Consider the following 57,671-nt stretch of genomic DNA (forward strand, 5'->3'; position numbering starts at 1 on the left):
ATGAGTCGCCCGGCCGGCACAGGCCGGGCTATGACTCGCGCGGCGGCTGTCAGCCGCTCCAATGCGTACATGCCAACAATGGCACCGTACGCATTAGGGTACTGCAATAATCCGCCAAGCCGGGCTCCGGCGGAACTGATCTCGGGGTCAGCAGTCCGCATCACCCCGAAGGGCAGCGGCAATACTCCGCACACAGCAAGAATGCCGCTTAGTACAAGCAAGCCGCCTGCCATCTGCCACCCGCAGGCTAACCAACGCGTACCATCCGTACGTGCCGCCAGGATTGTGGTGAGCAACGTAAACAGCGCAAGCATGCTCCATCTTAGCATTTCATCCATGCTACCCTGTTTGCTCACCGAGCCTGCCCATGCATGTAATCCAAAACAAGTCATCATCCCTATTGGCCACAACACCCGCCACATTCCCGGGATTCGAAGCATTCGCCCAACCATTCGTTCATTGTTCCCTAGCCAATATACCAGTGACAGGGGTACTTGTTTTCGCACTTGCCCTTTCTCTTTCTCTTTCTGTGGACGAAAGACTGTAAGCAATAGCACGATCATGATCAAGGTGCTTCCTGCTGCGATCAGAAGGACAGGATACAGATCGGTCGAATAGTACAGCCCCCGACTCAGACACCCTGCGAGCAGCAAGACAATGGCGAGTATACCCAATCCAAAAGTCCAACCCGACCCTGAATAATATTCATTCCTCAAACTTTGAGAAGAACTGCCTGCCCCCTCCGTTTGGATAACTCCATTTGAATGATATGTCTCATCTTTTTTATACATATCATCTTCGTTGTATGTATCTTTCCTATTATATTTACTGTCTCTACAATCCCTGCTGCCCTGATTACATAAGTCCCTGTTATCTACATATCCTGTATCATTTGCGTGGTGAAACCCCTCAAACGCCCGTTCCATCAGTTCCTCGCTCGCCACATAACCTCGTTTATACCTTACAATTCCCTTATCCATTATCCTATTCTCCATCCCTACCCACCCTCCTTCCTTACACCGCTTCATATCCATAACAAAACAAAAAGACAGAAGTTCCCGATATCGGGTCCTTCTGTCTGATACATACCTGACAGTTAAGATGTTACTTGTTACAAAGTATGTGCATAGTATTGAAGTTCACATTCAGGGACCCTAATTGCAGTATGTCCCTCGATTGGCATTAGCACACTCAGCAAATGTCGCAATTCGTGGAATCTTGAACGGTTTCTTTGTTCGATTTTGATTTCCCCATAACCTGCTTGCCATCGCCAGGAAGCAAATCCGCACAAGCCCGCTCCAAATAGGGATCGGCATGAATAAAATCACGGAAAGCCGTGTATTCATTCCACATCTCCGTCACTTCACCAGCCTGACCGCGAACAGCACGAATCAATATGTTTTTAGGTGTATTCTCCATATCGATGAATTCAAGTAATTGTGTCTTGTATCCCATCAGATCAAGCAACTTGGCACGAATCCCATCCGTAGCCAGTGCGGAGAAACGTTCCTTGAGAATACCGTGGGACAACAAAGGATTCATCACAGAAGACTCGACTTGCTCAAACAGTTCATGCTGACAGCAAGGAACAGACAGAATCACAGAAGCCCCCCAACGAACGGCCTTCTCCAAAGCAGCATCTGTAGCTGTATCACAGGCATGTAGCGTGACAACCATATCCACTTCGTTCAATTCATCGTAGTCCGCGATGTCTCCAACCAGAAACTTCAGATCGCCATAATGCAATCGATTAGCCAGATCATTACAGTGTTCAATGACATCTGCCTTTAAGTCCAATCCAATAATCTTGAGTGAACGCCGTTGTTGTACGGAGAGATAGTGATATAACGCAAAGGTCAGATAAGATTTGCCACAACCAAAATCAACGATGGTCAGCGGACGTCCCTCCGGCAGATGTGGAATAACATCCTGCACCATTTCGAGGAAACGGTTGATCTGTCTGAACTTGTCATACTTGCGGGCCAATACACGACCTGCTTCGTTCATAATGCCAAGTTCAACGAGGAACGAGACAGGCACTCCCTCTTCCAATACATATTGCTTCTTGCGATTATGCGATAGATCCACCGCAGTCTTGGAAGCAGATTTGGTCAGAATGGATACTTTATATTTTTTGCTGATCAAAATTTGATAGTCTGCCTCAGTCGTACAGAGCAGGCCTTGACGAAACGTCTCTTCGCATAGCAAAGTCATGCGCTCAGCCGCTTCAGCCGGAGTCAAATTCTCGTGCAGCACTTTGTTGTTATAATGAAATGCAAATTGATAATGCAGCTGATTCTTCAGTGTCACCGGCTTGACTTGCACTTTGGTATACGAGACATTGTCCCGTCTGCGCAGCTGGCTCCAGGTCGCTGTAATCAGCGAATTCTGTTCAAAGATGTCTTGTATAAGCTTTCGCAATGAATCCACGGGGTACATCTCACTTTCGGTTTGGTTTGGTCAACCGTTACCATACCACAATTCCGTTTCCTCTCCAAGTAAAGGCATGTAACAAGCATTGATCCAATCCATATTTTATGAGTTCATCTCTTGACGACTTAGTTCAGTTAGTCCCTCTCCAACTTCGTTCCGTGGCAGACCGCCCTGCTCCAGCTGTTCATCCGTGAGTTGGCTCAACCTTTCATAGAACGCCTGTACATCATCTCGGTAGCTCACCGGGAATTCAGCACCAAGCTGGAGCAGCCTGTACCAGCTGTTCTCTGCCTGGTCATAACGCCCTTGTTGCTCACGATAGAGGGCAAGCTGTCTTTCAGTCCGGGCAGGAAGCTCATATTCTTTGGTGAGTCCCAATACACCCTCCACCCGTTCCGGTCCATTCAATAACTGAGGATTAGCGCCATGGTTCAAGGCATACAGGTAAAAATGAAGTGATCTCATCAATCGAATGACAGCCTCATCCTCTGCGTCCATTCTCTCCTGATCCTCTATGCCTTCCACTTTGGCCTTCTCTTGATAAATATAGGCTTCTTCTTCAATCAGCCTGGCGGCATGCTGCAGATTGTCCACTTCAATCATTCCGCGAAAACGGAACATTTCAATAACATCCTCTGCTGGCATTGAGTTCAGTAGAGATAAATTCAACCCAAACTGCCTGCGCATCAGCTCATCCAGTTCGGACAAAGCCTCGGTGTGCTTGCGCTGCTGTTTAAGCGTGAACACTTTGCCAATAGCTTCCGTCATTTCCTCCATCATACGGAGCAGATAATCTTTTCTGAACATACTGTATGCCCCCTCATCATTCGACCCTATACATCCAATCGTTCTCATGTCGTTCCTTTATCGTTATTTTAATTCATGACATGACAAAAAGCCAAAAAACAAGACACGCACGTCTATGCTCCTGTCCATAAACACACTGAACCCCTGCTATCCCAAAGGGACTTTACAGGGGTTCAGCTAGAATGGAACTGGGTCCCCCTCTTCCACAAGAGAGTAGAATCATCCAGAAACCAAACTATATTCTATTAAAATCAATATAAATTTACTTTCATCAATTACTTCGATAATCCAGCCATGAATTGTTTAATGACCTGAATTAACTCTTCAGGAGCTTCATACATGCTCATATGACCCGCACCCGCAATCACGGCTTGCACGATATGTGGCTTGTCACTTGTAAATGTACGTTCTGGCGGGATAACCGCATCCTTCTCTCCCGCAACCAGCAATACAGGTAAAGGTGTAGCCGATAACACATCGCGGCGATCCGGGCGTTCTCGCATAGCAAGCGCAGCACCAACAGCACCTTGAGGAGCAGTCTGGTATCCAATTTCCTTCACACGTGTTACATCCTTAGATAGCGATTCCACATGTTCCTGTGCAAACAGTCCCGGGACCAGTCCATCTACAAAATTCACGATACCATCCGTTTGAATGGTGGAAACGGCGCGAAGACGTTTCTCCTTGGCTTCTTCACTGTCCGGGTAGGCGGTGGAGTGAATCAGGCCAAATGCATTCAAACGCTCCGGGTGACGTTGTGCGATCGAGAGCGCAATATATCCCCCCATCGAGTGTCCCAGAAGGACTGCCTTTTCCACTTTCAACTCGTCCATCAGCTGTAATACATCATTGCCCATCTGTTCGATGGTATAACTCCCTACAGGTGCATCTGTTTTTCCGTGTCCACGCAGATCAGGTACGATACAGCGATAGCTGCGTGCCAGTTCAGGTACGACCTCATCCCAATACGAGGAACTACCACAGTATCCGTGGAGCAAAATGAGTGCTTCTCCCTTACCTTGTTCGGCATAACAAATCGTCGTTCCATCACACATCACTTTTTCCATATGAATCCCTCTCTCTGCGCGAATTAAATAATTCAGGTTGTATATTATTAAGCCTACATATCATGAATGAAACGTTTGTCTCCATTTCCATGCTTCAATTGCAGCGTCTGCAATCGTTCGGGACATCTCCATGACCAAGTGAAGCGAGGTCATCTGCAATATGGAATAAGGCCTTGGTCCATTGGCATTAACCACAGCTGCCAGACTATATTGTCCGACAGGAGGAAGCTTGCCTCCAACCGATTGGGCTGGAATGAGTGGGTTATTCGAGAGATAATATGTACCTACGGCATTCTTGGGACCCAGACACGCATCGATCGCTATGATGGCATGGTGTGCAGGAATAAGTGCCAATTTCTTCTCCAGCGTATCTGCATCACAAGGGGAAGACAGCGTGCCCATCACGTTTCCCATTCCGTTCTCTTGGAGTAAGCTTCCGGTCAGGGGACCCAGAGCATCCCCGGTGGAACGATCGGTACCAATGCAGACCAACGTGATTTCATCTGGAGCATGAAGTTTGAGGATATTTTTGAAAAATAAAACCAGATTCTCTGCAGGCACGCCTTTGCGGACTTCTCTTCCTTGATGGCGAACCATTTCTCGCTTATACGCTGCCAAGCTTCGTTCCCTCCAGTACACCCAGGTTTCCATTAAAACCTGTTGTTGTATCCATCATTGTAACCGATGCTTCGTTTCCCCGCAAAAGCATTGGCCTGACCACTTCCAATCATGATACAATAACAAGAGTTTCCGATACGGAAGGGATGAACTTAACGATGGATTTAACACAAGCAACAGCAGCCAATATGGAATATATGATTGAAGCGATCAAAACCAAACTTCGTATGGCAAGCGGTGCCGCCATGCAAGCTTCTTCATTCCCACTTGAGAAATATGAAGATCTGTTTGACCTGTATGAAATGATTTTGAGCAAGGAACATCTCAGTATCTCCGAAGTGGAAGCTGTCGCTTCTGAACTGGGTAACCTTCGTAAATCCTAGTCCAAGCAAGCCAAAAAAAGGACCTGTCTTCCACATCAACGTGGCAACAGGTCCTTTTTGCATGTTTATATTTCAAGACGATCTTTTACGGAATACCTCTGATCCTTAAGGCAGGTCAACCAGAACAAATTCGGCAGGTTCACTGTCTGTACTCGTTATTTGCAGATCGCAGCTTTTACGAATTCGTGCAGCATCCCCCGGCTTGAGGTTGAAGTTGCCATCCGAGCAATGAATCTCCACATGTCCACTGATCAGGAAAAGATGTGTCCGTCGATCTTCATGTTGTGGGTACATCAACTTCTTCCCAGACTCCAAATGGGAGAGATAACAGGTTACATCCTGAGAAATAGGCAATGCGCCTTCGGTTCCCTCGCCCCCTTGCCCGGATACAATCGGACATAGACGATTCAAATGCTCCTGCGGCTCTATTCTCCGATTCGTATAGGATGGTTTCAGCATACGCTCTGATGGCAAAAACCACATCTGGAGGAAACGTACCGGTTCATCCGCTGACGGATTGGTCTCGGAATGTTCCACTCCCGTTCCCGCGCTCATCACCTGGACCGTACCCGGTTCGAGCAATTGTTCTGTTCCCATACTATCCGTATGTTTGAGTGTACCTGATATGACATAACTGACAAGTTCAAGATCATGATGTGGATGTTTCTTAAAGCCTTCTTGCGGCATCAGCGTGTTTTCATTATGAGCCAGCAGACAGCCAAAATGGGCGTTACTCGGATCATCATAATCCGCAAAGGAAAAGCTGAATTCGCTGTGTATCCAACCTCGATCCGACGTGTGCCTTTCTTCCGATGTCACCACTTTAATCATGTTCATCCACCTCCAAGGGTTTAGAGCTACCACATTACTGCGGCAGTCCATGCGTGTATATGAATTGTTTAGATAAATACCAGTTGGTATGTCATCTTTACCCGGGGTCCGGCAACTCTAATCACGCCCCTTCTTAAGGTTATACGCTATCTTCCAGTGAGTGAAGAATGAACTCACTAGCTGCATGACCTACAAGGGTACCTTCATCATTTCGGATATCGGAAGGGAACACTTCAGCCAATCGTGCAAGGGTTCTATCATTGGAATAACCAATCTGTTTCAGGATGGATTGGGTAATGAAGGCCCACTCTTCCTCGGAACCATCAAGTACCTTGAAGGTGATTCCCAATCGTTCTTTTTTCAGACCAAAACCGAATACCCCTTTGAATCCACCTTTCGCTACAATGTTACCGTCTTCCAGCAGTACTGAATCTACACGCTCCGTGCCACCTACCATTAACGGATGTTCATTCATAGCTGATGTAATCGTCTCTACAGCTGTTCTTGTAGAAGCATCGGCGATGAGGTCCGGACAAGCGAGCTTCAGATAGGCGTTCGACAATGCCGACAACGGCAAAGAAAATACCGGAAAGCCGCAGCCATCCGTCCCCAGCTTAATCTCTTTTTCCTCAATACCTGCCAGGTCGGCAAACGTTTCGAGAATTTCACGTTGCACCGGATGATCGGGTTCAGCGTAACTGCCCAAATCCACCTGCTTCATCTGACTGTACCCCAGAATTCCCAGATGTTTTCCGGAGCAGTTATGCAAGATGCGACGTTTCTCCCCTTGTCCACGTATCCATTGATTACGGCTTTCTTCATTAAGCGGGTAGCTTGGTGCACAGATCAGGCATTCTTCACCCAATCCGATTTTACCGGATAACTGCTCCAGCACCCGAATGTGTTCCGGTTCCGAACGATGCGAAGAGGACATAATGGCAATCTCCTGTGCGGATAGGCCATAGTGACCGACAATCCCTGCCCGGATTCCTGGAATAGCTTGAAAAGGTTTGGCAGATGAGCGAGTGAACGCTCTAAAATGAGGGTCGCCAGCCGAGTATACAATTCGCCCATACTCATCCGTAATACTTATGTGTCCGTAATGGGCGCATTCCATGACGCCTGCACGGTATTCTTTAATTAACAAGGCACTCTCCATGCGAGTTCTCTCCTTTGTGCTCCCGATTTCATCTCTGCTTTGCGTCACGACGCCGCATGGGATATCTTAAATAGTATAGTACAAAAGCGACGTTTTTACAGTTTTTTCGACATGCATTTCGGGTATAGCATTATCATCTATGTTCATGACTACCATACTGAAGGAGAAACCCACTATGCCACGTAAAATGTCTACACCATCCTTATCAGGATCGACCCCTGGCATGTCGTTACGCCCCCTCTTCAACTGGAGTTTGGCTGGTATGGTTATCAGCGCTACGGTTGTATTCATCCTGGCAGGTCTGGGTGCCTGGTTGGGCCATGATTCTATTATTCGTCTGGATGATGAAATTCAGCAATTATTTTATCTGAATTCAGATTCACGTCTTTATCTATTGCCTTACACTGCATTCATAACCGCGCTGGGCTCATTCAAAATCTCTGCTGTAGCTGCAGGAGGTTTTGCTCTTCTTTTCTTCATACAACGCAGCCCAAGGTTTGTTATATATGGATATGCGATCACGGGAAGTTTTGCCATGATGTGGATTCTGAACACGTTATTGAAAGAATTTTTCAGACGAAGCAGACCTGAACTGGATCATCTGCTGGTCGTTCACGGGTACAGCTTTCCCAGCGGACATGCCATGATCTCTATGGGCTTCTATGGCATGCTCTTTGTCATCTGGGCCATTGAGCAGCAGCGACATAACTCTTCCGGAGTGTGGCTTCCTGTTCTATGTGGTATCAGTTTTATTTTCTTGATTGGCCTCAGCCGCATCATGCTCGGCGTACATTATCCTACGGATGTATTTACGGGATTTGCCGCTGGATTGGCATGGATCTTCTGCATGATTAAAGGCATTAAACAGAGCCGCTAAAGAATGAATTCCTCTGATTTCCAGTGCATTCATCCTCATCTTTATTGTTTCACAGGGTTGCACGGCGTTTATATACGAAGTAAGCAAACGCGAACAGACAACATCCTACATCAAGTTTAAAGGAGGCGGTTGTTATGTGGGGCATCATTATCAGCATTGTGATGGCTGTCATCATCGGATTGATCGGAGATGCACTTGCCGGTCACAACATGCCTGGAGGCATAATCGGTGCAATGATTGCCGGATTTGCCGGAGCTTGGCTGGGTGCACTTTTGCTTGGTAACTGGGGACCCGTTATCGGCAACTTTGCCATCATCCCTGCCATCATTGGTACAGCGCTCTTTGTTTTCTTGCTGGGGCTTGTGTCCAGACTGCTAAGACAGGCTGCCTGATTCGGGCAACAAGGTGTTCGTTGTTTCGTATTTGTTTCCTAATTTGAAGAAGGAGTGATTAGACATGAATAAAGCAGAAGAGCAATATCCTGTACAGACGGGTTCGACTTTCGCCAAAGGGATTTTCATCGGAGGTTTGCTGGGGGCTGCTGCGGCACTACTCTTTGCGCCTAAACCGGGACGTGAATTGCGTGGTGACCTTTCCGAGAAAGTAGGCATGGTTACTGACCGCACAAAAGAAGTTGCAACCGTTGTAGGTGATAGAGCATCTGAACTGGCTAAAACGGTCTCATCCAAAACTTCCGACATTGCAAAAACAGTGAACCAAGGCCGCAATGATGTCATGGACTCTGTGAGAAAAGCATCCGCGGATGTGGCTAACGAAGCCTCCCGTGCATCTGAAGAAGTGGCTGCCGCTTCCGTAGAAGCGAAGGAAGATGCACGTAAAGAACTTAACTCGACTAGCCTGTAAGGCGATACAGATCGAGTGACCAATAGCCAGCTGCACTCCAGCTGGCTATTTTTTATCCAATGCGAGTTGAGGGGGAATAATCATGAGTAAAGTTACAATTAACGGTAATACTCCAATTACGGGAGGAACACCGGCACAGCAGTATGATACAAGCGAGCATCCTTTTGAATTGCGACACGAGGTAAAGCGATTGAACACACGTCTGGACCAGATTGCGGACAGTCTGGAGAGAGCGCAGATCAAAGACATTATTGAGAATTACAGCAGTCCCAAAAAGCGGATTATTACCAACTTTACAGCAGGTATGGCACGAGGACTTGGGCTGACCGTAGGTACCTTTGTTGTTCTGGGTCTGCTCGCATTCATTCTCAGCCAATTCGTCAATATGCCGATTGTGGGACAATATATCGCTGACTTGCTGGGCTATATTGAAGATTACAAAAACTAAGAGGATTGGCCAACAGTAGGCTACCGTTTACGCTTTTCTGTTGCTCCATTTTTCTCTGTCTCCTCAGCTGAAGGCTGTGAGGATTTCACTTTGAGCAGATCTCCTGTCCATCCTTTCATCATCAGCCATACATACATGCTGATCATGCTTAAGATAATGACAACAAGGACCAATACAACTCCCCATGATTTATCGATAAAGGGCAGGTTCTCAAAGTTCATCCCCCATATCGCGCCAGCAGCGGTCGCGGGTATGAACACAGCGGTGACAATAGTCAGTGTTTTCATAATCTCATTACCACGTACACCAGAGATTGCATTATCAATGGAGATTAACGTATCAATCTCTTTCTCATAATGACGAAACAATCGTTCCATTCGCTCTACTCGATGTTGGAGCTGTTGGAAGTATCGATTTTCATCTATTTCGTCAAGGTAAGCCTCATGTGAAGCGGCCATTAGTTCCGAGTAAGGGATGAACAGATTACTCCAATACAATAATTCAAATCGAGCGGCGAGAATCTGGTCCATCAAGGTGCGTGCATTGCGGGATTCCATCTTCCGTTCCAGATCACGCAGGTTCATCTCAAAATGATCCATTCCCACATGGTAGTAATGCAGTATAGCTCGAAAGAGTACAAACATCCCGTCCCTAGCCTCACTACATTGCTGTAACATATGGGCACGTTCATCCGTCTTCATAATACCTCGTGTATTGTCATCCATATTCAAGGTAACCAGGTTATTACGATCGACATAAAAGAACATCTGATTATCTTTTCTTTTGTCATCTCTCTCATTCTTGATCGCATACAACAATGAACCAAATATGACTGGTTCTTTACCATTCACGAAACGGACGGACAAATAATTCGATTCTACTTCCGGAATTTTATAAAGCCAATACCGCATATCCGGAAACGCCTCTGTCAGCTCCTCCAAAGCATCGTTCATGCTATCGGTGTCAGGTGCAACCCAATCCCACCATTGCCAATGGTCCGAGCAAGATAACTTGTCACGGCGAGCTTCCAACTTGATTTGGTTCACAATCACTTTATCCACTCCTGCACTCATGTTCTTCATTGCATACCCATCTTTTTGATCCCAAAAAGGACACGTATGCATTTCAGCGCAATAACGTGTCCTTCTTTATGCCGTACTCAACAACATCAGGGTTCCATTTTTCATAACATTGAAGCATTCGACATGATCTGTTTCAATTTCTCTGTAGCCCTCTTCTGAATACGAGATACACTCATCTGTGAAACACCAAGCTTCTGGGCAATTGCCCGTTGAGATTGGCCATCCTGAAAGGCTAGAATAAGTACCTGTTGCTCTTGTTCCTTCAATTGTCCCAATGCCTGTTGCAAGTCCATCCGTTTTTCGACCGAATCATAGTCATTAACATCTGCACTGATCAGTTCACCCAATGTTGCTGCACTGTCATCCTGAGATAAAGGAGAATCCAGTGACACATAGTGGTAACATTCCCGACCAGCCAGGACTTCAATCGTCTCTTCTGCAGTCAAATCAAGGTATTCAGCAATTTCGTTCACACCAGGTGAGCGCTCCAGCTTCACGGTTAACTCATCAATGGCATGTTGCACAAGTGCTCCCTTTTCCTTAATCCTCCGGGGCACCTGAATATACCAGGATTTGTCTCGCAAGTAGTTCTTCATATGACCGATCATACTCTTCATAGCATAAGGTTCAAATGGAATACCCAGGTTGATATCGTATTGCTTAAGCAAACGAATCAAGGCCATCTGCCCGGTCTGATACAAGTCTTCGTATAGATCAGGGCGATTCCGAGCAATTTTACCTGCTGCCATCTTAACCATCGGTTCATATTTACGGATGAGAACTGTTGCAATTTCATTATCTTGGGTCTGCTGGTATTCCCAGATCAAACCTATAGCTTCAGACATGGACTCTGGGGGAGTCACTTTTTCATTCATACTTTCTCCTCACTTCTTGCAAGACGTTTTACGAGTACTACCTTCGTACCTTTGCCCGTCTCACTTTCCACACTGACATCGTCCATCAAGGCTTGCATCAGGTAGAACCCAAGTCCGCCAATCTGCGCTTCTGTCAGTTCTTTGTCGTGAAGACCAGCACGTGACACAGCAGGGTTCATGTTCTCGAAGCTGGCACCTTCGTCCTTAACAGTAATGGACAATGTTTCGCCTTCGACTTCGAATACAACTTCAACCATGCCGCCTTCGTGTGAGTAAGCATACAGTACAGAGTTGTTACAGGCCTCGGATACAGCAACTTTCATATCCTCAATGTCTTCATAAGAAAATCCCATTTTGGATGCTACTCCATAAAGATTAAGTCTTACAATATCAACGTAATCAGCTGTCGCCGGTAAATTAAGGGTGACTCTTTGAACTTCTGCATTCATTCCTTTTTCGATCCTTTCCTATTGGGAATTCTTCTGTGTGACAAAGAATTTGGCGATGCCCGTCATGTCAAAAAGTTTCTGGATTTGCGCAGGAACTTCCTGTACTTCAAAGCGAGCTTCCATTCCATGTCTGGCCTTCAGAACAGATAACAGGATACCAATCCCTGTACTATCGATATACTTCAATTCTTTCATGTTGATCACAAGATCCTGTTCCTTGTTATCCACTAGCGGCTCCATCACCAAGCGGAAGTCAGGAGCAACCGACAAATCCAGTTCGCCAGTCAGATACACCGTGCACACGCCGTCCTGTGTTTCAGTTCTTGCATTGAATTTTTCGTTTTTGTTTGTATTCATTAGACATCTCTCTCCTGATCAATGGTTTCCTTACCTAATAACCCAACTTAGGCACGAGTGAAACAAAAAGAAGTTTGGAAAATATTTCAATTGGCCTGATTCATGGCTGAAGGGCCTGAGTCTAACATTTGTCGTTGTTTCTGAAACTGGGCTATTTTCTGTTTTACATTGCCCATTTTCACCGGCTTACTAATATAATCATCCATGCCTGCAGCAGTACAGCGTTGCTGAATACCTTCCATCACGTTAGCAGTCATAGCTATAATGACCGGCTGATCGGACTGGGACAGGCTCTCCCGAATCCGCCGTGTACATTCCAAACCGTCCATAACAGGCATCTGCAGATCCATGAACACATAGTCATAGGGATAGCGGCTATTATTTACCATATCGAGTGCGCTCTGTCCATCCTCAGCAATATCTGAGAGCAACCCAAGTTTACCAAGCATAATCGCCATCAACTTCTGATTAATCGGATGATCATCCACAATTAATACCGTTGGGGGGTTATTCTCATTTTTCACATCCGTCAGCTTCTCTTCCCCATTCATCTGGACCAGTTCAGTTTCGACATAGCGTTTTGCCTGAATTGTAAATACAAACGTCGCTCCCCGTTGCTCTGTTGTATCCAGATAGATCTGTCCACCCATCATTTCAACCAGAGTCTTGCAGATTGCCAGTCCCAAGCCGGTTCCACCGTATTTACGAGTCATTGATGTATCCAGCTGGGAAAACGGCTGAAACAGGCGATCAACCTTGTCTGACGCAATGCCTATTCCCGTGTCCTTGACGGCAAACTCTAATGCCATTTGCCCATCCTTTTCTTCCTTAACTGACACGATCAGATATACTCCGCCATGGTCGGTGAATTTGATCGCATTGGCAATAAGATTCAAGAGAACCTGACGTAGCCTTGCCATATCTCCATAAATTAATTCAGGAACAGAATCTTCCAGGAAATAATCCAATTCCAAACTCTTTTTGCCTGCTTCTGCAGCAAACAATCCCAACACTTCCCGAATGCAGGAGACAATTTCAAAAGGATGCTCTTCAAGCTCCATTTTGCCTGATTCCATCTTGGTAAAATCAAGAATGTCGTTAATAACCGTGACAAGTGCATCCGCGCTGCGACGAACGATGTCTGCATATTCCTTCTGATCTTCCTTCAGTTCCGTCTCCATTAGCAGATCCACCATACCGATAACTCCATTCATCGGTGTACGAATCTCATGACTCATCATCGCTAGAAATTCGGTCTTTGCATTCGCTGCAATTTCCGCTTCTTCCTTGGCCTGAATGAGTTGTTGGTTCATCTTCTCCAGTTCCTGTGTCTTCTGGTGAAGCAGCATCGTCTGTGTTTTCAGTCGTTTGTTGGTGATAAACATCTCCACAAAGCCCTCAATTTTGGATTTCAAAATCTGAGGAATAAATGGCTTAACCATGTAATCAATGGCCCCGGCTGAATAACCTGCAAACAAATGCTCAGCTTCTCTGCTATTCGCAGAGATAAATATAATTGGCACATCCTTGGACTTGTCCCGTGCCTTAATTAACTTTGCTGTCTCAATTCCGTCCATACCAGGCATCTGCACATCGAGAACGATAACCGCAAATTCGTCTTTTAGCAGACAGCGGAGTGCCTCTTCTCCGGAAGTTGCCTTAACGAGTTTATATTGTTCCGATTCCAGAACTGCTTCAAGAGCAAGCAAGTTCTCAGGGCGGTCATCTACCAACAATATGTGGATTGGTTCATTGAGCCCCATGGCTAACCCTAACCCCCTATTTGATCTTCCGGTATATTTTTTCGGTCCGGTCTAACGGCTCATAGGTATCACTGAACTCTGTAAAATGTATCGATTCCTTCGACCCCAGAACCAGAATACCAAAGTGGCTCAAGCTCTCGTGAAACAGCCCATGCACATGATTTCGCAGTTCATCATTAAAATAAATCATGACATTACGGCAAAAGATAACATTAAACTCGTTAAATGACCGATCTGTTGCCAGGTTGTGCTCGGCGAAAATGATGTTCTTCCTTAAAAAAGGATGAAATATCACCGAATTGTATTTCGCTGTATAGTACTCGGAGAAGGCTCTGGTACCCCCTGCCTCCAAATAATTTGTAGTAAATAGTTTCATTTTCTCAATACCGTATACGCCCTCTTTGGCCTGTTGCAAAGAACGATCATTCATATCCGTTGCGTAGATTCTTGCCTTGTCATACAGTCCTTCCTCATGCAACATGATCGCCATGGAATAGACTTCCTCTCCCGTGGAGCAACCCGCATGCCATATTCGGATATACGGGTAGGTTCTCAGGATAGGAATAATCTTTTCCCGAAACATTCGGAAAAGTGAAGGATCTCGAAACATTTCCGTTACAGGGATGGACAAGTTCTGGACAAACCGTTCAAACGCGGAACGATCATGAAGGACACGCTCCTGCAAGCCGGATATAGTCTTAACCCCTTCTGCATGTGCATGATGCCATATTCTTCGTTTAAGAGATGGCAGTGCATAGTTTCTAAAATCATATCCATATAAACGGTGCATGCCTTCCAACAGCAGCTCAATCTCGATCAGCTCGCGCTCTTCATCTTGCGGCATACGGACCAAATCTGCCCCCGTCTCGGTAGGTTCCCACGCTGTCATAAATTCTCTCCACTTCTTCATTTGTTACTTGCGTATTCGTCGTATTGTCTTTCATTACCCAAACCATGAACATCCGAATAATGAACTTACGAATACAGCCATACGCGCATTAAGGATAACAATTGATCTGTCTGGATCGGTTTTTTCACATAATCAGATGCTCCCGCTTCAATACATTTGCCGCGATCCTCTTTCATCGCTTTGGCCGTGAGCGCAATAATCGGCAACTTTTCAAACTGCGGAATTTGTCTGATTCGTGTCATCGCTTCATAACCGTCCATTTCCGGCATCATCATATCCATCAGTACCAGATCAAACTCCGGATTTTTCTCCAAAATCTCCAAAGCCTCTCGGCCGTTCTCTGCAAACGTCACATCCATCCGATAACCTTCAAGGACACTTGAAAGAGCAAATACATTACGAATATCGTCATCAACAAGCAATATCTTTTTGCCTTCAAACAACGTTTCCTTGTTGTGTAACTTCTGCAAGATGCGACGTTTGTCTTCCGGTAAATTGGCTTCTACCCGATGTAGGAACAAAGTGGTTTCATCCAGCAAACGTTCTGGTGACTTCACATCCTTGATAATGATGGATTCCGCATATTTGCGCAGCTTCATTTCTTCCTTGGAATCCAGTTCTTTGCCTGTATAAATTATAATCGGCAGATCGTTCAGATATTCATCATCCCGAATCTGGTCGAGCAATTCGAAACCAGTCATGTCCGTTAACATTAGATCCAGTACCATACAGTCATAACGCTGGCTGTGTAATTCATTCAATGCCTCGCTACCTGTAGATACTGCCGTGATTGCCACATCATCATGACCAATTAATTCAATAATAGCTTTACGCTGAATTTCATCATCTTCGACAATCAACAGTCGTTTCAGCTGATTCTCGGTATAGGATTTGATATGCGAGAAGGCTTTATCCAGTGAATCCTTGCTCGAAGGTTTTTTCAGATAAGCAATGGCACCCATCATCAGACCTTGCTTCATATCATCAATTACAGAAATGACATGTACCGGAATGTGGCGTGTTGCCGAACTACTCTTCAGCTCGCCCAGAATGGTCCAACCATCCATCACAGGCAATTGAATATCCAGGATAATGGCATCAGGCAGATATTGACGTGCCATCTCAAGTCCTTTATCCCCTTGAAGGGCAACAAGTGCTTTGAATCCTCTTCCACGCGCCATATCCATCAAAATATGTGCAAAGTTCACATCATCCTCAATAATGAGAAGGATTTTGTCACCTTCCATGAGATTCTCTCGATCATCTTCAATCTGGGTGAGATCTGGAGTATGGGTAGGAGACAGATCTTTACCCACGCTCTGCTCCGGATCAGGAGAGAGGATGGACTGATGACTTGAAAGCATGGTCCGTGCTTCGCTGGATTGTTCATAAAGATCCTCTGAGGATACGGCTGCTTCTCTTGAAGCCCCTTCCTCCGCCAAGGCTTCATCTTCATGATTATCCGGCAGGTATAAGGTAAAGCAGCTGCCCTCACCTTCAGAAGATTCCACATGTATTGCACCACCAAGCAAACGTGCCAGTTCCCTGCTAATGGACAATCCAAGACCCGTTCCACCGTATTTCCGACTTGTTGTACCATCTACTTGCTGGAAAGCTTCAAAAATCAGATCCGTCTTGTCTGATGGAATACCAATGCCAGTGTCTTTTACACTAAATCCGAGATACTCCTGATTGGTGTTCATATAACTCGGCAGTTCTTCCGGTTTCATCCTTCTTCCAATCAGACTGACCGAACCACGATTGGTAAATTTGAACGCATTCGACAACAAGTTCCGCAGGATCTGTTTGACACGATGGCTGTCGGTGTATACCCATTTTGGTAGATCGCTGTCGAACTCGATGTTCAGGTTCAGTTCTTTTTTATTTGCCATCGGCCCAAAGTTTTGCTGAACAAAGCTGGTCAGCTCTTCCATTCGAACCGTCTCATAATTGATATCCATCTTGCCTGCGTCCACTTTGGACAGATCCAGAATCTCATCAATCATCTTCAGCAGATCCGCACCTGACATGTAGATGGTTTGCGCATATTCTTGCTGCTTGTCAGTCAGATTCCCACCTTTGTTCTCCGACAACAACTGAGACAGAATGAGCAAACTGTTCAGTGGAGTACGCAGTTCATGCGACATATTTGCTAAGAATTCGGACTTGTATTTGCTTGTCATCGACAGCTGTGTAGCTTGCTGTTCCAGCTGTGTCTTTGTTTTCTCAATCTCGTCATTCTTCTCTTCGACTTCACGTACCTGCTCTTCAAGCGCACGTGTCTTGGCAATAAGCTCGGTATTAAAATGCTCCAGCTCTTCCTGCTGACGCTGCAGCAATTCCTCAGAACGTTTAAGCGCCTCTGTCTGCTCCTCCAGATTCTCATTGGAACGGCGCAGTTCTTCTTGCTGTGTCTGCAACTCTTCCGATTGAACTTGCAGTTCCTCTGTGAGTGCCTGGGATTCACGAAGCAGTTCCTCAACACGTAAACGACGACGAACGTTGTTCAAGATAACGCCCAAGTTCATGATCAGTTGGGCAAACAATTGTTTATGCTGTTCATTGAACCCTTCAAAGGAAGCCAGTTCAACAACACCAATCAGTTCATCTTCAAACACGACAGGATAGATCATGATACCTGCAGCACGTGTTGAACCTGAAGCTGATCCAATATGCACATAATCCTCTGGCGTATTCTCCAGAATAATCGGTGTCATATCCAGTGCGGCCTGACCAATAAGGCCTTCACCGATCCGGTACATTTCCTTTCCAACGTCTTCGTTCTCTTCGAATGCGTATGCACCGTAACGTCTCAATTCGTCGGGATGTTTCTCCTCATCAAGCAGATAGACGACGCCCAGTTGAGCACCAAGGACCGGTGTGAATTCGCTGATAAACATTTGTGAGATTTGACGAATGGAGCCAATTCCACGAAGTAGCTCAGGAACTCTTGCAATGTTCGAACTCATCCAGTTTTGATCTTGCTGAGCCTGTACGTAAGCTCTCTCGATCTCCAGTTTTTCTTCCAGATCACTGGATACATCTTTGAACACACTGGCAATCTGACCAATCTCATCCGTTGATTTGACCTGAATACGCCGAATGGTACGGTAACGACCTTTACCGAAACTGGTAATCATCATGGATACCGTATTCAAACCTCGGGTGATGCTTGGCAGTACCCACAAAATCACTCCCAGAGCAAGCAACAATCCCGCAATCATGATGCTTATCGTAATCTGCACTGCTCTTGTATACGCTGCGTTAGCGCTCTTGATCTCGGCATCAATCTCTTGATCCTGGTATCGGGAGAGGGCATTCAAACTATCTACGGCTTCTTTCTGCACCGCGAGCCCTGTTGAATTGCGGTAGTTATTTGCATCTTCTGCCCTTCCTTGAGACATCAGACTAATCTGTCTCGTGGCATAGTCTGTATACGCGCCCCATGCGGTATTCACACGATCCACCAACTGATGTTCAGGTGCACTGTCCGCACGGTTTCTTACCTCTACGAGGTAACCATCCCCCCGATCTTTCATGTCTTTCAGGTCACCGTCCGCAGCAGCAGTCGAATTATTGGGATTCAACAACAAGTTAGCCAGCACTTTAGCAATGTCATTAACCTCTCCGCGCGCTGCTGAAGTGAACCGTACTTTGAGATAACGTTCCTGATACATCTGATCAATCTGTTGATTACTGCTGTTTAGCCGTTCATAGCTCACAAACGTGAGTACGATCAGAATAGCCATCAGAGCGGTAAAACCAATCAGTAGTTTATTCCTGATCTTCATTCATCCCCCGCCCCTTTATCCAGAGTAATCCAGACCAGACATTTATCATCATCCCGTTCCTGGGGAATTTCGTCGTCAAAAAATAGTGCCTGCATGGCAGCTTCATTCCATTGATGTGAGCCGGTCAGTTTTTCGACCAGGAATTCATGCTGTTCCTCCTGCGAGCCCTGAACAGCTTCCAATAATCCATCCGTATACAGTGCAATATGTCCGTCACCCTCGTAATGAATCGTTTGTGGTTCAATGTCCATTTTGTCAAATAAACCAACAGGACAGCAATTGCTGTCAAATGTGGTGACACTGCCATCGTTTCGGAAAAATAAAGCAGGTGGATGCCCTGCATTAACATAATCAATACGTTTCATCCGTGTATCAACGACCAGGTAAATGGCCGTGAAATAATACTGCACCAACTGTTTCTCCAGATGGAGCTGGTTAAAACGACGGTTCAACTCCTGAATGACCTTCTCTGGATCGACATAGGTGGTCACTGTGTCTTTCAACACCGAAGCGATAAACATCGTAAACAGGGATGAAGATATCCCGTGTCCCATCATGTCGAGCAGCAATACTCCGTAACGGCCTTCCCCAAGGGGATACCAAGAATATAGATCACCCGCAAGCTCGAAGGAAGGTTTATAGATGGCATGTACTTGGAACAACGGGTCCCTAATCGCCGGACTTAATACGGCATTTTGGACCATGGCTGCCAACTTGAGCTCATCCTGAATGCGTTGATCACGTTCTTTGTGCCAATCCTTCTCCTGTTTCAAACGAAGTGCAAGTCGAATTCTGGCCATCAGCTCGACTTTATTAATCGGTTTGGTCACATAATCAGATGCACCTGCATCCAATGCTTCGGCAAGTTTCTTGGAGTCTCCGATGGCAGTCACCATAATAATCGGAATATCCTTCAGGTTCTCAAATTTTTGCACAATACTGCAGGCTTCGATGCCGTCCATCTCAGGCATCATCATATCCAGCAAAATCAGGTCAATATCCGACGGTCTTGGACGAGATTCGTTGCTTTCCTCCCCAATTCCCAACACTTCGAACATTTCCATGGCGGAACTCGCCGTTACAATGTCACGATAGTTCTCTTTTTTCAGAATTTCTCGAATGATAATGACATTCGTCGGATTGTCGTCAACAATAAGTATTCTCATTGATATCTCCTTATCTGTGGCGTCCGGGTTTGTCGATTCTTATTAATTATTACGAACGATGATTATACAAATTTTGCATACAAAACGGCAGTAGACATAATAATTCCTAGTATAACTATAATCGTAAAAACAAAAAAACTCTATCAGTAAATGGCACCATCACGGGTAATCTTCTCCGCTTTCGCCCTGTTTTTGCAGCGTCCTGATCCCGCTTCCAAACTTGCAAAAACATAGATAAGGAATGGGGAAAGCCCCATTCCTTATCTATGTTTTTGATTAAGCATTTAACACAAGTCATTCAAAAGTTTGTCCATGTTCAGCAAACTTCAACTTGCAATGTATATCGGGTTAATCTTTCTTTTTGGCAATTACGAGTACTTTACCTTTGTCTAACTCACTTTCGTAGAAGTCAGCTTCGGCTTCGGTAAAGCCCATCGAAACAATTTTGGCCCGGAGTTCATCACCACGTGAACGGAACAGATTCGCCAAGGAATCAAACACGCCTTCTTCTTTTATACCAATTTCTTTGGCATCGGCTGTATCGGCAATCCGATCTGTACGATCCTTCTCATGAGCGAGAACAAAGATATGATCAGCAAGGTATCCGGTAATCTGCAATTCTTTCACCGCTTCTACCGCCTGGACTCCGTTTTCTACCACTTTTGCATAAGCTTGCTCATTGGTTGAATTCATCGTTTCCACTCTCCTCTGATTTAATCTTCTGTATCGAGCTACTTAATATATAACCATACTATATGGGATTGAAACGATTAGGTAATAACCATTTCTAGGAAAGCGTGTCATCAAAAAGATCAATGCCTTCAATCTGCTGAGAGCCTGACTTCATATATACTTTCAGAGCCTGGTCTCCACGCAGAAACACTTCTCCGTCCTCTGCCACATAATAAGGTTTCCCGAGAGCGTGATGGATCGCTTCAATATTCATCTCAATTCTCTTTCCGTTTAACATGATGTGATTCTCAGATGGATCGATATGCACATATTGAATGACATCCGTATCTTCACACAAACCAACTTTTACATCATGAAATTGATATTCAGGGCATCCCAGATAAGGATCTTCCTGTTTATACACCGGTTGGCCTTTCTTAGCCAACAAATCGTCCATGGTGTCATCCAGAGAAATGCCATTCAGAGTCCGAAAATGCTGGAAAGTCTCGGATCGATCAACAGCCAGAGTCACCTCTGACGCCTTCTTTTCCATTACCGTCCATTGCATATCGTGAGCAGCGGGTACCGCTGCCGGTTGAACGGAAAAGGGAGAAATTACGCTAAACATCACAAGCAGTAGTTTCATCATGATTCTCACCCTTTCATCAGGTTCATCACCGCTCTGAAGGTTTCTTTATGGATTACAAAGCGATCATGTTATTTACGCATTCGTTGCCATACATTCGCCGCAACATCGACATACTTCATCCAGTTCTTCCCGCCCTTAGCATCACCATTATATGTAGCTTCATAGGATTGCAGGGTACGATCCGTTGATGTAGCAGGTGGTGCCGTTACATGAGACGGTTCAGCGTGCTTTGTATCTGCGGCATGGTTTCTTTTGGTCTGAAATCTGGCCATCAGCGTTGTGGAGACTTGCTTGGCTGCCGCCGTCACTTCGTTCAACACTTCTCCGAGATTTTCAACAGATTCCATTACAGGATCAATTTTTTTCATTTTGTGCTGTACATCCACCGTAATATCATTGGCGTGTCTTACCGTTTGCTTGACTTCATAACTAAGTTCATCAATGGTCTTCTGTACCTCCTGTAATGTCTGAGAGACATTGTCCAAGGAACCCTGAGCGGATTTCAAGGTACGAATTAAAAAGAAAACAAGGACTGCAAATGCCATTGCAATCAAGGCCACGCTAATTTGATAGATCATAGAAGAACCTCTCTTTCCATATGTGCATCAGTTTGTTATTGCTATAGTTACCCGGCGATTTCCCGGACGAAACAATATGATCTATCCCTTCATATATGCCTTCGCTTGGAAAATAAACCAATGTTTCAACTGGATAACCCCCGGTTAAAGTTAAACTACACAAGGCGGTGAGGTGAACACAACTCACTCCATAATCAAGTAAACGAAAGGATGAAACCTCATGTTGAAATGGTCTGTATTATTTCTAATCATTGCACTGGTAGCAGGTATTTTTGGATTCTTCGGTATTGTTGAAGCAGCTGCTTCAATCGCGAAAGTACTCTTCTTCATCTTTGTTGTACTGTTCGTCATCTCCCTCATTACGGGACGTAGCCGAATGCGATAACTTCGGCTCTGATCTGACTGATTCTTAATTAACGAATACATACAAAAGCCAATCGTGCTTCCAAGCCGATTGGCTTTTGTGCGTTCAGACATAGGTCAACTTTTCTATATTATGTATTGCACTCCCTTCTGCTTTATTCCAATCCGGTCTCGTATGAATCCTAAAAAAACAGGACTTTTTTGAGATAGCCAACCCGGTTTTATCCCACCGAAGTATGATATTTACAGGCTTGCTATATACCCACATATGCGCCAGTTGACACTGGAGAATGCAAGAAAATATTGTTATAATTTGTGATTCATAAGGTAGCTCGCTTGGTTACTTTTATCACAGGACAACAAATTACATACCTAAACCGAGGAGGAAAAACAAATGAAAAAAATCGTAAGTTTTGCCGCTGCTTTAACGTTGATGGGTTCGATGGCTGCTGCTGCAGGTGCTGAGGAAGCGGTTACCGGAACGGTAGCTCCAGAAAAAGGAACAGAAGCTACGACAACGACAACAACTCCGGCTGTTGAAGTAAACAAACCTGCTGTAGACACCGTAGAAGGTACTGCTGAGACAGTAACCGGTACAACAACAGACACTACAGGTGCAGAAGGTACTTCGACAACAACTGAAACTCCAGCTACAACTACAGATGATAAAATGTTTGAAGAGCCCCTTGTAAAACCAGGCGATGAAGTTCTGGCACCTACAATGTTGCTGAACCTTCTGGAGCGCACTTGGTTCTATGATGCACCTAACGGTAAACCAATCGGTGCACTGGGCTCCCAAGTCATCGATACAACAGGTGAAGTGGTTGACGGATTCGACGGTGGCGAGTGGGTGCAAGTGTACACTTGGAAAGGCAAAGCGTGGATCCACGTTGCCATTCAATAACATCGTATAATCGTTCTAACGATAAGTAAAGAGGACAGCCCGCACAATCGCGGCTGTCCTCTTTTGATTTTCCAAGATGTTCACTCCCTGTTCAAGAGTTCCCTGTCACTTCTCCTGTCTTCGGTTCCACATGTACATGTACATGCATGATGTTATGCGATCGCTTCAACCGCTCTTCCACTCGATCACAGATCTGATGGCCTTCAATCAAACTTAAGCTTCCGTCCACTTCAATGACAACATCCACAAGTACATGACTGCCATGCACACGTGCCTTCACATCCTTAATCATTTCAACACCCGGAACGCGAGCTACGGAGGATCTGAGATCCGTCAGCTCCTTCTGATCAAATCCATCGGTAAGACGATGTGTAGAATCCCGAAAAATCTCCCAAGCCGTCTTACAGATCAACAGACCCACTGCAATCGCAGCCACTTTATCCAGCCATGGAAGTCCGAACTGCGCACCAATAATTCCAACTGCAGCGCCTATGCTGACCCAGGCATCCGAACGATTATCTTTCGCTGCTGCCATCAGAGCCTGACTATTAATTTGTTTAGCCAGTCGGTGATTGTAACGATACACGCCTAACATCACTACAGCACAGATTACAGCCACCGCTGCCGCCCACAGGTTTGGAGCAACAAAGGCTCCCTCATACCAGGAGCGAACGGCTTCAACCAATACTTGCAGCCCAACCATAGCCATAATAAAGGAAGCCACCAAGGCAGCAACAGTCTCCGCTCTAAAATGACCATAGGCATGATCCGAATCAGGTGGTTTCTGGGAGATTCGCAGCCCGATCAATACAGCAACAGATGCCACAATATCTGTAAGGTTATTAAAACCGTCGGCCAGCAAGGCGCTGGATGCAAATACATATCCACAGATCAGCTTAAAGGCGGACAAGACGAGATAGGCGACAATGCTAACCCAAGCCCCTCGCTCCCCTTTTCGAATTTCTTCATAAGCGTTCAAACCGGGCGACACTCCTTTAACGTTTCATATTACGGTTTTTCCATGTTACCAAATGCGGAGCGTGTGGGTCTACAGAAACAGTGTTGCCAGGCTGCATTGCTGTAGGCAAGCCGAAACAAAGTTGCCAGACGGCAGGGCTGTAGTTAATGAGAAAGAATGTTGGCCTGGGTAAAACCAAAGGTTTGGAGCATTTTATCAGGTTGCCCTTGTGGGGCTTTTATAAAACGTATAAAATAGGTACATCCCGTCCAATCTGGACGGCTCACTGTAAGACCGGGAGGGAAATAACGATGAGCGAAAATAACGAACCGAAAAAGGTCAGTTTGCAGGATGCTATACGCCAAAAGCTGGCGCAAAAGAAAGAACAAGCAAATTCCGGTAACCAATCCAGCGCCTACTTTGAAGGCGGACCTAAAGCGATGAAGAGTCAAAACAACAAGAAGCCTAACAACCAACGTCGCCGTACTGGTGGATCTTAGGTCTTAAAGCCGCAGAGAAACCCATTGGATTGCAAAAAGAACCGCAAGCCCTCTTCAGAGAGGCTTGCGGTTCTTTGGTGTTCCTATAGTAATGTGCCGTAGATGATGCTTCGTTTAAGCTTCTACTGGATACATTTTATTGCGCAGTTCTTTGATTTCGTCACTTTCCAGATATTCGTCATAGCTCATTTGGCGATCGATGATGCCATTCGGCGTAATTTCGATAATCCGGTTAGCAATGGTTTGAATGAACTGATGGTCATGGGATGTGAATAGCATTGTGCCGTCAAAATCAATCATACCATTGTTCAGCGCTGTGATGGATTCGAGATCCAAGTGGTTCGTAGGCTCATCCAGAATCAATGCGTTAGCACCAGTCTGCATCATTTTCGCCAGCATACAGCGAACTTTCTCGCCCCCGGAGAGTACACTTGCCTTTTTCAAGGATTCCTCACCTGAGAACAGCATACGTCCCAAGAATCCACGCAAATACGTTTCATCCTGATCTTTGGAATATTGACGGAGCCAATCCACGAGTGTCATGTCCACACCGTCAAAATATTTGGAGTTGTCTTTCGGGAAATAAGCTTGAGTTGTGGTTACACCCCAAGTGTATTCGCCACTATCCAATTCCGTTTCACCCATCAGAATATCAAACAACAGTGACTTGGCATTCCCGTTCGGTCCAACAAATGCAATTTTATCCCCTTTGTTCACGACAAAGCTGATATCATTCAGCATTTTCACACCATCAATGGATTTGCTGATGCGATCCACGGTCAACAATTGTTTACCGGCTTCACGCTCAGGTTTGAAGTTGATAAACGGATATTTACGGTTCGATGGACGAAGGTCATCCAACGTGATTTTGTCGAGTTGTTTCTTCCGAGAAGTTGCCTGTTTCGATTTCGAGGCATTCGCAGAGAAACGTTGAATAAAGGCTTGCAGCTCTTTAATCTTCTCTTCTTTTTTCTTGTTGGCATCACGTTGCAACGCAAGTGCCAATTGGCTGGATTCATACCAGAAGTCATAGTTACCTACGTATAACTGGATTTTACCAAAGTCGATATCCGCAATGTGCGTACATACTTTGTTCAGGAAGTGACGGTCATGGGATACCACAATAACAGTACCTTCATAGTCCATCAAGAAGTTCTCCAGCCATTGAATGGATTCGAGATCCAAGTGGTTGGTAGGCTCATCGAGCAACAGGTTGTTTGGACGACCAAACAATGCTTGTGCAAGCAGGACACGAACTTTTTCGTTACCACTTAGTTCATTCATTTTCTTATCGTGCATGTCACGGTCGATACCCAGACCGATCAGGAGTGCCGCTGCATCCGGCTCAGCATCCCAGCCATTAAGCTCTGCAAATTCACCTTCAAGCTCACCTGCGCGCAGGCCGTCTTCTTCTGTGAAGTCTGCTTTGGCATACAGTGTATCTTTTTCTTTCATAATGGCATAGAGGCGACTATGGCCCATAATTACCGTTTCGAGAACCGGATACTCATCATATTCAAAGTGGTTTTGCTTCAAAACGGCCATACGTTCGCCCGGGGTGATGTGCACCTCTCCCGAGTTGGACTCAATTTCACCGGACAAAATTTTCAAAAATGTTGATTTACCGGCTCCATTGGCGCCGATGAGGCCGTAACAGTTTCCTGGTGTGAATTTGATATTTACATCTTCAAAAAGTGCACGTTTTCCGTAGCGGAGCGTGATGCCGCTTGTACTGATCATTAAGCATACCATCCTTTATTGGTTAATCTGCATACTGCATGAATAGCAAGTTGCGTAAATCATGGATTCAATATCCCGATGCCTATTCTGGCACCATATTATAACACAAAAAAGCGGCAAATTCGAAAATTGGCCGCTTTTTACTTATTAAAGATTTGGTAAATGTACTGTTCATGCAGGCGTATCCCTACATTAACATATTTGACTCGATTTTGTTAGCCCTGTTTGCTTTTCTCATGCCGGATGCGAAGCGTTTCGCCATGACCCAGCACCCGAATCCGCTCTTTACCAATGCCCAGTCGTTCACGTTCGACTTCCAGCCGATCCAGTGCTTCCTTGGGTGTATCATCCGCCAGTTTGAATGTGCCATAGTGCATGGGCACCATAAGTTGGGAGCCGGTTTCAACGAACCCCTGCAGTGCTTCTTCAGGTGTCACATGCTGAGAAGTCATGAACCATTCCGGATCGTAGGCACCAATGGGCATCAGAGTAATACCGATGTCAAAGCGCTCTCCAATCGTTTTGAATCCTTGGAAGTAACCTGTATCACCCACAAAATACAACACAGGCGGGCCACCCGAATCTTGGGGTGTTTCATTCTTCCGTGATTCCGCGGTGGATGAACGATCCTGATCGCTCGTTGTTGCAGCACTTTCCGCTGCAGAAGTCGTCGCCGAATGGTTCTGTTCCAACACGTAACCGCCCCAGTGGGACGTATTGGTATCAAACAGCGTTCGGCGTGTCCAGTGCTGCGCCGGAACAAAAGTGATTTTGACTCCGCCAAGTGTAATATGGTCCCACCACTTCATCTCTTGGCATCGATGGAATCCTTTGCGAATCATCTTGCGCTTCAGACCATCGGGTACGATCAGCAACGTCTTGGCGGTAATCAGCTTACGCAAGGAAGCCAGATGCAGATGATCATAATGGGAATGGGATATCAAAATGACATCCAATGGTGGAATATCCTGAATCGGAATGCCGGGGGCACCGAGCCTTCGTTGAAATCCCATTTTTTCGGCCCACACCGGGTCAGTCACGATGTTCAATCCATAATATTGAATGAAAAATGTGGAGTGACCAATCCAGGTAATACTCGTGTCCTCCCGATTGGCATGCAGATAATCCAGTTCAGGCGGGTGTTTGGGCACAGTGTAGGAGTAGTCCTTCACTTTATTGCGCCGCTGCTCCCTCCATTGCTTGAATTCCTTCAGCGTTTTGTCCGTACTTACATTATCAATGTTGTTATAACGGATTTTAGGCATGAAAGGGTCATCCTCCCTTCCTGATTTCTTAACAACAGATTACCCCAAACGGGAATGCACGTACCAGTTAATCAATCCTTCGGATTTTTGCATACGGCCAGATATATGAACAGAAAGACAATCGCAGCCATAATGATAAGTGGCGGGGCGTACATAATCGTGAATGTCTCAAAAAAACTCAACCCGGTTATACCGGGTATTCCCGTGACACCCTCAGTAGATAGTGGATGCAGCAAGGGCGTCATGAGTAAGAACATGTTCAGCAGCATGGACAGACTCATCCTTTCTTTTTACCAGGATTACCGCGTACATAATTGGCATCGAACAGGAACAGCTTCATAATCAGCACAAGCGACGGAATGAGCACGAGCAGCCCGAGACTGAAAGCCGTAATCAGCGCAATCCCCATTGTACGATTCGTAAAGCTGTCATAGATATTAATGTAGGGGTACAGGATATACGGAAGGTGGGATCGCCCGTAACCATACCAGGCAAAGGCAAACTGAAGCATGACAGCGATAAAACACCAGCCCAAATATTTGCGTTTCCACACCAACGACACCGCAATGACAAAACAGATAAACGAAGCAATGAACATCCATGAAATATTCACCATCTGCTCAAAATGTACGGGATTCTGTTTGTTAATCTGCAGAAATGCCAGAAAGCTCGCAAAAATGGTTGGCAAGCTCCACAGCAATGCATACTCTCGAAGCACCTCAAATGCCGGCTCATCCCCTGCCCGTTTTGCATAATAGGAAAGAAACATCGCCGAGATGTACAGCACACTGACCAGTGCAAGCAAAACAACCGACCAGGTATAAGGATTCGTCAAAAATTCACGCCAGCGAAAAAACACCTGTTCGCCAACCTGCTCAATGATTCCACCTTCGGATATCGCCAAAATCGTGGAGAATACCGCCGGAATCAGCAATCCCGTCGCTCCGTACAATGCCATGTAGATCCGGCTGTTCTGCCCATGGTTGCCATAAGTATTGTAGGCGTAATACACGCCCCGGATGGCAAGCAGTACAATGGCCAAAGAACCCGGCACCAGCAAGGCAGTCCCGTAATAGAAGGCGCTGTCCGGATAAAACCCGACCAATCCGACCACAAAAAAGATCAGAAACACATTCGTCACTTCCCACACGGGAGACAGGTAGCGCTGAATGATGTTATGAATTTTGTTCTCGTGCCCGGTCAAAATGCTGTAAAAACTGAAGAACCCGGCGCCAAAATCAATCGAAGCGACAATCAGGTAACCGAACAAAAACGTCCACAATATCGCAATGCCTGCAATTTCGAAGCTCAATGCACAATCCCTCCTTCAAGCCCCAGAGACTCCAGTTCCTTCTCTGCTTCCTTGTTGCGGAACAGCTTACTGAGTACCCGAATGCACGAGAAACATAGAATTAGATACAGCAAAATGAACAACACCAGCATCCATCCTACCGAAGTTGACGTCGTCGCTGCTTCCGACACCTTCATATACCCGCGTAAAATCCAAGGCTGCCGGCCAACTTCGGCGAACATCCACCCCAGCTCGATGGCAATCATGGCCAGGGGCCCCAGCAAGACAATGCCGAGCAACAGCCATTTCGGATATGGCTTGCGTCCTGGCAACCACCGCCGCAGCACATATAACACAGGAATCATCAGGATGATCACTCCGGTTGTGACCTTCAGGTCGAACATATAATGAATGGACAGCGGTGGTCTCAGATCCGCAGGAAATTCTTCGAGACCTTTCACTTCGGTATCGGGACGATTACCCGCCAAAATGCTAAGAGCATAAGGAATCTCAATAGCGTATTTCACTTCATTGTTCTCATCCAAAATGCCGCCATAGACAAGCGGCGCCTCTTTCATCGTCTTGAAATGCCATTCTGCGGCAGCCAGCTTCTCCGGCTGATATTTCGCCAGGAATTTACCCGAGGAGTCGCCGATCATAACGGTACTGATGGCAAATACAAGCGCAGATATCGTCGTGAGTTTCAGTGCTTTTTTGTAATACACATGATCCCGTCCCCGAAGCAAACTGAAGGCGGCTATCCCTGCCAGGATACCTGCGCTCAGGGTGTAGGATGAGGCGAGTACATGGGACACCTTGGTTGGTGTTGCCGGATTCAACATGGCTGCAATCGGATGAATGTCCTTCATGATGCCATTAATCAGGGTGAATCCCTGAGGCTGGTTCATGAAGGAGTTCACCGTCGTAATGAAAATCGCGGATGCAGATGAGCCGAGAGCTACCGGAATCAACAGCAGCATGTGCGTATATTTCTTTTTGAAACGGTCCCACGTATAGAGGTAAATGCCAAGAAAGATCGCCTCTATAAAAAAGGCAAACGTCTCCATGAACAGCGGCAGGGCGATGGCCTGACCTGCTACCCGCATAAACATGGGCCACAGCAGACTAAGCTGTAATCCGATCGAGGTGCCTGTAACGACACCAACGGCAACGGTGATGACAAAACCTCGCGCCCATCGGCGTGCCAGCAAGGTGTAATGCATATCATTGGTTCGTAGCCCTCGCCACTCGGCCAAGGCAATCATGAGTGGAACACCTACACCAATAGAGGCAAAAACAATGTGTACAAACAGGGTAAGACCGGTTAGTATCCGGCTGAGCAAAACAGGGTCCAGAGATGACATGGTTACACTCCTCTTTCACATAATCGTTATGTACAACAGCAGTTCCTCTGCTTGAACGTGAATCTCAATAACTCATGATTCGGATGATGCTTTTCACAACGGCATACAGCACAACCACAGCTGCAACCAGACAGACAATGATAAGTGTTTTCTCTTGTTTACGGAACATATTCCTGCCGTCCTCCTTTTGCATGAGATGCAAATTATGGCTCTATAGACAGTTTGCAAAAGAAGTTGTTTTTTTATCCGGGAAATTGAAAAACAAAAAAAAGCCTTTTCCCTTATCACGCTTACGCGCTGAAGGGCAAAGGCTCTATTCGTAGGTCTCATACACAGACAATGAACATAAAAAAGTGAAATGCATCTCTTCATCCATCATTACATTTAAACCAATACGTCCTGCTTGGGCAGCCGTACCTTGAACGTACTTCCCTTGCCCGGTGCAGATATAAAGGTCAGCGTTCCTTTGTGATCCTCTACAATTTTACGAGAAATGTACAACCCGATTCCTGTTCCACCAATTTGCCGATGATCCGAATTATCCACTCGATAGAATTTGTTGAATAACATGTCCTTCTCTTGCTCCGCAATCCCTATTCCGTAATCACGCACATCAAGACATAACCATTCCTCTTCTTCCCATAACGTAACATCAATACGATCAGCTCCCGGAGAATACTTGACTGCATTGCCCACCAGATTATGCAGAACCTGAACCATCCTGTTCTGGTCAGCATAAGCAAAAAAGTCTCCATTAAACGTATGCACGTAGATACGTTGAGCGGACTTCATATTCCACTGTTCGGCAACTCCTTCTACCAACTCGATCAGCGGTACATACGTCATATGGTAAGCCATGCCTTCGTTATCGAGGCGCTGAATATCGAGTACATCATCGAGCAAACTGCTCAGCCGCTTGCCCTCCGAAGCGATGGTCTGCATGAATTCCTGCTGCTGAGCTGCCGGAAGGTCATACATCATCATTAATTCCACATACCCCATAATGGTGGCTACAGGCGTTCGAAGCTCATGAGATACCACGCTGATCAGTTCATTCTTCATCCGATCCAGCCGTTCTTCTCCTGTCCGGTCACGGAACACCAGTAGAAACCCATGGTTTTTGCCCGGTACATCCATCTGCTTCATATATAACGAAAATACACTTTTCTCCGCATTGTTAAATATAAATTCAGTCTCAATAAATGCTGTTTCGCCATCCAGAAAGGCTCTCGTCTGTTCCATAAGGTTGAAGTTGTCCGTTAATACCATCGTATCAATTGCCTGCGCCAAATCTTCAATAGATCTGCCCAGAAAATCACCCAAGCCAAACATCTCTTCTATCCTTCGGTTGACAATGGTTATAGTCCCTGATCGATCAGACATCACGAGCCCTTCCCGTACGGATTCTATGAAGTGCTCACTGATATCTCGCTGTTCCTGAATGGCAATCTTTTCATTGAACAGCTCGGAGTTGAGCTTCTCCAGCGCAAGAGCATGACGCACACGATCTTCTTCTGCCCTGGTCCGCTCCGTAATATCCTTGATAAACAGGTTATATAACGTCTCATTTTTGCCGAGTTGAATCTCAACAATTTTGTAATCAATCGGAAAGACGGAACCATCCCGGCGAATTCCCGAAATTTCATCTACGATCGTGAATCTTTTACCTTCAAAATACTCGAATCGCTCTAACAATTTCTTGATCTCCATGCAACTTGCCCCTTGGAAAAGAGACGGCGCTTCCTTGTGCAGGATCACTTCTTCCCGGCGAAATCCAAACATTCTTTCGGCCTCCGGATTAAACTCAACGATTATCCCATTCGAATCCACAGCGATAATCGCGTCAATAGAGGATTCAATAATGGCACGTTTGACCTCTTCACTGTTCTTGAGTTCCTTGGTCCGCTCTATGACCCTGTCCTCCAACGTTAACTTGTCGTGACGAATCTGTTCGAATTGTTCCAGCAGCACATCGGCCATTTTGCGCAAATTACCAATGAGAATCTGTACTTCGGTTACATGGCTGGTTGGCCACTCCAGTTTCCCATTTCGAAACAGCAGTCTCGGCAGAGAGCCTGTCATCCTGGTCAGCCTTAACAATGGGCTAACGACCTTACGGCTGAGCGGAGCCGCTACAATCATTGAAGTCAGAATGATGATGAATAGAGATTGCAGCGTAGTCAGATAAATCGATTCGATTCGGGGGTAATACTTGGACGAGTCGGTCACAATGAATACCCGATAAGGTGTTATTATTGTCATTTCTGCTTCATAGATAAAAGAGGCTTGTTTCCAATGATTCAATACATCACTGTAATGGATACTCGCTGAACTTAACAGAATGAGGTTATCTCTCGACTTCAGGAGATTGAATCTGTCCATGTCCAGGTACTCGCCTGCCTGGAGTGTATTCAAACCAGAAGCGACGACGGTATCATCCCGATTCAGCAGTATCACATTCACACCCAGTAGATGATGATAACGCGCCATATTCTGATCCATATTCTCGGAGGTAACATACCCTTCATCAAGATCCTGAGTAACCGCACTCGCTGCATATTTCATATCACGTAATATGGCATCATTCATTTGAGTCAATTGTCTGCGGCTATCTGCGGATAAAAGCATGAGAGAAACAAATACCACAAAGGCGACTACGTATTTAAACGCGATTCTTGTGAGTGGAATGGTTCCCGTCCGCTTGGATTTGTGTTCACCCGTGGTGATCCAGAAATCGACTACAATTCCCGCAATCAGCGCATTCACCATACCAATCACAGCAATATACATATACTCATATTTCAAATCGTTTATATTCAAACCCAAAATTAAATGCCCGGCATAGACCGCGGGAAGCAACATGACTACCCAAAAGACAGCATTAGCCTTGATTAAGCTGCCATTTTTCCAACGAATCTGCCAAACGAACATCCAGATCAATTCCAAGAGGTGGGCAAGCATTATAGATAAGTTGTGCGGCTGGAAGCCAACACAGACAGTACTCAGCAGATGGATGACTGCAAGGGTAACAAATCCATAGATGGCCCCATGCAAACGTAGAGCAACAAGTGCTGCTGCACTCCCAATCATAAACTGTACACCGTAGAATAAAGTTAACGGAAAAATAGTGCTTAGTGATCCCAAAATAATTAGTATAGTGGTCCCAATCCAGGGTATTCTCAGCTTCAATACTACCCAATCCAGCGTTCGTCTTGCCTTTATTCGATCCATATGTAGTTGCCCTCATAGATCATTTTTTCTTCTGTTTTCAACAACAACATTGCTTCCCCCTATAAACTTAAGCGGATACAATCTACTTTTTTCCCCTTAAATCGTTCTGATCCATTATACTGTAATTAGTAGCTCATGTAGCTTTGGGAAATTCTGATTGATCGGCAACCCAACCACATCCATGCTAAAATATTGAAGTTCGTTCAAAAAGCTTAGTTCTTCTCTACATATACACCCTATATTTTGGGATAGAAACATTAAAAAATTTGCGGTATTTATTCGCAATTCAGTTTGTTTTTTTAGTATTTTCTTAACATATTATTTATCACCAGGAGTGTGACCCTATGACGATCAAAGTACTTCTTATAGAAGATGAGAAAAATTTGGCCGACATGATTGCTTTCTTTCTTGAGGAGGAAGGATACATCACTGAACGGGTTCATCATGCCCGCGAGGCACTTCAACTGTTTCCAGAATTCCAACCGGATATTATTGTCACCGATCTCATGCTTCCTGAAATGGATGGAAATGATCTCGTAGAAGCCTTTCGCCAGCACTCCACTGTGCCCATTCTGATGATCTCGGCAAGTACCATGCTGAATGATCGACTTCGCGCATTGCATAATGGTGCAGATGATTTTCTGTGCAAACCATTTAGTTTGAAAGAGTTGGATGCCCGGATTAAAGCACTGCTGCGAAGATCTATTATTTCCTATCAGGATAAACCGGTAAAAGAAGACAAGCAGGCAGAGGTCACTGGACATGTGAATGTGAATGAGTACAGAAGAACCCTGTTTGTGGATGGCATTGAAATCGAGGTCACTCATATTGAATTTGAGATTATGAAGGAATTGTACCGAAATCCGGGTAAAGTGTTCACCCGTAATGAACTGATGGATCGGATCAAAGGCTCCGAACGCGCCTATCTGGATCGTACCATTGATGTTCATATCTCAAGTCTGCGTAAAAAAATTGAGCCTGACCCCAAGAACCCGCGTTATATTAAAACGGTTTGGGGAACAGGCTATAAATACGTGATCTAATTCGATCGTAGTGATTGATAGTTAAGAACCTTTGGCCATATCCCTCTCTTATCTCATGGATAAGATGGGCGGTATGGCTATTTGTGATTTATGGGCAGACGATGAATGCAACCAGTGCTCCATATCTTTGATGAGATGATCCGGGTCTTGCTCGCTCCAGAGAATCATCTTCATCTCCCCTGTGCCTGTAATCTGTTGCAGGTGGCGCTTCCGAATAAGGGATTTGAAATCCGTAATGACAAGTAACGGAATCTGGGGCATAAAGGCACGAATGGCATTTGCTGCTGACACCGCTTCTTCGGCTATCTGATAATCAACAATACAATAACGGGAGTTCTCCCAACTTCCCCGATGTGTTTCTATCGTAGAACCAGAAGTTGAGTCCTCAATCCAGTTCCTGAACAATTGAACAATATTCTCATATGCAATACGACGTTTTCCATCCGAGAGCACGGTAATGGGTTCCATAGACATAACCTCCAGTTGATTCTTATCTTATATTGTGCCAACTTACGTTTAAGAATGTTTGTGCGTGAACATGAAAGAAGTGTTAACAAATTTCGCACTTCTTCACATTACGTGTTAGGAGTCACGTCCTCTCCACTTCTGGATGATTTCGCAGATTCCACACATTGATGTAAAATAGAGAAATACCCGTGTGATTTAATTTACGGGGAGTGAAGGATGAATCTGGTATTATAGGAGGTTACACTGATGAATATTGTATCCATTGAACCAACACCCAGTCCAAATACGATGATGCTGCATCTCGATGAACGTCTGGAAGACGGAATTCGCAAAACATATACACTGGACAACGAACGATCCGCTCCGGCGTTCATTCGCCAGATGCTTCATATTCCCGGTGTAAAGAGTGTGTTCCACACGACAGACTTCGTGGCACTTGATCGTAAAGGGAATGCCGACTGGTCCGTTATCCTGGGCGAAGTCCAAAATCGCCTTGGACAACAAGGCATCGATCTCGACTGGATTGAATCCGAAGATGGTTCAGGCGAACACTTTGGGGAAGCACAGGTATTCGTCCAGTTCTTCCGTGGCGTACCCATGCAGATCAGGGTCAAGGCCGGCTCCAAGGAAGAACGAATCTCACTGTCCGACCGCTTTGTCAAAGCCGTAACGGAAGTCGCCAGTGCGACGATGATCAAAGAACGCAAACTGAGTGATTACGGTGTTCGATATGGAGAGTTACCCGACATCGCACGTGAAGTGGAGCAGGAATTGGAAGCGGCTTACCCTCCGGAACGACTGGAGCAGGTTATTCAACAAGCCATTGAACATGGTAGCAAATCCGAGGAGTTCGTCGAGCGCCGTCGCGAATTGGACGGAGTTGAGCTTGAAGAGGCTTTGCGGAGCGAGGACTGGAATGTTCGCTATGCGGCATTTGACGGCATGGAGCCTACAGCTGAAAGACTGCCTCTCGTAGCCCATGCCCTGCATGATAACAAAATGCAGATACGTCGCTTGGCCGTGGTATATCTGGGTGACATTCGCACACCGGAAGCGATGGAACTGCTGTATGAAGCGCTAAAGGACAGTTCTCCTGCGGTACGCCGTACTGCTGGTGACACCTTGTCCGACATCGGTGACCCTGCCGCCACTCCAGCTATGACAGCCACGTTATCCGATAAAAGTAAACTTGTACGCTGGCGTGCAGCACGTTTTCTCTATGAGGTCGGTACTGAAGAAGCTGAGCAAGCGTTGCGTGTTGCAGCTGATGATCCCGAATTTGAAGTCAGCCTGCAGGCCAAGATGGCTCTGGAGCGAATCGAATCGGGCGAACAGGCTGCCGGAACGGTATGGCAGCAGATGGCTGGCCGGAACAAGAAAGAGGAATAGTCATCCCTCAAACCTTACATCCAACAATTGTTATTGCACTGGAAAACCATGCGCGTTATACTGATTGTCTGTTTACTAAACAGGACACATCGTGTTAAGTTGTGTTGATCATAATTTCATAGACAATAGATACACCTCATCCATTGATGGTGAGGTAGAGGTCGCGGGTGCGATCAGTACGCTGAAGGAGGCGCTAAGGAGCCGCTTATGATATCAGCCGAAAGGTGTACCCGCCGAAGCTCACTGGACGTTCCTTATATGGTCCGGTGGGCTGGGGCTGCTGTCGAAAGGCGCAGAACTGTCACGGAAGTACATTTCCTTTATAAAAAGGTATGAATTCTTCTGTGTTGAGCTATCTTAATCATCTGGGACATGGTGCGGACATTGAAATATTAAAGACCGCAGGCTGATGCCTGTGGTCTTTTTGTTTATGAAGCAATTATCGCAAACATCAGTATATCGAATGAAGGAGTGTTTCCATGCAAGACCGCAGTAACCCAACAACAACAACAACAACTGGACCTTCCCTGAAAAAAGGATTACGCGCACGCCATATGACGATGATCGCCCTCGGTGGCTCGATTGGTACCGGGTTGTTTCTCGCAAGTGGCACCGCCATCTCAACCGCAGGCCCTGGTGGAGCATTAATTGCCTATGCGGCCGTTGGCATCATGGTCTATTTCCTCATGACCAGCCTTGGTGAGCTTGCTACCTTTATGCCGGACTCCGGTTCATTTAATACGTATGCCGCACGTTTTGTCGATCCTGCTCTCGGGTTCGCGATGGGCTGGAACTTCTGGTACAACTGGGCGGTAACCATTGCAGCAGAGCTTGCTGCCGCTACAGTCCTTATTAAATACTGGTTCCCCGACAGTTCATCCATGTTATGGAGCTTACTGTTCCTCGTACTGATCTTTGCCTTGAACGTCCTGTCTGTCAAAGGCTACGGGGAGTCCGAATACTGGTTTGCCATTATCAAAGTCGCTACTGTGATCATCTTCCTGGCTGTTGGTGTGCTCATGATCTTCGGTATTATGGGTGGAGAAGCGGTTGGTTTCAGCAACTTCACCATCGGTGATGCACCCATCCATGGCGGATTCTTCGCCGTGTTAGGCGTATTCATGGCTGCCGGATTCTCATTCCAGGGTACCGAGCTGATCGGGGTAGCTGCCGGGGAAAGTGAAAACCCGCGCGAAAATGTACCTCGTGCCATTCGTCAGGTATTCTGGCGCATTCTGATCTTTTACATTTTGGCGATTACCGTGATCAGTCTGATCATCCCGTATACTCATCCGAATCTGCTCAAAGGAGATCTGGAAAATATCGGTGTCAGCCCATTTACATTGGTGTTTGAAAAAGCAGGACTCGCCATTGCGGCTTCCGTCATGAACGCGGTTATTCTAACTTCCGTACTCTCTGCCGGTAACTCAGGCATGTATGCTTCAAGCCGGGTTCTCTATGCCCTTGCCCGAGACGGTAAAGCCCCTCGTTTCCTCGGTAAGCTGAACAAAAAGGGCATTCCGATGAATGCCTTGCTGCTGACAACAGCCGTTGGTATGTTGGCATTTCTTGCCTCCCTGTTCGGCGATGGCATTGTATATACCTGGTTGCTGAATGCATCCGGTATGTGCGGATTTATCACTTGGCTAGGTATCGCTATCAGTCACTATCGCTTCCGTCGTGCGTACGTTGCACAAGGCAGGGACTTGAACGATCTCCCTTACCGTGCACGTTGGTTCCCGTTTGGGCCGATCTTTGCTTTTGTCCTATGTATTATCGTAATCATTGGACAGAACTATCAGGCATTTACGGGTGACACGATTGACTGGAGTGGAGCCATCGTTGCCTACCTGAGCGTACCCCTGTTCCTGGTGTTATGGCTCGGTTACAAATGGATCAAAAAGACCAAAGTGGTGCCACTGAAGGAATGTGATTTCACACCTACCGATGCACCAGCTGATACGATTTAACTTCATAATAAAATATTAAAAAAAACTCCCCGTGGCGTTGCAGTTTTCCTACTGTAGCGAAACGGGGATATTTTTTTGTGACGGCCCCCTTCGAACATTCCTGTACCCCCTCGTCCTGTCGTCCCTGTCCATATTTTGTATAGGTCCGTAAGTAAAATAGAGAAAGGTATACTATTTTTCTTTGGACAACGGGAGTTGATGCATAATGAAAAAATTCTCTATCCTGATCATCCTGCTGGGCATCCTGATCATCAGCTTTCCTTTCCTGCGGGACACGTATTATGACTGGCAGCAAGCCCGTGTGATGAACGATCTGGAGCAATTGCAAGACGGCTTGTCCAAGCTGAATCACGCCTTCGAACAAGGCATACAGGATAAGGATACAGCTTCCGCCGAGCCAACTACTGACAATACAGATATAGTGCAAGAAGCATCTTCGGATACGTTGGGGGTACTCTCCATTGACAAAATTGATGTCCGCTTACCGATTTTGGAGGGTGCCACGGAGAACAACATGAAGGTAGCTGCAACCCATCTTGTCGAAACCACTAAGATTGGGAACAAGGGTAATGCCGCCATTGCCGCCCATCGCGCCCACAAAAAAGGACGACTGTTCAATCGTCTGGGAGAATTGCAGATTGGCGATTCAATGAAAGTCACCCTGGCAGATCAAACGATGATTCAATATAAGGTGGATCAGATCTCTGTTGTGGAGCCAAATGACTTATCTGTGCTGGAAGATCCCGGACTTGGACAGGTCCTTACCTTGATTACCTGTGACCCACTCGTCAATCCAACACATCGGCTAATTGTAAGAGCTATTGAAGTGAAACCGGAGGTTGCCGGATTTTAATCTTTTCTCAGGCTCAGCAGAAATAAATAAAACACCCTCTAGTATATTCACACGTTGACTCTGGGTCACATGTGAAAGCTAGAGGGTGTTTTTATCTAAATATAATTATCGGTTCCTGCATTACGTGCTGCGATCTAGCGCTGAAGCCGTTGTCTACGTCGGAAGTAAACGTATCCCAGACTACCCAATGCCATCAGCATCATGCCTGCCACAGTGAAAGCCCATGTGCTCTCTTCGCCTGTCTTCGGCAGCATTCCCTGTGATGCAGAGTTTCCGGTCTGCTGTGATACAGCATTCCCAGTCCCCTGGGATCCATCTGTATCCGTTCCAGCAGGAGGTGCCAGTGCACCATCCCCATCCGGTGTCTCTGTATCCCCCACTGGAGGTGCAGTGTCGTCACCGTTGGAGACGCCAGGTGAAGGAGGAGCAACTCCGTTATCTTCATCTGATGGAATTTCGGTTCCGTCTTCAGGTTCAGTAGGACCAGTAACAACTGTGCCTGGGATAGACGTTCCTGGTGTTTCCGGTCCCGGTGTTACTGGTTTCTCCGGATCTGGTGTTCCTCCTGTAGTAGGTGTTCCGGGATTATAAGGTCCACTCGATCCACCACCCGATACCGGGATAGCCTGATTTGTTTTTTCCACAACTACGGCTTCCGTTTGTGTATTCGTAATTTCAAATGGTATGGGTGTCGTGTCTAAGACATATCCGTTAGGTGCTTTTATTTCAACCAACTGATATTTATTGATATCCAGGTCTTTAAGTACAATTTCACCTTGTTGATTGGTTGTCAGTGTAGCTTCATCCAGGCCTGTTACCTTGTGGAACTCCCAATTCCCATTTGCATCCATCAATGCAGTCTGAGCCCGTAATTCAAACACTGCGCCTTGTAAATGCTGAGTTCGACTTGAATTGGTTTTAATCAATTTCACGGAACGATCATTTTCTTTATTTTCAATAGTCAATTGCGTTTCCGGTTTGATAATAGATACAAGCGTCTCCGGCTGTTCAATGACAAAACCTTCTGCCTTGGTCTCTACCAATGTATATGAGCCATAGGTTAATCCATCGAATTCAATGACCCCGTTCAGATCCGTTACTTTCGTATCAATGATCGCATTGGAGTGATCACGCAATTCGAATTCAACTCCACTTAATACGGATTGATCCTTCGCATTGACTTTGGTAACGACAAGTTTACCACCCGTCCCCATTTCATTCGTCTTCGTCAGTGAAATAATCTGAGTCTGCTTCTCTACAATGGTGAAGGGAATCGGGGTAGCATCCAACTGATAAAACTCGGGTGCCCCAACTTCGACCAGTTCATAATCCCCAGGCAAGAGATCCCCTTTGGCGATTTTCCCATCTTCCCCTGTCGTCAATTCGTCTATTTTCTCTCGGGTTACGTCATTGTTCAAGTACAATTCAAACGTTGCACCCTGGAGCTTCTTGGATGAGTCAATTGCATCTACCTTGGTTAATTCGAAGCCTTGACGAATCTTTTTATTTTCAATTTCAAAGGCGATATCCGCATCCTTGAATTCAATCGTTTTACCTGAGGCAGAGCCATACTCTGGATCAACCAAGTATCCTGCCGGTGCAGATAATTCTTTTAACGTATAAGGTACACCGTTCGTCAGATTGTTCAAACGATAGTTTCTGGAGCTTTCGACTACTCCGTTCTCATCCGTTGGTTTCAATGTTTCCAGGAGCGTAGTTCCAGACGCATTATAGATTGCGAATATCGCACCTTCCAGTGGAAGCCCTGTATCACTGACTTTGTGAATTCTAATCTTGCCCAGACCAGTGGAAGCTCCTCCACCCGCTCCAGCCAATGAAACTTTGATGCCTACCTGATTGCCTTCGCCCACCACTGAGGAAGACTGACCTGCGAATTCAACTTTATTCTCAATTCGAGCGCCATGATCGGCATTAATATAGGACTGATATTCCAGAATGAATGCCGTATGGATATCTTTGTTGAAGGTGAAGGTAAATGTATTGCCTTCCACGATCAATTCATAATCAGCCGGATCAACCAGTCCAGCTTTGTTGGATACATTGCCTGAATTGTTAGCAGGCAGGTTCGTTGCATATAATTTCAATGAATCGGCCAATAAAATTTGGTTCTCCGACAAGGTATCCGTTAATGATGTACCCGCTGGAACATAAGATTGACTTGGATTGATGTTTACCGTCCATGATGCTTTATCCGTTGTACCGATCTGTTGACCTGTTTTTTGTACATACACACCACCGTGAGCTGGCGTGACGCTCGCTGATCTGTTAAAGCGCTCTTCACCGCCCTCACCATCGGTTAGTACAGCCTGGTTGGCATACGTGCCTTCGACGGAATAAGGTCCATCCAGGCTCGTTTGATACTGAATGCGATAAGCTGTTTTGCCGATTTTACCCAGATCCAATGCAAAACCTTTACCGTCCGTGTTCAGCTGGAATTGTCCATCTGTCAGCGTAACCTCGCCACCGATTGCAGTAACATTATTTTCTCCCTGCAATACCAGCTCATGAACCTTCAATGAACCATCTACAAAAGATTGGTTACCCGTGTAGGCATCCTTGAGGATGGCTTCGTGTATATCGAACAAGTTGTAGTTTACATCAATTGTCCACGTGATCGTTTTGTCTTTGGCGCTGTATTCGCCCTTCTTGTTACCATTCTGAATGGTGTACTCCTGCGGTTTGACCATCGCCGATTTGGTAATCGCTGTCTGTGCTACATCGGACTCTTCCCAATTAATCTTGGCCGAGTTGCGATATTCATTATCCGTTGGCATACCTGCCGTCGGATCAAAAACTGTCGTGTAGGTAATAACATGTTCCGTGTTAATAGTAACGCCGTCCTTCAGGCGAACGGAGAATCCTTTTTCATACGTTGGATCTGCCGGGTCTGGAGTCAGTTCAAAGTCGTCTTTATTAACACCACTAATTTGCAGACTACCCGGAATTAGCTTCATGTGTTTACCTTCGTAATTGTCGGTAATGAAGATATCCGTCATGTCCTGCAAATCACGGTTCAACACCAGCTGCCATTCGATTTCTTTTGTGTTGAAGTTTTCACTTTTTACGCTTTTGGCAAAAATGACTTCCTGAATGTCTTTCCGGCCTGTTTTTGAAGTGCCATCATACATGTTCACTGTGTTCGTAATGGTGTCATTCGTATAAACACGATGAATGGATTGCGTGGCATATTCGATCTCATAGGCCTTGTTAATGTCGTTCTTAAAATGCAATCTGAAGCCGTCATCAAATCCTGTATTTATCGCTTCAAGTGTGTACTCATTTGCGTTGATTAACGTCCGATTCGAAGCGGCTCCACTTGCATTAATGTCCACTTGGTACACGTTGACGGAATTGTTGATCAGTTGCTGCTTGGCCGTATCAAAACGGTCTTCAATCCATGCATTCGCTTGCATAATTTCTTGCTGATTATAGTTATATTGCACTTTCCATGTGATCGTCTGTGTCACTGGATCATACGCACTATCTTGCCCTGACTTGTTCAAAGGCTCATTAAAGCTCACTCGAACTCGGCCAATATCTGTTTCGTCGTGCTCGCTCTGATCCGTTGTAAGCGCAAACTGGTTTTGATACTCGACGTTGGTGAACGGAGCAGTGGTTGGTGCTTTAACACTCGTCGTATAGGTTACACGATAGGCCTTATCTGTGTCTCCTAATACAATTGGAAACTGTGGTTCGGTTTTAACGACTGGACCTTCTTTTACAGATCCATTCAATTGCACTTCCAATTCGCGAATTTCGATATTTCCCTTGAGTTCCAGATTTGCTGGAAAAGTATCTGTAAGAACCGCATCTTTCAATGCCTTCTCACCCTGGTTAAAGTCTACGGTCCATATAATTTCATCCGAGTTAAAGTTGTTTTTGTTCGCGCTTCCCGATTTCTTCAACTTATCTATGGCTGTGTTGGCAAAATGCACATTAATGATGCCCTGCCCCACAGAGCTAAAGTCTATCTGTTGTTTCAATCCATCTTCCATCTTGCTCTCATCAAACTTGATCCACACATAGAAGTTGCCTTCCAGCTGCGCATGCTCGATCAGTTCATTAAAGGTAAAGATGATTGTACCATCTGGATTCACCACATACTCCCCAACACCGCCATCCAGATCCCCTTTAAGCTGTGATCCTATGATGAATTTATCGGGCAAGTTGAAGGTGTACGTGGAACCATCACTGTAGTTGTGGGTGTCATTTGTAAGTCCCCATGTAAAAACGACAGCCACCTCATCCTGAACACGTGGACGAATATCCTCAATCTTATCGCCTTTGATTTCAATCGTTCCGTTTCCATTGTCTTGCGGTGCCTGATTGTACATCTGCACACTGGTAATTAATTGATCTGTAATTACCGGACCTGCAGCTGCACCAAGCAGATGCATCGTGTTATCCTCCTGATCTTCGGGAGTACTGGCATCCTTATCTTCTACCGGAATGGCAGGATCTTCTTTCACTTCTCCCGAACCTGCCGAATCGTCTTCTACCGCTGTATCGCTCATTGCACTGGCTGGCAAATTAGTTAATTCATCCTGAGCATGCATCGTTGGTGTAAATATCCAACCCTGCATCATTTGCGTGACCAGCAACAGAGCAATGATCACTATGCTCACTTTTTTCCTCATTTTTTGCATATCCTCCTCGTACGTAGTGTTGGCATGCGCCGAAGAATAGAATAGCAAAGCGACATATACAAAAAATAGACAACACTAAAACCCTCGTCGTTGAACACAAATTGAATGCAAAAAAGGACACTCCTCAAGCGGAGCATCCTGCTAAAAACGTCGGTTATAACGTCCAGTTAATTTTGACACGCAGATCTGTGGTACCTTCCATCTTGGACACATAGTAGGATATCGACTTCATACCAAGCTGGTACAAATCCTGCAAATCTTCAATCAGTCCAGCCTCCGTACCCTTGTACCTGAATGTGAGCGAGGTTCCACCTTCCTTCAGTGTACTTTGAACCTTGGTCTTCAGCGCAGCATGGCCTTTAACCGCATCCTGTTCATCATACAGGGAATAGTCCAGAGCATGGTACAGCTTCTGATAAGCGGCTTTTTTGCTATCTCCGGCCTTCACCAGCTTCAATAAAGCTTCCCGATACGGGGCTGGTGCAGCAGGGTACTTGCTTTTGCCTGTCCAGATATGGTCACGTGCCATCTCATCATCGCTCAGCAAATAATAGCTGTGGCTTACCTTACCTTTCCGGTCAGGGGTAGGATCATCCCAGGTGGTGTCCATGTGATACCACTTGCCATCCAGGTTCACGATATTCCAGGCATGAAGCTGTCCCCCTGCAGTACCTTCCACAATCCGGTTATCGATACCTACTCGCTCCAGCATACGATAAGCCAGCAATGAGTATCCCTGACAGACGGTACTGCCTGTAACAAGCCCATCGTAAGCCGTATATTTCTTGAGCGAAGTATCGTAGGAAAGGTTAAGCACAATCCAATCATGGACGACTTTGACCTTCTCATGATCCGTCATGCCGGGTTTGATGATTTCTTTCAACACATTCGTGACTTTACGATTCACATAATCGGTCTGTTCCTTGGTCTCCCGGTAGGAGAGCGTCACATGGACTTCGGCGGATACATTGGAGCCTTTATAATTAAATGCATAACTTTTAACGGTATATTGGATATAGGGGTCACTCTTCATTGCCTCATCGATGGAGGTTTGTAATTGTTTTTTGAGGCCCTTCACATTGCCTTTGTATGTAAAAACAAGTTCCTCCGTCCGCTGTGACATTGCGGTAAGCAAGGTCTGGCGCAAATCCGTTGCCGTGGATATATCCGTTGTTCCTGATGCAGCATACAGTTGATCCAGATCAACCGTACGTGGTAACGCTACAGCAATCAGACAGCCTGCCAGCAGTATGGTGATAATTCGTTTCCCGTTCTTACCCATGAAAGGAACCCACCCTTCTTTGCAAAGTTCTCACGCCCTATTGTATCACAAAAGGCTCTGTCGTCATTCTTCTATATAATTTCAACTAAAAATATTTACACTAACACTCCGATGCCAGAACAACTTTCCGATCGCTGTTATCCCCAGATTTTTTGATTCTTTTTTCAAATGGGGAAAATCCGGTGATAGCATATGCTTCCGATGCAGCTTTCTTTCAGAAAGCTTTTAGGCGCACGCTTCGCTTCCTCAAGTTATTTCTGCCCTCTCCGTTATCGTGTAAATGTTTAGTTGAACTTATATAATTTTTGTAAAATCAAAAGAGACCTTCTATGGAAGGTCTCTTTGATCTTCAGTTCAATGAACCCGTTATCTTCAGCTTATGATTCACACGGGCATAATATGAGTGATATCTCGTCTAATACAGACGATTACCGCTCATAAACGTATCTGTCTTGCCTTGAAGCTTCGCCAGCCGTTCCAATACCTGTGATGCTTCAGCTACGGTCACTTTGCGTGCAGGCATGAATCGTCCTTCAATCGAAGGAAGCAATCCCAGCTTCAAACTCAGGGAAACAGCCCCTTTACTCGAGATGGCACTGGCATCCGCGATGTTGGGAAGATCCGATGGCAACGTGTAGAATCCAGCCAGCTTCTCATAGCGTAAAATACGTACAAGCAGCACTGCCAATTCTTCACGCGTCATCTCTTCCTGCGGGTTCAGATTCTGCTCAGGGTCCGCTCCGGCAAGCCAGCGTTGATCGATTAACACCTTGATTGCCTTATAATACGGGCTATCAGGTGTCACATCAGCGTATAGCTTGTCTTCTCCGTCCCCACTGTAGTACAGATCCATATTGGGATTAATCGCTCTTGCCAGATAGTTAAACCAATCTCCTCGGGTGATCACACGATCCGGGAATACACGTCCCTGCTCATCTGCAAGCAATACGCCATGCTGTGTCATATTGCGGAGAGCTGCTTCGGCCACATGACCCAAGATATCCGTAGGTTCAGCCTTGGCTGCAGAGCTGGTGTCTCCATATAAAAGCGTCCACTTTCCTGTGTTCGCATCGAGTGCTTCATAGTTACCATATATTGCATTTTCATCACGTGTAGGCATGTAAGCTAGCTTTACTCCCACCGGGATAACTTCACCACTATTCGTACTCCATCCACCGTAACGGGAATAGGCAAGAATCAGCTTGAACTCCTCCAGATAGATTGCCTTGGCCTCTTCATAACTGATGGCTGGCTTAACATCTGCCGGCAATTGTTCAGGCGTTGCCGCAATACGTGTATAGAACTCGTTAATCGTACCGTTGTTCAGCACCTGTACTTGTGCGGTATCATCCTTAACCGGAATCCCGTTAAGATAACGCTGGAACAAAAATGTACGTGCACCGTCTACCTCAATAACGTTACCAAGTCGGAACTGCTCCGTTGCATCTGGAATTAGCGCAATGACTGTGTTCATCGCCAGTTTCTCCGCCTGCTTCCGCGTTACGGTACTTCCTTCCTTCTCTACAGCCGGCTTCTCCTGTTCCATCTCCGGTCCCATTCGTTGCATCATCGTATAACTGTAGATCTGTCCAGTGACTGCATCGACCTGTGCTGAGATATCCCGCATAAACATATAGGACATATTGGCACTTCGATCACTCCAGCTCAGGCTCCATACCTGATTGTTCGGACTTGAGTAATTTCCCTTGCTCAACTGGCTATGTTCCAGCTTGTAACCCTTTGGAATATCAAAGTTCGTTGCGACCCGATTGGCGGCCTGCTGAACATTTAATCGTGTACCAGTGGCCGGGACAAAAGGAGTCACATCGCCTTTCAACTTCGTATCCTGCTGTAAAGAGTTCTCATCTACAGCTTTACCTGTTAATGTATTAATCCGTTCCAACGTATTGGCTTCAATCGGAACGATACTGATCTCTTTCGGTGTATATGCAAGGTAGTACTGCTGACCCTGTTTGGAAGATAGACGATCTTTGGAGATATAAGCCAGTTCCACATCGAACTGTTCTTCAAACTGCTGTCTGGCCTTCTCTTCTGAAGCTGCCGGTTTCGATGAGGGATACTTGGCTGCGGTAGTACCTCGCGAGTAGCCTGTCACCAAACCACTTTCGTCCACATTGATGTAGACCGTCTCTGCGTCAGATAACAATCCGCCATGTTTTAACTGGTAACCATATCGATACTCTGTTCTGCCAAACAATGACTGTTGTTCGATAGAAGAATACAGATCTCCAAGCGGAGCATATTCATTGTCCTTAAGACCTGGAATCGCTTGATACAACAATGCCACGGCCTTTTCTTCGGCTTCCGCTTTGGTTAGCTTCACATCCGATTCCGAGATATGTTTATCCATGACATCCGATGGCAAATGTACACTTAGCACTTCCCCTGTGCCTGCATGTACAGTCGCACCGAATCCTGATGTATGATTGCCTTGGGTAATCTGGAATCCAATCTCCCATGCCTTGTAGTCGGGCGGTGGATAGGAATTAGATGCATCGAATCGTGCAGATGAGATCGTTGCCTTTTTCAACAATGGAAATAATTTAAGTATATTTTCACTGGCTTGCCTGGATGAGATTTTCGCTCCCTCCGGCACGTCATTGCTGGTTGCGTCTAGTTGTTCATTTTCCCCCGTTGTCGCTTCGTTCACCTGCTCTGCTTGCGCGGCTGATGCGCTGCCTGCAAAACCTGGTGTTTGCGAAGCAAGCAGCAGTGTTGCCATCGCTGCAGTTGTTGCTTTGGTTGCGAACATTTTGATACGTACGTTGAACTTCCAATTCAAACTCAAATCTGGACCTCTCCCTTCAATTTCATACAAAGAAGCATAACAAATAACCTCGCATGAATATTGCCAGTCTATTCTATGATACCATAAGCTTCCTTTTTAATCGTCGTTTTCCGGGTAATTTTACAATTGTGAATTTTTGCATATTGCCCATAAAAGCAAAAAAACGCCAACCACGTTGGCGTTTTTTTGGATAGCCTGCACACATATGTAGGCTGAATCTACCCTGTTAACTACTCACTTTAGACGAATCGTTCGGCTTCGCCTGACAGTGGACATGGGTTTTTAAAAAGGGAATAACGGTATCCCAGAAGGCGGGATCTTCCTCGGAACAACTGTGTCCTCCGCTGTTGACCCATAGATGTTCCACAGGTGGATCGGCTTTGGACATAAAATATTCAAGCTCACTCGGAGGAATGAAATTATCTCCCTTGGAGTGCACCATCAGCATCGGCAGTTGCATGCCCCTGCGCCGTTCATTCAGCATCATTACCGGATCACGCTGACGATAGGATTTCAGAGATTCACCCAGTCGCCAGAACCAGATTCTCGGAATTAACTGGGCCAGTGGAAACAAGGGCAGATGTCGGCGTCTTAGCTCCGAACTGACGATAACCTCAAATTGCGATGGCATTGAATCCGTAATCACTGCTGATACAGGAATTCCTTCTGTCACAGCAAGAATTGTACCCAGTCCACCCAGAGAATGTCCAAGCACTCCAAGGGCATCGGCATCAATCTCTGGTCGTGCAGTCGTATACTGCAACGCCGCGAGCAGATCATCCCGGAACAGGTAGGCAGATGCAGCACGAACCGGATCACTGGCCCCATGACTGCGGACATCATACATAAACAAAGCATATCCCGCTTCCCAGATCGGTCTTGCATAACGAAGAACACGGGAGCGATTGGAGCCCCAGCCATGTGCAATAATAACGAGCGGCCATGGTTTCGGAATGTCGGCTCTGGCCGGGATGAACCAGCCATGCACCCGACCTCCCCCGCTGTCAAAGGTCACATCCTCAAATGGCATTGGAGGTGTCAGGGTGATGGGGATTTTCTTGGGCGTTTGGCTCTTTACCGCCGCCTTCCATAATCCACCTGCCGTTACTGCGGCCACGGCGAGCATGCCGCCTATCATTGTTTTAGCTTTCACAGGGCATCTCTCCTCTCCGAATTCTGGCATACATCCATCATAAAGCAATAGAATGAACGGCACGTTAAACGACATGGGTTTTTATGATAAAGATTGATTCAAAAATAATCTAAAGGCACCCTTATATATACCCAAATATACATATTTCTCATCTGATACTGTAGTCTAGGCTTTAGCTGCTTCCACAAATCTCCGTGCACATGCTGCAATCTGCTCATAATCTCCTGCTATAAGGGCTTCTCGTGGCAAAAGTGCACTTCCCAGACCCACTGCAGCTGCGCCCGCTGCATAATAATCAGCAACATTCTCCAATGTGGCACCACCTGTTGCCAACAGAGGAATATGGTTCAGTGGAGCTTTGATCTCCCGCAGATACGGAATACCCAGACTTGCCATCGGAAACAGCTTCACAACTCGCGCTCCCGCTTCATGGGCAGCGACAATTTCCGTGGGTGTCATGGCTCCAGGCCAGATCTCGACACCATGTTCTACAGCATATTCAATGACAGAGAGATCGACATTGGGAGACACCAGAAATTGTGCACCTGCAGCGACTGCTTCCTTCGCCATCTGCACATTCAGTACTGTACCCGCTCCAACGTAAGCCTTTCCTTCATGCTGTTCCCGCCAGTCTGCAATAATATCATGTGCTCCAGGTGTGTTCAGTGTGACTTCCATCAGTCGGATTCCACCACTTGTCATACCTTGTCCAGCTGTTACTGCCGCTTCACGGCTAATACCGCGCACAATCGCGACCAGCCTTGATTCCAATAATACTTCCGTGAGATTCATATCCAATTCCCCTTGCTTCATCAATTCGGCAGCCGAAGACAGGTAATCATGTTCACCGCTTTTCCGTTATTCATTATTGTAAAGCATATCCTCCCCTGGATGAAATACATTAATCCATTACTGAAGTAAGTCCGAATTCGAGAGATACTATGAAATGATTGCATTTCAACGTAAAAATACCTCTTCATGGAAATGGGGCTGATTCACCCATTCAATTCCACGAAAGAGGCATCATTGCATTGCTAACGAAATACTAAGCATTTTCCAATACGTTATCCTTCTCCAAATCTTTAAAGTAACGATCGTTATATAACATGCTCGGATGTGTTGGATGATAGGCAAGTGCGATATCATTATGTTCCCGGGCCTTGGCACGATTACCCATCCGGTCATAACAGACACAGAGTTGAAGATGCGGCATCCAGGTCCAGGCTGCTTCATTCAGCACCACCATAGGATCGTCAGGACGTACGGCGCGAGTCGCCTGTTCGTACCAGAACAGGGCTTTGCGATAATCTTCACGGTCGGCAAAATAACCACCCAATCGACAGCAGATCTCGGCTCTTGGCAAATCATAGGCAAACGATCGGAACAACGCTGTTACTTCCTGTTCCGATCGTTTAAGTGCGGCTTCGCAATCTGCAATTTTTTGGCAAGCAGCAATCTGATCTTCCACCCAACCCAGCCCGGTGTCCAGAAACTTTTCGTAGTACTTCACCGCATCCTCATGCTGTCCATGGTCCTTCAGTTCATTACCGAAATAGTACAAGTCACGCGGTCCGAATTCCTCTCCGGCCTGTTCTCTTTTGCGATAGATCCGCAGATTCCGATCGGTATACTCCTTATCTTTCTTATGAGTAACCGCAATATCACTATGCAGCAGATTGCCCGCTACAGCCAGATATTCATGTACCGCGCCAATCCAGCGAAATTGTCGGTCCCGACGCACCAGGCGATTCCGGCGCAGACTGTAGGCGACCTTGCCATCTGCCGTGAATGACAGATTGTAATCCATCGTGACACTATCGACATCCGGGTCCAGCGAACGTTTCAAGGCGATCAGTTTCGCCCGATCTTCCAGTTCGAACACATCGTCGGCATCCAGCCAGAGAATATATTCGCTCTTCGCCTGATCGAAAGCAAAGTTACGTGCTGCTGCAAAATCATCCACCCATTCAAAATCAACGATACGATCCGTATATCTGGCAGCAATCTGACGGGTACGATCCGTCGAGCCGGTATCAACGATTACAATCTCATCGGCAATACCGTTAACCGAGTCCAGGCATCTGGCGAGGGAAGCTTCTTCATTTTTCACAATCATACACAGAGTAATACTGATCGTCTCTTCGCCACGTCTGGCCCTCCGATTAAAAGCAGCTACCCCCGGCAGTTCAGACAAACGATAGATATGGTACGCCGGGAAATGAGTATCAACGAACAAACGAAAACCCATTGCCTGAGCACGGATGCAAAAATGACGATCTTCACCCCAGAAGGATACATTTGGAATCTGGTCATAGGAAACTCCTGCTGCCAGCACATTTTTGCGAATAAGGGTACATGCCCCTAGCCCTCCAACTTCGTAACAACCCGGGATCCGCAGCTGATTCAGAAAAGCAGTCGTTTGTGTGCCCTCATCCTCCGCCTCGGTTCCGTCTAATGTTTTGCCACCGCGGCGATACAATGCATACTCATCTTGCAACCATACCTGTGGCATTTCCCTGGCATCCGGCTGCCAGCGGGTCCAAAAGATATTGGATACAATGTCTTTGCCACTCGATACAAGTTGCTCCAGCGTCCGTGGATGCAGCACCAAATCAGAATCAATCAGAAAGACCGCATCGTAGTTGTTGTCGCGTGCATATTGCAATATGCGATTTTTCAAACCAGCTACACGCCAAATCTGCTCACCCTGCCAATAGTGTCCTCCCTCATCCTTGGTGTACACCCCTTTATTGTCAGGACTACCGCTGCCATGTTCATCTGCTTGAATTACCGTTCCCTCATGCTGAAGCACAAATTCATGCAATATATTCGATGCGGCCTCTTCCACGTTATCGTCCACAAACAGATAGTCCGTCTTCACCGTTGTTCGTTCCAGTGCATGCAGAGAATCCAGAAATTCACGGAGTACCGGGGTTGTCTGGCGAACCGGGCTGGCAATCAGTACTCTCTCCTGACCAAGCGCTTCATGCTTTTCCGATTGGCGGGTTTCCTGCGATTTTGCAGAACGTCTGGACGGTGTATGGTTGCTCTGGCTCTCTTTCTCGTTTGGATGTTGGCTTTGATGTTGGTTCTCATGTTGCTTCTCTTTCTGATTCTCATTTTCTTTGGCGTTCGGCTCCATTTGAGGTTTGCATTCTTCTTGCAATGTGTGTAATGGGTCTTTCTTCAACGTGTTCACTCCCCTCTCCTTATTCGAGCCATGCCAACAGTCGTGGCTCTTGATCCAATATCGATTCGTACTGTTCCTTCCAACCATATCTTGCTTCAGGGTCCAGTGCTTGATAACGTTCATATTTGCGGATACGGTCTTCTTCGCGCGCCCAGCCATAATGCTTCACCCGCGGAGCATGACATCCATAGGACCAGTGCTGAATCGTTAACGGAAAACGCCCACAATGCTGGGGTGTCTCCTTCCATTCGTAGTTCATCCCCGGGTGATACCGAATCAGAAATGGCCGATAATAGGCATGCGCCTGCCAGAACTCATCTTCCCGGTAATGCGTCTCACTCCACATATCAAACAATCTGAAATAGATCACATCTTCATTGCCACGGAGCAGCAGATCTCGTAACACCCCAAAGTCACTGGTTAGAATCTCATCCGCATCCAGATTCAAAATCCACTCCGGATCGGTCGCCACTGTCTCTTCCCATTGTTGTTTCCTCAGGCTTACCTCATCTGCAAAACGTGAAGCTGCGTTCTCTACCAATACGAGTGGAATACCGTCCAGAAGTTCCCGACACATCGCAACCGTTCCATCCGTGCTTCCGTCATCAATGATTACCGCTCGATCAATCCAGGGGCGATGTGTCTCCAAAGCCTGCCTGAGATAACGATTCTCCTCATTACGAACGATCATCGATAAGGTGATATGTGGTCTTCCATGCTCCTTATGTTCATCCAAAGCTTCACCCCCACGCTCAAACTTCCACCTATTAAAATCGTCAAACTCCCGATGTCTGGACAGATCACAACCCTCTATTCTCAATCTATGCAGAGCCGGAATGCGGATATGCAGCCAAGGAAACCTTTCATGGGGTTAATCTTAATGAACGACAAAAAAGCACCCGCCTTCGCGGATGCTTTTCAAAAGATTAATGTAGTGAAGTTAATGAATTAACGGTATTCAGCCAAACGATCATTGAGACTACGTGTCTGTCCATAGACTTCCTGGTACAGTGCAAATAGTCCATCATAGATGGCAACCGTTTCCGGGTTCGGTTCATAGGACTTTGCTGGACGAATAAACGCCGTTGCACATTCCTGCAAGGACGGGAACCAGCCACAGCCATAGGCAGCCAGCATCGCTGCACCCATCGCAGGACCCTGTTCGCTCTCCAGCTTCACAATCGTGGCGTTAAAGACATCTGCCTGCATTTGCAACCAGGCTTCATTTTTGGCACCACCACCAATGGAGATGACTTCATTGACAGTTTTACCTGCACCGCGCAGAATATCAATGGACTCGCGCAGGGAGAAGGTAATGCCCTCCATTACCGCACGTCCAAAGTGCTCCAGCTTGTGTCCCGCATCCATACCGATGAAACTGCCACGGATATTCGCATCCGGATGAGGTGTACGCTCCCCAACGATATAAGGTGTGAACAACAATCCGTTGCTGCCTGCCGGAATCTGATCAATGCCCTGCAAGAGCACATCAAATGATTTGTCCGCGGCAAACGTATCCTTGAACCAGGACAGGCTATATCCTGCGGCAAGCGTTACCCCCATAATATAGAAGGCATCTTTCTCCCCGTGATTAAAAAAGTGGACTTTGCCTTCGAAGTCGAGATCTTTGCGCTCTTCGTAGGAAAGCACAACCCCGGAGGTTCCGATGCTGCACATCGTCTGTCCTTCACTCAGAATGCCTGCGCCAATGGCACCACACGCATTGTCCGCACCACCTGCGTATACTTTCGTCGCAGTCGCCAGACCCGTTTGATCCGCAATCTCAGGCAACAAGGTGCCCACTTCCTCAAACGATTCCACAAGACGTGGACATAGAGAGATCGGCAGCTCGAATGCTTCTGCAATCTCATTGCTCCACTGCTTGCCTGCAACGTCCAGCAACAAGGTGCCCGCTGCATCGGAATAGTCCATGGCGTAATCCCCTGTCAGGCGATAACGCACATAGTCTTTCGGCAACAGGAACAAGGATGCTTGCTGCAGCAATTCAGGCTCGTTCTCCTGAACCCACAGAATTTTGGGCAAGGTAAAACCTTCAAGTGCACGGTTCCGGGCAATGCTTAACAGCTTGCCATCCAATACTTTTTCGATTCGGCGGCACTGAGCTGTTGTGCGTGTATCGTTCCACAGGATTGCGTTACGCAGTGGTTTACCTTCTGCATCCACCAAGACCAGTCCATGCATCTGGCCGGAGAAGCTCAACCCCTCGATTTCGGAAGGCTGAACGCCAGACACTTCAAGCAATTTACGCAGGGAAACAATGGTCTGCTCTACCCAATCTTCGGGATTTTGTTCACTGTATCCAGCCTTGGGCTGATACAACGGGTACGCCTCGGATGCTTCAAATGCCACTTTCCCTTCACGATTGACCAGCACAGTTTTCACCGCACTCGTTCCTAAATCGACGCCAATTACGTAACTCATAGGTTAACTCCTCTCGTTTATCACAAATTATATCCACGAAAGATCCAAACACGCATGAAACTCACTCCGTGATCAGAAAACCCTTGGATCGCCGTTACCCCCAGATTTCCTTTAATCCCTTTAGCAAGGGAGAAATCCGGTGATAAATGCGAACGCTTCACTTCCTCGGGTCCTTTCTGCTCACTCCGTTCTGCATGCATGATCCTGGACACACATGGATATGAAACGAGTAAAAACTACTCGTTTCTGTAGCAAATAAATTGATCCAATGACCTTGATTCGTCATTGGTTATAACATTTATATCAAAACAGTAAAAAACCACATTGTTTGTTTAATCAAAAAACCGCCCCCGCCTTCCCAGGGGAAAGTCGGGGACGGTCCGAATGTCATGCTTGTTCAGGCGTTCCGTGGTACAAGCTAATCTTGTGAATAGACTGGCTCGGATACTCATGTCCAACGACTATGTATAACCATCGATGGTCGACTTGCATCCAGCCTGCCTTACCCACTATTAGTCAGCCAGGATGTACTGGTTGAGTTGTGCTCTCAGCAATTCCTGACGTCCGGATTGGTTTTTGCGTGGGCTTTCATTGTTCAATGCATACTCAGCAAGGGAAGCCAGTGTTGCTTTACCTGCAACCACATCTGCACCAATGCCTTCGCTGAAGCTGCTGTAACGTTTTTCGATGAAGTCATCAAATACGCGATCTTCAATCAGTTTTGCTGCTACTTTCAGACCTTTGGCATACGTATCCATACCTGCGATGTGTGCCAGGAACAGATCATCTGCTTCAAAGGAACCACGACGTACTTTCGCGTCAAAGTTCACACCACCACGGCCGATACCGCCGTTTTTCAATACTTCATACATCGTCAATGTCGCATCGTACATATCAACTGGGAACTCATCCGTATCCCAACCAATCAGCATATCACCTTGGTTCGCATCGAGGGAACCGAGCATGCCGTTGGTACGAGCAACGCGGATTTCGTGATCGAATGTATGACCAGCCAGTGTAGCGTGGTTTGCTTCCAGGTTGAGTTTGAAGTGTTTGTCCAAACCGTATTTTTGCAAGAAAGCAATGGAAGTTGCTGCATCATAGTCATATTGGTGTTTCGTTGGCTCTTTTGGTTTAGGCTCGATCAGGAATTGTGCGTCAAAGCCAATTTCCTTCGCGTAGTCTACAGCCATATGGAACATGCGAGCAATGTTATCTTGCTCCAGTTGCATGTCTGTGTTCAGCAATGTGTCGTAACCTTCACGACCGCCCCAGAATACATAGTTTTCAGCGCCCAGACGTTTACCCACTTCCAGACCTTTCTTGATCTGTGCTGCAGCATGAGCATACACGTCTGCGTTACAAGTCGAAGCTGCACCAAACATGAAGCGTGGGTTCGAGAACATGTTCGCTGTGTTCCAGAGCAGTTTTTTGCCGCTGGATTTCATGTGATCTTCAATCAGATCAACGATTGTATCGATGTTGCTGTAGAACTCGCGCAGGTTGTTGCCTTCTGGTGCGATGTCCACATCGTGGAAACAGAAGAACGGAAGATTCATTTTTTCCAAAAATTCAAATGCCGCTTCCACGCGAACTTTCGCGAGGTCCAGACCCGAGTATTTATCCCACGAACGAACAGCTGTCTCCGCACCGAACGGGTCACTGCCGCCTGCAGTTAATGTATGCCAGTAAGCCATGCCGAAACGGAAATGTTCTTCCATCGATTTGCCGGCTACCACTTCTTCTGGATTATAATGTTTAAAAGCAAAAGGATTCTTGGAATCTTTACCTTCGAATGAAATTTTATTAACGGATTCAAAATAGGCCATGTGTAAAATGCCTCCTCAATAGTTTTAAGAAATCGTTTACACCGTTATCCTATCACATCGAATTTACTTTGTCTATTGGTTAAACAAAGTAAAATAAAATTGTTTTTTACATGTTTGTTTACGCTATAATAGTCGAATAACTTGTTTCGGATGTGGGTCAGAACCCTTTTATCAGAAGAATAGGAGTGCCTTAACCATATGAAAATTACCGGAGACCAGATGCTGGTCAAAAAAATAAACAAATCGATCGTTCTGGATACGATCCGGCGCCATGCCCCTCTTTCTCGCGCGCGAGTGTCCGAAGTTACGGGGCTGAACAAAGCAACGGTATCCAACCTGGTTGCCGATCTGATCAGTGATGATTTGGTGCAGGAGATTGGACCGGGGCAATCCAGTGGCGGGCGCAAACCGCTCATGCTGCTGTTTCGAGGGACGTCAGGTTATGCAGTCGGCCTGGAACTCAGTGTGACCCATTTAAAAGGCGTGCTTACAGATCTGGAAGGAAACATCATTACAGAGTACGCAGTGACCTTGGAGCATCATGACGTGTCCTCTGTATTGGAGCAATTGAAATTGGCAGCAAAACAGCTCATTGAAGCAGCTCCTGCTTCCCCTCACGGTGTCATAGGCATCGGTATTGGAGTACCCGGCATGGTCGATGAGGCAGGAACAGTCCTGTTTGCACCCAACTTGGGGTGGGAGAAGGTAGCACTGCGCTCCAAGCTTGAAGAAGAATTTGAACTGCCTGTCACCATCGATAATGAAGCCAATGCTGGCGCTCATGGAGAGTTGAATTTTGGTGCAGGCATCGGTGTCCGTCACATGATCTACATCAGTGCAGGCATGGGGATTGGTTCAGGCATCATGGTGGATGGTGAATTATACAAAGGTGCTTGGGGCTACGCAGGGGAAACAGGCCACATGTCCATTGAAGCGGAAGGTCTGCCCTGCTCCTGTGGTAATCGCGGTTGTTGGGAGTTATACGCATCGGAAAAAGCATACGAACACCCGGATCATCAGTTAAAATTACCTGCTCATACCACACGAGAGCTGATTCATTATGCAGAGCAAGGCCACAAGAATGTTCAGGAATTATACGACACGATTGGACGAAAACTGGGGATTGGCATTACGAATATCGTTAACAGTTTTAACCCGGAACGTATTATCATTGGTGGTCC

At 46.3% G+C, this 57,671-nt stretch carries 47 protein-coding genes, 2 pseudogenes and 1 riboswitch (1 of these 50 running past the window's edge); of the genes and pseudogenes, 13 read left to right on the top strand and 36 right to left on the bottom strand.

What is annotated here, in order from left to right:
• From MHH93_RS19410 to yyaC, 5 genes and pseudogenes are all read right to left on the bottom strand, one after another.
• A pseudogene (locus tag MHH93_RS19410) lies at nucleotides 1-995 on the bottom strand (hypothetical protein); the annotation flags it as partial.
• A 196-nt stretch (nucleotides 996-1,191) separates the two neighbouring features.
• Complete coding sequence (locus MHH93_RS19415) at nucleotides 1,192-2,439, bottom strand: class I SAM-dependent methyltransferase (RefSeq protein WP_500055351.1); 1,248 nt, start codon at nucleotides 2,437-2,439, stop codon at nucleotides 1,192-1,194.
• A gap of 96 nt (nucleotides 2,440-2,535) precedes the next feature.
• A complete protein-coding gene (locus MHH93_RS19420) occupies nucleotides 2,536-3,240 on the bottom strand; it encodes a DUF6483 family protein (protein WP_500055352.1) in 705 nt (234 codons plus the stop codon).
• 275 nt (nucleotides 3,241-3,515) lie between these two features.
• A complete protein-coding gene (locus MHH93_RS19425) occupies nucleotides 3,516-4,307 on the bottom strand; it encodes an alpha/beta fold hydrolase (RefSeq protein ID WP_500055353.1) in 792 nt (263 codons plus the stop codon).
• 60 nt (nucleotides 4,308-4,367) lie between these two features.
• The gene (gene yyaC / locus MHH93_RS19430; RefSeq protein WP_500055354.1) at nucleotides 4,368-4,925 is read right to left on the bottom strand and encodes a spore protease YyaC; all 558 of its coding nucleotides are present in this window, start codon (nucleotides 4,923-4,925) and stop codon (nucleotides 4,368-4,370) included.
• Between the two features lie 158 nt (nucleotides 4,926-5,083).
• On the opposite strand from yyaC, the gene MHH93_RS19435 reads away from it, so the two are divergent.
• A complete protein-coding gene (locus MHH93_RS19435) occupies nucleotides 5,084-5,308 on the top strand; it encodes a DUF1128 domain-containing protein (RefSeq protein ID WP_017692283.1) in 225 nt (74 codons plus the stop codon).
• A 105-nt stretch (nucleotides 5,309-5,413) separates the two neighbouring features.
• On the opposite strand, the gene MHH93_RS19440 is transcribed toward MHH93_RS19435, so the two are convergent.
• The gene (locus tag MHH93_RS19440) at nucleotides 5,414-6,139 is read right to left on the bottom strand and encodes a pirin family protein (RefSeq protein ID WP_133387146.1); all 726 of its coding nucleotides are present in this window, start codon (nucleotides 6,137-6,139) and stop codon (nucleotides 5,414-5,416) included.
• Nucleotides 6,140-6,278: 139 nt separating this feature from the next.
• Complete coding sequence (locus MHH93_RS19445) at nucleotides 6,279-7,298, bottom strand: asparaginase (protein WP_500055355.1); 1,020 nt, start codon at nucleotides 7,296-7,298, stop codon at nucleotides 6,279-6,281.
• A 175-nt stretch (nucleotides 7,299-7,473) separates the two neighbouring features.
• Here MHH93_RS19445 and MHH93_RS19450 point away from each other — a divergent pair, with 175 nt between their 5' ends.
• From MHH93_RS19450 to MHH93_RS19465, 4 genes are all read left to right on the top strand, one after another.
• Entirely contained in the window at nucleotides 7,474-8,175 is a 702-nt protein-coding gene (locus MHH93_RS19450; RefSeq protein ID WP_500055356.1) for a phosphatase PAP2 family protein, read from the top strand.
• Between the two features lie 134 nt (nucleotides 8,176-8,309).
• Nucleotides 8,310-8,567 (top strand): GlsB/YeaQ/YmgE family stress response membrane protein, encoded by a 258-nt coding sequence (locus MHH93_RS19455; protein WP_017692278.1) that lies wholly within the window; start codon nucleotides 8,310-8,312, stop codon nucleotides 8,565-8,567.
• Nucleotides 8,568-8,631: 64 nt separating this feature from the next.
• Nucleotides 8,632-9,039, top strand: a complete 408-nt coding sequence (locus MHH93_RS19460; RefSeq protein WP_500055357.1) for a YtxH domain-containing protein — start codon at nucleotides 8,632-8,634, stop codon at nucleotides 9,037-9,039.
• An 82-nt stretch (nucleotides 9,040-9,121) separates the two neighbouring features.
• Nucleotides 9,122-9,487 (top strand): DUF5665 domain-containing protein, encoded by a 366-nt coding sequence (locus MHH93_RS19465; protein ID WP_017692276.1) that lies wholly within the window; start codon nucleotides 9,122-9,124, stop codon nucleotides 9,485-9,487.
• A 20-nt stretch (nucleotides 9,488-9,507) separates the two neighbouring features.
• Here the strand turns inward: MHH93_RS19465 and MHH93_RS19470 are convergent, their stop codons facing one another.
• From MHH93_RS19470 to MHH93_RS19520, 11 genes are all read right to left on the bottom strand, one after another.
• A complete protein-coding gene (locus tag MHH93_RS19470) occupies nucleotides 9,508-10,569 on the bottom strand; it encodes a magnesium transporter CorA family protein (RefSeq protein WP_500055358.1) in 1,062 nt (353 codons plus the stop codon).
• Nucleotides 10,570-10,670: 101 nt separating this feature from the next.
• Nucleotides 10,671-11,444, bottom strand: a complete 774-nt coding sequence (locus MHH93_RS19475; RefSeq protein WP_047841571.1) for a sigma-70 family RNA polymerase sigma factor — start codon at nucleotides 11,442-11,444, stop codon at nucleotides 10,671-10,673.
• Complete coding sequence (gene rsbW / locus MHH93_RS19480) at nucleotides 11,441-11,893, bottom strand: anti-sigma B factor RsbW (RefSeq protein WP_076212654.1); 453 nt, start codon at nucleotides 11,891-11,893, stop codon at nucleotides 11,441-11,443. Before rsbW ends, MHH93_RS19475 begins: the two co-directional genes overlap by 4 nt.
• A gap of 18 nt (nucleotides 11,894-11,911) precedes the next feature.
• Nucleotides 11,912-12,250 carry an STAS domain-containing protein gene (locus tag MHH93_RS19485; RefSeq protein WP_036606989.1) on the bottom strand — a complete coding sequence of 113 codons (339 nt, stop codon included), beginning with the start codon at nucleotides 12,248-12,250 and terminating at the stop codon, nucleotides 11,912-11,914.
• Between the two features lie 86 nt (nucleotides 12,251-12,336).
• Nucleotides 12,337-14,013, bottom strand: coding sequence for a response regulator (locus MHH93_RS19490; RefSeq protein ID WP_500055359.1), 1,677 nt, complete (start codon nucleotides 14,011-14,013; stop codon nucleotides 12,337-12,339).
• 16 nt (nucleotides 14,014-14,029) lie between these two features.
• Nucleotides 14,030-14,902: a CheR family methyltransferase gene (locus MHH93_RS19495; protein WP_500055360.1), complete on the bottom strand. Its 873-nt coding sequence runs from the start codon at nucleotides 14,900-14,902 to the stop codon at nucleotides 14,030-14,032.
• Nucleotides 14,903-14,988: 86 nt separating this feature from the next.
• The gene (locus tag MHH93_RS19500) at nucleotides 14,989-18,714 is read right to left on the bottom strand and encodes a response regulator (RefSeq protein ID WP_500055362.1); all 3,726 of its coding nucleotides are present in this window, start codon (nucleotides 18,712-18,714) and stop codon (nucleotides 14,989-14,991) included.
• On the bottom strand, nucleotides 18,711-19,880 hold the full coding sequence (locus tag MHH93_RS19505; RefSeq protein WP_500055363.1) for a PP2C family protein-serine/threonine phosphatase: 1,170 nt from the start codon (nucleotides 19,878-19,880) through the stop codon (nucleotides 18,711-18,713). The genes MHH93_RS19500 and MHH93_RS19505 overlap by 4 nt, the downstream gene beginning before the upstream one ends.
• 348 nt (nucleotides 19,881-20,228) lie before the next feature.
• Complete coding sequence (locus MHH93_RS19510) at nucleotides 20,229-20,573, bottom strand: YflT domain-containing protein (protein ID WP_339305640.1); 345 nt, start codon at nucleotides 20,571-20,573, stop codon at nucleotides 20,229-20,231.
• Between the two features lie 94 nt (nucleotides 20,574-20,667).
• Entirely contained in the window at nucleotides 20,668-21,201 is a 534-nt protein-coding gene (locus MHH93_RS19515) for a hypothetical protein (RefSeq protein ID WP_500055364.1), read from the bottom strand.
• Between the two features lie 68 nt (nucleotides 21,202-21,269).
• A complete protein-coding gene (locus MHH93_RS19520) occupies nucleotides 21,270-21,779 on the bottom strand; it encodes a DUF948 domain-containing protein (RefSeq protein ID WP_500055365.1) in 510 nt (169 codons plus the stop codon).
• Between the two features lie 220 nt (nucleotides 21,780-21,999).
• Between MHH93_RS19520 and MHH93_RS19525 the strand changes: the two genes are divergently transcribed.
• Together MHH93_RS19525 and MHH93_RS19530 are read left to right on the top strand one after the other, a co-directional pair.
• The gene (locus MHH93_RS19525; RefSeq protein WP_017692264.1) at nucleotides 22,000-22,164 is read left to right on the top strand and encodes a DUF1328 domain-containing protein; all 165 of its coding nucleotides are present in this window, start codon (nucleotides 22,000-22,002) and stop codon (nucleotides 22,162-22,164) included.
• A gap of 372 nt (nucleotides 22,165-22,536) precedes the next feature.
• Complete coding sequence (locus tag MHH93_RS19530) at nucleotides 22,537-23,046, top strand: hypothetical protein (RefSeq protein WP_500055366.1); 510 nt, start codon at nucleotides 22,537-22,539, stop codon at nucleotides 23,044-23,046.
• 91 nt (nucleotides 23,047-23,137) lie between these two features.
• On the opposite strand, the gene MHH93_RS19535 is transcribed toward MHH93_RS19530, so the two are convergent.
• Complete coding sequence (locus MHH93_RS19535) at nucleotides 23,138-24,025, bottom strand: cation diffusion facilitator family transporter (RefSeq protein WP_500055367.1); 888 nt, start codon at nucleotides 24,023-24,025, stop codon at nucleotides 23,138-23,140.
• A 290-nt stretch (nucleotides 24,026-24,315) separates the two neighbouring features.
• Between MHH93_RS19535 and MHH93_RS19540 the strand changes: the two genes are divergently transcribed.
• Complete coding sequence (locus MHH93_RS19540; RefSeq protein WP_017692261.1) at nucleotides 24,316-24,504, top strand: hypothetical protein; 189 nt, start codon at nucleotides 24,316-24,318, stop codon at nucleotides 24,502-24,504.
• A gap of 114 nt (nucleotides 24,505-24,618) precedes the next feature.
• On the opposite strand, the gene MHH93_RS19545 is transcribed toward MHH93_RS19540, so the two are convergent.
• From MHH93_RS19545 to MHH93_RS19570, 6 genes are all read right to left on the bottom strand, one after another.
• On the bottom strand, nucleotides 24,619-26,244 hold the full coding sequence (locus tag MHH93_RS19545; protein WP_091038559.1) for an ABC-F family ATP-binding cassette domain-containing protein: 1,626 nt from the start codon (nucleotides 26,242-26,244) through the stop codon (nucleotides 24,619-24,621).
• Between the two features lie 215 nt (nucleotides 26,245-26,459).
• A complete protein-coding gene (locus MHH93_RS19550; RefSeq protein WP_500055368.1) occupies nucleotides 26,460-27,509 on the bottom strand; it encodes an MBL fold metallo-hydrolase in 1,050 nt (349 codons plus the stop codon).
• Nucleotides 27,510-27,580: 71 nt separating this feature from the next.
• Nucleotides 27,581-27,778, bottom strand: coding sequence for a cytochrome bd oxidase small subunit CydS family protein (gene cydS, locus MHH93_RS19555; protein WP_500055369.1), 198 nt, complete (start codon nucleotides 27,776-27,778; stop codon nucleotides 27,581-27,583).
• 8 nt (nucleotides 27,779-27,786) lie between these two features.
• On the bottom strand, nucleotides 27,787-28,821 hold the full coding sequence (locus MHH93_RS19560) for a cytochrome d ubiquinol oxidase subunit II (protein ID WP_500055371.1): 1,035 nt from the start codon (nucleotides 28,819-28,821) through the stop codon (nucleotides 27,787-27,789).
• On the bottom strand, nucleotides 28,818-30,164 hold the full coding sequence (locus tag MHH93_RS19565) for a cytochrome ubiquinol oxidase subunit I (RefSeq protein WP_500055372.1): 1,347 nt from the start codon (nucleotides 30,162-30,164) through the stop codon (nucleotides 28,818-28,820). The genes MHH93_RS19560 and MHH93_RS19565 overlap by 4 nt, the downstream gene beginning before the upstream one ends.
• A 384-nt stretch (nucleotides 30,165-30,548) precedes the next feature.
• Nucleotides 30,549-33,395, bottom strand: coding sequence for an ATP-binding protein (locus MHH93_RS19570; protein WP_500055373.1), 2,847 nt, complete (start codon nucleotides 33,393-33,395; stop codon nucleotides 30,549-30,551).
• Between the two features lie 344 nt (nucleotides 33,396-33,739).
• Here MHH93_RS19570 and MHH93_RS19575 point away from each other — a divergent pair, with 344 nt between their 5' ends.
• Nucleotides 33,740-34,438 (top strand): response regulator transcription factor, encoded by a 699-nt coding sequence (locus MHH93_RS19575; protein WP_500055375.1) that lies wholly within the window; start codon nucleotides 33,740-33,742, stop codon nucleotides 34,436-34,438.
• A 48-nt stretch (nucleotides 34,439-34,486) separates the two neighbouring features.
• Here the strand turns inward: MHH93_RS19575 and MHH93_RS19580 are convergent, their stop codons facing one another.
• A complete protein-coding gene (locus tag MHH93_RS19580) occupies nucleotides 34,487-34,906 on the bottom strand; it encodes a hypothetical protein (RefSeq protein WP_500055376.1) in 420 nt (139 codons plus the stop codon).
• 246 nt (nucleotides 34,907-35,152) lie between these two features.
• Here MHH93_RS19580 and MHH93_RS19585 point away from each other — a divergent pair, with 246 nt between their 5' ends.
• The 3 genes from MHH93_RS19585 to MHH93_RS19595 all read left to right on the top strand — a co-directional run bounded on the left by MHH93_RS19585 (nucleotide 35,153) and on the right by MHH93_RS19595 (nucleotide 39,118).
• A complete protein-coding gene (locus MHH93_RS19585) occupies nucleotides 35,153-36,295 on the top strand; it encodes a virulence factor (RefSeq protein ID WP_500055378.1) in 1,143 nt (380 codons plus the stop codon).
• 147 nt (nucleotides 36,296-36,442) lie between these two features.
• Nucleotides 36,443-36,658, top strand: a riboswitch (Lysine riboswitch).
• A gap of 116 nt (nucleotides 36,659-36,774) precedes the next feature.
• Nucleotides 36,775-38,265 (top strand): amino acid permease, encoded by a 1,491-nt coding sequence (locus tag MHH93_RS19590; RefSeq protein ID WP_500055379.1) that lies wholly within the window; start codon nucleotides 36,775-36,777, stop codon nucleotides 38,263-38,265.
• A 205-nt stretch (nucleotides 38,266-38,470) separates the two neighbouring features.
• The gene (locus MHH93_RS19595; protein ID WP_500055380.1) at nucleotides 38,471-39,118 is read left to right on the top strand and encodes a class D sortase; all 648 of its coding nucleotides are present in this window, start codon (nucleotides 38,471-38,473) and stop codon (nucleotides 39,116-39,118) included.
• 134 nt (nucleotides 39,119-39,252) lie between these two features.
• Here MHH93_RS19595 and MHH93_RS19600 read toward each other — a convergent pair whose 3' ends face one another.
• The 10 genes and pseudogenes from MHH93_RS19600 to xylA all read right to left on the bottom strand — a co-directional run bounded on the left by MHH93_RS19600 (nucleotide 39,253) and on the right by xylA (nucleotide 56,490).
• The gene (locus MHH93_RS19600) at nucleotides 39,253-43,776 is read right to left on the bottom strand and encodes a SpaA isopeptide-forming pilin-related protein (protein ID WP_500055381.1); all 4,524 of its coding nucleotides are present in this window, start codon (nucleotides 43,774-43,776) and stop codon (nucleotides 39,253-39,255) included.
• A 163-nt stretch (nucleotides 43,777-43,939) separates the two neighbouring features.
• The gene (locus tag MHH93_RS19605; RefSeq protein WP_500055382.1) at nucleotides 43,940-45,067 is read right to left on the bottom strand and encodes a transglutaminase domain-containing protein; all 1,128 of its coding nucleotides are present in this window, start codon (nucleotides 45,065-45,067) and stop codon (nucleotides 43,940-43,942) included.
• Between the two features lie 415 nt (nucleotides 45,068-45,482).
• Entirely contained in the window at nucleotides 45,483-47,876 is a 2,394-nt protein-coding gene (locus MHH93_RS19610; RefSeq protein ID WP_500055383.1) for an S-layer homology domain-containing protein, read from the bottom strand.
• Nucleotides 47,877-48,102: 226 nt separating this feature from the next.
• Nucleotides 48,103-49,029 carry an alpha/beta hydrolase gene (locus MHH93_RS19615; RefSeq protein WP_500055384.1) on the bottom strand — a complete coding sequence of 309 codons (927 nt, stop codon included), beginning with the start codon at nucleotides 49,027-49,029 and terminating at the stop codon, nucleotides 48,103-48,105.
• 165 nt (nucleotides 49,030-49,194) lie between these two features.
• A complete protein-coding gene (locus MHH93_RS19620; protein WP_500055385.1) occupies nucleotides 49,195-49,821 on the bottom strand; it encodes a bifunctional 4-hydroxy-2-oxoglutarate aldolase/2-dehydro-3-deoxy-phosphogluconate aldolase in 627 nt (208 codons plus the stop codon).
• Nucleotides 49,822-50,074: 253 nt separating this feature from the next.
• A complete protein-coding gene (locus MHH93_RS19625; protein ID WP_500055496.1) occupies nucleotides 50,075-51,145 on the bottom strand; it encodes a glycosyltransferase family 2 protein in 1,071 nt (356 codons plus the stop codon).
• Nucleotides 51,146-51,586: 441 nt separating this feature from the next.
• Nucleotides 51,587-52,342, bottom strand: a pseudogene (locus tag MHH93_RS19630) (glycosyltransferase family 2 protein); the annotation flags it as partial.
• Nucleotides 52,239-52,955 carry a glycosyltransferase gene (locus tag MHH93_RS19635; RefSeq protein ID WP_500055386.1) on the bottom strand — a complete coding sequence of 239 codons (717 nt, stop codon included), beginning with the start codon at nucleotides 52,953-52,955 and terminating at the stop codon, nucleotides 52,239-52,241. The gene MHH93_RS19635 and the pseudogene MHH93_RS19630, both read right to left, overlap by 104 nt.
• A gap of 212 nt (nucleotides 52,956-53,167) precedes the next feature.
• Nucleotides 53,168-54,661 carry a xylulokinase gene (gene xylB, locus MHH93_RS19640; RefSeq protein ID WP_500055387.1) on the bottom strand — a complete coding sequence of 498 codons (1,494 nt, stop codon included), beginning with the start codon at nucleotides 54,659-54,661 and terminating at the stop codon, nucleotides 53,168-53,170.
• Nucleotides 54,662-55,173: 512 nt separating this feature from the next.
• A complete protein-coding gene (gene xylA, locus MHH93_RS19645; protein ID WP_091019299.1) occupies nucleotides 55,174-56,490 on the bottom strand; it encodes a xylose isomerase in 1,317 nt (438 codons plus the stop codon).
• A 198-nt stretch (nucleotides 56,491-56,688) separates the two neighbouring features.
• Here xylA and MHH93_RS19650 point away from each other — a divergent pair, with 198 nt between their 5' ends.
• Nucleotides 56,689-57,671, top strand: partial view of an ROK family protein gene (locus tag MHH93_RS19650; protein WP_500055388.1) — the 5' portion only. Its footprint extends 184 nt past the window's final position; only the first 983 of its 1,167 coding nucleotides appear in the window; its start codon is at nucleotides 56,689-56,691; its stop codon lies beyond the right edge, outside the window.

The sequence above is a fragment of the Priestia sp. FSL H7-0729 genome, assembly GCF_038005685.1.
Classification (GTDB): domain Bacteria; phylum Bacillota; class Bacilli; order Paenibacillales; family Paenibacillaceae; genus Paenibacillus.

Coding starts and splice junctions, on each gene's coding strand:
- MHH93_RS19415 (WP_500055351.1), bottom strand. CDS start 2,439: ATGTACCCCGTGGATTCATTGCGAAAGCTTATACAAGACATCTTTGAA.
- MHH93_RS19420 (WP_500055352.1), bottom strand. CDS start 3,240: ATGTTCAGAAAAGATTATCTGCTCCGTATGATGGAGGAAATGACGGAA.
- MHH93_RS19425 (WP_500055353.1), bottom strand. CDS start 4,307: ATGGAAAAAGTGATGTGTGATGGAACGACGATTTGTTATGCCGAACAA.
- MHH93_RS19435 (WP_017692283.1), top strand. CDS start 5,084: ATGGATTTAACACAAGCAACAGCAGCCAATATGGAATATATGATTGAA.
- MHH93_RS19440 (WP_133387146.1), bottom strand. CDS start 6,139: ATGATTAAAGTGGTGACATCGGAAGAAAGGCACACGTCGGATCGAGGT.
- MHH93_RS19445 (WP_500055355.1), bottom strand. CDS start 7,298: ATGGAGAGTGCCTTGTTAATTAAAGAATACCGTGCAGGCGTCATGGAA.
- MHH93_RS19450 (WP_500055356.1), top strand. CDS start 7,474: ATGCCACGTAAAATGTCTACACCATCCTTATCAGGATCGACCCCTGGC.
- MHH93_RS19455 (WP_017692278.1), top strand. CDS start 8,310: ATGTGGGGCATCATTATCAGCATTGTGATGGCTGTCATCATCGGATTG.
- MHH93_RS19460 (WP_500055357.1), top strand. CDS start 8,632: ATGAATAAAGCAGAAGAGCAATATCCTGTACAGACGGGTTCGACTTTC.
- MHH93_RS19465 (WP_017692276.1), top strand. CDS start 9,122: ATGAGTAAAGTTACAATTAACGGTAATACTCCAATTACGGGAGGAACA.
- MHH93_RS19470 (WP_500055358.1), bottom strand. CDS start 10,569: ATGAAGAACATGAGTGCAGGAGTGGATAAAGTGATTGTGAACCAAATC.
- MHH93_RS19475 (WP_047841571.1), bottom strand. CDS start 11,444: ATGAATGAAAAAGTGACTCCCCCAGAGTCCATGTCTGAAGCTATAGGT.
- rsbW (WP_076212654.1), bottom strand. CDS start 11,893: ATGAATGCAGAAGTTCAAAGAGTCACCCTTAATTTACCGGCGACAGCT.
- MHH93_RS19485 (WP_036606989.1), bottom strand. CDS start 12,250: ATGAATACAAACAAAAACGAAAAATTCAATGCAAGAACTGAAACACAG.
- MHH93_RS19490 (WP_500055359.1), bottom strand. CDS start 14,013: ATGGGGCTCAATGAACCAATCCACATATTGTTGGTAGATGACCGCCCT.
- MHH93_RS19495 (WP_500055360.1), bottom strand. CDS start 14,902: ATGACAGCGTGGGAACCTACCGAGACGGGGGCAGATTTGGTCCGTATG.
- MHH93_RS19500 (WP_500055362.1), bottom strand. CDS start 18,714: ATGAAGATCAGGAATAAACTACTGATTGGTTTTACCGCTCTGATGGCT.
- MHH93_RS19505 (WP_500055363.1), bottom strand. CDS start 19,880: ATGAGAATACTTATTGTTGACGACAATCCGACGAATGTCATTATCATT.
- MHH93_RS19510 (WP_339305640.1), bottom strand. CDS start 20,573: ATGAATTCAACCAATGAGCAAGCTTATGCAAAAGTGGTAGAAAACGGA.
- MHH93_RS19515 (WP_500055364.1), bottom strand. CDS start 21,201: ATGATGAAACTACTGCTTGTGATGTTTAGCGTAATTTCTCCCTTTTCC.
- MHH93_RS19520 (WP_500055365.1), bottom strand. CDS start 21,779: ATGATCTATCAAATTAGCGTGGCCTTGATTGCAATGGCATTTGCAGTC.
- MHH93_RS19525 (WP_017692264.1), top strand. CDS start 22,000: ATGTTGAAATGGTCTGTATTATTTCTAATCATTGCACTGGTAGCAGGT.
- MHH93_RS19530 (WP_500055366.1), top strand. CDS start 22,537: ATGAAAAAAATCGTAAGTTTTGCCGCTGCTTTAACGTTGATGGGTTCG.
- MHH93_RS19540 (WP_017692261.1), top strand. CDS start 24,316: ATGAGCGAAAATAACGAACCGAAAAAGGTCAGTTTGCAGGATGCTATA.
- MHH93_RS19545 (WP_091038559.1), bottom strand. CDS start 26,244: ATGATCAGTACAAGCGGCATCACGCTCCGCTACGGAAAACGTGCACTT.
- MHH93_RS19550 (WP_500055368.1), bottom strand. CDS start 27,509: ATGCCTAAAATCCGTTATAACAACATTGATAATGTAAGTACGGACAAA.
- cydS (WP_500055369.1), bottom strand. CDS start 27,778: ATGCTGCTGAACATGTTCTTACTCATGACGCCCTTGCTGCATCCACTA.
- MHH93_RS19565 (WP_500055372.1), bottom strand. CDS start 30,164: ATGTCATCTCTGGACCCTGTTTTGCTCAGCCGGATACTAACCGGTCTT.
- MHH93_RS19570 (WP_500055373.1), bottom strand. CDS start 33,395: ATGGATCGAATAAAGGCAAGACGAACGCTGGATTGGGTAGTATTGAAG.
- MHH93_RS19575 (WP_500055375.1), top strand. CDS start 33,740: ATGACGATCAAAGTACTTCTTATAGAAGATGAGAAAAATTTGGCCGAC.
- MHH93_RS19580 (WP_500055376.1), bottom strand. CDS start 34,906: ATGGAACCCATTACCGTGCTCTCGGATGGAAAACGTCGTATTGCATAT.
- MHH93_RS19585 (WP_500055378.1), top strand. CDS start 35,153: ATGAATATTGTATCCATTGAACCAACACCCAGTCCAAATACGATGATG.
- MHH93_RS19590 (WP_500055379.1), top strand. CDS start 36,775: ATGCAAGACCGCAGTAACCCAACAACAACAACAACAACTGGACCTTCC.
- MHH93_RS19595 (WP_500055380.1), top strand. CDS start 38,471: ATGAAAAAATTCTCTATCCTGATCATCCTGCTGGGCATCCTGATCATC.
- MHH93_RS19600 (WP_500055381.1), bottom strand. CDS start 43,776: ATGAGGAAAAAAGTGAGCATAGTGATCATTGCTCTGTTGCTGGTCACG.
- MHH93_RS19605 (WP_500055382.1), bottom strand. CDS start 45,067: ATGGGTAAGAACGGGAAACGAATTATCACCATACTGCTGGCAGGCTGT.
- MHH93_RS19620 (WP_500055385.1), bottom strand. CDS start 49,821: ATGAATCTCACGGAAGTATTATTGGAATCAAGGCTGGTCGCGATTGTG.
- MHH93_RS19625 (WP_500055496.1), bottom strand. CDS start 51,145: ATGATTGTGAAAAATGAAGAAGCTTCCCTCGCCAGATGCCTGGACTCG.
- xylB (WP_500055387.1), bottom strand. CDS start 54,661: ATGAGTTACGTAATTGGCGTCGATTTAGGAACGAGTGCGGTGAAAACT.
- xylA (WP_091019299.1), bottom strand. CDS start 56,490: ATGGCCTATTTTGAATCCGTTAATAAAATTTCATTCGAAGGTAAAGAT.